Origin of the sequence: Pseudomonas sp. NFACC16-2, from assembly GCF_900119205.1 — a bacterium.
Taxonomy (GTDB): domain Bacteria; phylum Pseudomonadota; class Gammaproteobacteria; order Pseudomonadales; family Pseudomonadaceae; genus Aquipseudomonas; species Aquipseudomonas fluorescens_Q.
The window spans coordinates 1-49199 of sequence record NZ_FPIX01000041.1; the positions used below are offsets into that span (position 1 = coordinate 1).

At 61.4% G+C, this 49199-nt stretch carries 45 protein-coding genes and 2 pseudogenes; 24 read left to right on the forward strand and 23 right to left on the reverse strand.

Translation table 11 applies throughout. The features are described from left to right. The first annotated feature begins 473 nt into the window (after positions 1-473). Positions 474-1727, forward strand: a complete 1254-nt coding sequence (gene glyA, locus BT116_RS24475; RefSeq protein WP_072347783.1) for a serine hydroxymethyltransferase — start codon at positions 474-476, stop codon at positions 1725-1727. A 228-nt stretch (positions 1728-1955) separates the two neighbouring features. Then, on the forward strand, positions 1956-2486 hold the full coding sequence (locus BT116_RS24480; RefSeq protein ID WP_072347785.1) for a hypothetical protein: 531 nt from the start codon (positions 1956-1958) through the stop codon (positions 2484-2486). A gap of 140 nt (positions 2487-2626) precedes the next feature. Here the strand turns inward: BT116_RS24480 and yjiA are convergent, their stop codons facing one another. The 3 genes from yjiA to BT116_RS24495 form a co-directional block, all read right to left on the reverse strand. Next, positions 2627-3595 (reverse strand): GTPase, encoded by a 969-nt coding sequence (gene yjiA, locus BT116_RS24485; RefSeq protein ID WP_072347787.1) that lies wholly within the window; start codon positions 3593-3595, stop codon positions 2627-2629. 487 nt (positions 3596-4082) lie between these two features. Next, entirely contained in the window at positions 4083-4280 is a 198-nt protein-coding gene (locus tag BT116_RS24490; protein ID WP_003201656.1) for a YbdD/YjiX family protein, read from the reverse strand. A gap of 15 nt (positions 4281-4295) precedes the next feature. Then, positions 4296-6356, reverse strand: a complete 2061-nt coding sequence (locus BT116_RS24495) for a carbon starvation CstA family protein (RefSeq protein ID WP_072347789.1) — start codon at positions 6354-6356, stop codon at positions 4296-4298. Positions 6357-6670: 314 nt separating this feature from the next. Here BT116_RS24495 and BT116_RS24500 point away from each other — a divergent pair, with 314 nt between their 5' ends. Both BT116_RS24500 and BT116_RS24505 read left to right on the forward strand, forming a co-directional pair. Further along, positions 6671-8032 carry a cache domain-containing protein gene (locus BT116_RS24500; RefSeq protein ID WP_072347791.1) on the forward strand — a complete coding sequence of 454 codons (1362 nt, stop codon included), beginning with the start codon at positions 6671-6673 and terminating at the stop codon, positions 8030-8032. Positions 8033-8063: 31 nt separating this feature from the next. Further along, positions 8064-8696: a response regulator gene (locus BT116_RS24505; protein WP_024619432.1), complete on the forward strand. Its 633-nt coding sequence runs from the start codon at positions 8064-8066 to the stop codon at positions 8694-8696. 35 nt (positions 8697-8731) lie between these two features. Here the strand turns inward: BT116_RS24505 and BT116_RS24510 are convergent, their stop codons facing one another. Together BT116_RS24510 and BT116_RS24515 are read right to left on the reverse strand one after the other, a co-directional pair. Next, positions 8732-9601, reverse strand: a complete 870-nt coding sequence (locus tag BT116_RS24510) for an SDR family oxidoreductase (protein ID WP_072347793.1) — start codon at positions 9599-9601, stop codon at positions 8732-8734. Between the two features lie 59 nt (positions 9602-9660). Then, a complete protein-coding gene (locus BT116_RS24515; protein WP_072347795.1) occupies positions 9661-10890 on the reverse strand; it encodes an arabinose transporter in 1230 nt (409 codons plus the stop codon). A 141-nt stretch (positions 10891-11031) separates the two neighbouring features. Between BT116_RS24515 and BT116_RS24520 the strand changes: the two genes are divergently transcribed. Further along, positions 11032-11682: a TetR/AcrR family transcriptional regulator gene (locus BT116_RS24520; protein WP_072347797.1), complete on the forward strand. Its 651-nt coding sequence runs from the start codon at positions 11032-11034 to the stop codon at positions 11680-11682. A 92-nt stretch (positions 11683-11774) separates the two neighbouring features. Next, entirely contained in the window at positions 11775-12566 is a 792-nt protein-coding gene (locus BT116_RS24525; protein WP_072347799.1) for a transporter substrate-binding domain-containing protein, read from the forward strand. Between the two features lie 154 nt (positions 12567-12720). On the opposite strand, the gene BT116_RS24530 is transcribed toward BT116_RS24525, so the two are convergent. Genes BT116_RS24530 through BT116_RS24540 form a run of 3 tightly spaced genes read right to left on the reverse strand, consistent with a single transcriptional unit; the run spans position 12721 to position 15628 of the window. After that, positions 12721-13740, reverse strand: a complete 1020-nt coding sequence (locus tag BT116_RS24530) for a TRAP transporter substrate-binding protein (protein ID WP_072347801.1) — start codon at positions 13738-13740, stop codon at positions 12721-12723. A gap of 50 nt (positions 13741-13790) precedes the next feature. Then, positions 13791-15071 carry a TRAP transporter large permease subunit gene (locus BT116_RS24535; RefSeq protein ID WP_072347803.1) on the reverse strand — a complete coding sequence of 427 codons (1281 nt, stop codon included), beginning with the start codon at positions 15069-15071 and terminating at the stop codon, positions 13791-13793. Then, on the reverse strand, positions 15068-15628 hold the full coding sequence (locus BT116_RS24540) for a TRAP transporter small permease (RefSeq protein ID WP_072347805.1): 561 nt from the start codon (positions 15626-15628) through the stop codon (positions 15068-15070). The genes BT116_RS24535 and BT116_RS24540 overlap by 4 nt, the downstream gene beginning before the upstream one ends. Positions 15629-15783: 155 nt before the next feature. Between BT116_RS24540 and BT116_RS31530 the strand changes: the two genes are divergently transcribed. Then, positions 15784-16368, forward strand: a complete 585-nt coding sequence (locus tag BT116_RS31530; RefSeq protein ID WP_256572607.1) for a hypothetical protein — start codon at positions 15784-15786, stop codon at positions 16366-16368. Between the two features lie 74 nt (positions 16369-16442). Here BT116_RS31530 and hpaR (BT116_RS24550) read toward each other — a convergent pair whose 3' ends face one another. Together hpaR (BT116_RS24550) and hpaA are read right to left on the reverse strand one after the other, a co-directional pair. Continuing rightward, the gene (hpaR, locus tag BT116_RS24550; RefSeq protein WP_072347809.1) at positions 16443-16865 is read right to left on the reverse strand and encodes a homoprotocatechuate degradation operon regulator HpaR; all 423 of its coding nucleotides are present in this window, start codon (positions 16863-16865) and stop codon (positions 16443-16445) included. A 62-nt stretch (positions 16866-16927) separates the two neighbouring features. Next, positions 16928-17833, reverse strand: a complete 906-nt coding sequence (hpaA, locus tag BT116_RS24555; RefSeq protein ID WP_072347811.1) for a 4-hydroxyphenylacetate catabolism regulatory protein HpaA — start codon at positions 17831-17833, stop codon at positions 16928-16930. A gap of 186 nt (positions 17834-18019) precedes the next feature. Here hpaA and BT116_RS24560 point away from each other — a divergent pair, with 186 nt between their 5' ends. The 8 genes from BT116_RS24560 to hpaI all read left to right on the forward strand — a co-directional run bounded on the left by BT116_RS24560 (position 18020) and on the right by hpaI (position 25474). Continuing rightward, positions 18020-18697, forward strand: coding sequence for a fumarylacetoacetate hydrolase family protein (locus BT116_RS24560; RefSeq protein ID WP_072347813.1), 678 nt, complete (start codon positions 18020-18022; stop codon positions 18695-18697). Then, positions 18694-19464 (forward strand): fumarylacetoacetate hydrolase family protein, encoded by a 771-nt coding sequence (locus BT116_RS24565; protein ID WP_072347814.1) that lies wholly within the window; start codon positions 18694-18696, stop codon positions 19462-19464. The genes BT116_RS24560 and BT116_RS24565 overlap by 4 nt, the downstream gene beginning before the upstream one ends. Positions 19465-19469: 5 nt before the next feature. After that, positions 19470-20930 (forward strand): 5-carboxymethyl-2-hydroxymuconate semialdehyde dehydrogenase, encoded by a 1461-nt coding sequence (gene hpaE, locus BT116_RS24570; protein ID WP_072347816.1) that lies wholly within the window; start codon positions 19470-19472, stop codon positions 20928-20930. Positions 20931-21149: 219 nt separating this feature from the next. Next, a complete protein-coding gene (gene hpaD, locus BT116_RS24575) occupies positions 21150-22007 on the forward strand; it encodes a 3,4-dihydroxyphenylacetate 2,3-dioxygenase (RefSeq protein ID WP_072347818.1) in 858 nt (285 codons plus the stop codon). Positions 22008-22097: 90 nt separating this feature from the next. Next, complete coding sequence (locus tag BT116_RS24580) at positions 22098-22490, forward strand: tautomerase family protein (protein ID WP_072347820.1); 393 nt, start codon at positions 22098-22100, stop codon at positions 22488-22490. Positions 22491-22542: 52 nt separating this feature from the next. Next, a complete protein-coding gene (locus tag BT116_RS24585; RefSeq protein ID WP_072347822.1) occupies positions 22543-23847 on the forward strand; it encodes an MFS transporter in 1305 nt (434 codons plus the stop codon). A gap of 12 nt (positions 23848-23859) precedes the next feature. Then, positions 23860-24663, forward strand: a complete 804-nt coding sequence (hpaH, locus tag BT116_RS24590; protein ID WP_072347824.1) for a 2-oxo-hept-4-ene-1,7-dioate hydratase — start codon at positions 23860-23862, stop codon at positions 24661-24663. Between the two features lie 13 nt (positions 24664-24676). Continuing rightward, positions 24677-25474, forward strand: coding sequence for a 4-hydroxy-2-oxoheptanedioate aldolase (gene hpaI, locus BT116_RS24595; RefSeq protein ID WP_063321382.1), 798 nt, complete (start codon positions 24677-24679; stop codon positions 25472-25474). A gap of 145 nt (positions 25475-25619) precedes the next feature. On the opposite strand, the gene hpaR (BT116_RS24600) is transcribed toward hpaI, so the two are convergent. From hpaR (BT116_RS24600) to BT116_RS24610, 3 genes are all read right to left on the reverse strand, one after another. Beyond that, complete coding sequence (hpaR, locus tag BT116_RS24600) at positions 25620-26042, reverse strand: homoprotocatechuate degradation operon regulator HpaR (protein WP_072347826.1); 423 nt, start codon at positions 26040-26042, stop codon at positions 25620-25622. A 235-nt stretch (positions 26043-26277) separates the two neighbouring features. Next, positions 26278-27219 (reverse strand): p-hydroxyphenylacetate 3-hydroxylase reductase component, encoded by a 942-nt coding sequence (locus BT116_RS24605; protein ID WP_072347828.1) that lies wholly within the window; start codon positions 27217-27219, stop codon positions 26278-26280. 66 nt (positions 27220-27285) lie between these two features. After that, a complete protein-coding gene (locus BT116_RS24610; protein ID WP_072347830.1) occupies positions 27286-28455 on the reverse strand; it encodes a p-hydroxyphenylacetate 3-hydroxylase oxygenase component in 1170 nt (389 codons plus the stop codon). Positions 28456-28768: 313 nt separating this feature from the next. On the opposite strand from BT116_RS24610, the gene BT116_RS24615 reads away from it, so the two are divergent. The 6 genes from BT116_RS24615 to BT116_RS24640 all read left to right on the forward strand — a co-directional run bounded on the left by BT116_RS24615 (position 28769) and on the right by BT116_RS24640 (position 33781). After that, positions 28769-30067 carry an NAD(P)/FAD-dependent oxidoreductase gene (locus tag BT116_RS24615; RefSeq protein ID WP_072347833.1) on the forward strand — a complete coding sequence of 433 codons (1299 nt, stop codon included), beginning with the start codon at positions 28769-28771 and terminating at the stop codon, positions 30065-30067. A gap of 184 nt (positions 30068-30251) precedes the next feature. Next, positions 30252-30617, forward strand: a complete 366-nt coding sequence (locus tag BT116_RS24620; RefSeq protein ID WP_072347835.1) for a cupin domain-containing protein — start codon at positions 30252-30254, stop codon at positions 30615-30617. A 51-nt stretch (positions 30618-30668) separates the two neighbouring features. After that, on the forward strand, positions 30669-31328 hold the full coding sequence (locus BT116_RS24625; RefSeq protein WP_072347837.1) for a helix-turn-helix transcriptional regulator: 660 nt from the start codon (positions 30669-30671) through the stop codon (positions 31326-31328). Positions 31329-31406: 78 nt separating this feature from the next. Beyond that, entirely contained in the window at positions 31407-32228 is an 822-nt protein-coding gene (locus BT116_RS24630; protein WP_072347839.1) for a molybdenum cofactor biosynthesis F family protein, read from the forward strand. Continuing rightward, positions 32221-33021: an SDR family NAD(P)-dependent oxidoreductase gene (locus BT116_RS24635; RefSeq protein ID WP_072347841.1), complete on the forward strand. Its 801-nt coding sequence runs from the start codon at positions 32221-32223 to the stop codon at positions 33019-33021. The genes BT116_RS24630 and BT116_RS24635 overlap by 8 nt, the downstream gene beginning before the upstream one ends. After that, complete coding sequence (locus tag BT116_RS24640) at positions 33014-33781, forward strand: SDR family oxidoreductase (protein WP_072347843.1); 768 nt, start codon at positions 33014-33016, stop codon at positions 33779-33781. Before BT116_RS24635 ends, BT116_RS24640 begins: the two co-directional genes overlap by 8 nt. 169 nt (positions 33782-33950) lie before the next feature. Here the strand turns inward: BT116_RS24640 and feaR are convergent, their stop codons facing one another. From feaR to BT116_RS24655, 3 genes are all read right to left on the reverse strand, one after another. Beyond that, positions 33951-34913, reverse strand: a complete 963-nt coding sequence (feaR, locus tag BT116_RS24645; RefSeq protein ID WP_072347845.1) for a transcriptional regulator FeaR — start codon at positions 34911-34913, stop codon at positions 33951-33953. Positions 34914-35036: 123 nt separating this feature from the next. Further along, positions 35037-35657, reverse strand: a complete 621-nt coding sequence (locus BT116_RS24650) for a DUF3156 family protein (RefSeq protein ID WP_072347847.1) — start codon at positions 35655-35657, stop codon at positions 35037-35039. Further along, a complete protein-coding gene (locus tag BT116_RS24655; protein ID WP_072347849.1) occupies positions 35602-37101 on the reverse strand; it encodes an APC family permease in 1500 nt (499 codons plus the stop codon). Before BT116_RS24655 ends, BT116_RS24650 begins: the two co-directional genes overlap by 56 nt. Before the next feature lie 293 nt (positions 37102-37394). On the opposite strand from BT116_RS24655, the pseudogene BT116_RS24660 reads away from it, so the two are divergent. Then, positions 37395-37728 (forward strand): annotated as a pseudogene (locus BT116_RS24660) (hypothetical protein); the annotation flags it as partial. Between the two features lie 8 nt (positions 37729-37736). Here the strand turns inward: BT116_RS24660 and BT116_RS31595 are convergent. Continuing rightward, positions 37737-38696 (reverse strand): annotated as a pseudogene (locus BT116_RS31595) (PAS domain-containing methyl-accepting chemotaxis protein); the annotation flags it as partial. A 208-nt stretch (positions 38697-38904) separates the two neighbouring features. On the opposite strand from BT116_RS31595, the gene BT116_RS24670 reads away from it, so the two are divergent. Beyond that, complete coding sequence (locus BT116_RS24670; RefSeq protein ID WP_072347853.1) at positions 38905-40392, forward strand: aldehyde dehydrogenase family protein; 1488 nt, start codon at positions 38905-38907, stop codon at positions 40390-40392. 134 nt (positions 40393-40526) lie between these two features. On the opposite strand, the gene BT116_RS24675 is transcribed toward BT116_RS24670, so the two are convergent. From BT116_RS24675 to BT116_RS24695, 5 genes are all read right to left on the reverse strand, one after another. After that, entirely contained in the window at positions 40527-41984 is a 1458-nt protein-coding gene (locus BT116_RS24675) for an amidase (RefSeq protein WP_072347855.1), read from the reverse strand. Between the two features lie 17 nt (positions 41985-42001). Next, entirely contained in the window at positions 42002-43258 is a 1257-nt protein-coding gene (locus tag BT116_RS24680; protein WP_072347858.1) for an MFS transporter, read from the reverse strand. 12 nt (positions 43259-43270) lie between these two features. Continuing rightward, entirely contained in the window at positions 43271-44203 is a 933-nt protein-coding gene (locus BT116_RS24685; RefSeq protein ID WP_072347860.1) for a SphA family protein, read from the reverse strand. Between the two features lie 69 nt (positions 44204-44272). Then, positions 44273-45265: a helix-turn-helix domain-containing protein gene (locus BT116_RS24690; RefSeq protein WP_072347862.1), complete on the reverse strand. Its 993-nt coding sequence runs from the start codon at positions 45263-45265 to the stop codon at positions 44273-44275. A 111-nt stretch (positions 45266-45376) separates the two neighbouring features. Continuing rightward, positions 45377-46384, reverse strand: coding sequence for an ABC transporter substrate-binding protein (locus BT116_RS24695; RefSeq protein ID WP_072347864.1), 1008 nt, complete (start codon positions 46382-46384; stop codon positions 45377-45379). A 199-nt stretch (positions 46385-46583) separates the two neighbouring features. On the opposite strand from BT116_RS24695, the gene BT116_RS24700 reads away from it, so the two are divergent. After that, positions 46584-47594: a GlxA family transcriptional regulator gene (locus tag BT116_RS24700; protein WP_092156475.1), complete on the forward strand. Its 1011-nt coding sequence runs from the start codon at positions 46584-46586 to the stop codon at positions 47592-47594. A 26-nt stretch (positions 47595-47620) separates the two neighbouring features. Here the strand turns inward: BT116_RS24700 and BT116_RS24705 are convergent, their stop codons facing one another. Continuing rightward, positions 47621-48562 carry a LysR family transcriptional regulator gene (locus BT116_RS24705; RefSeq protein ID WP_072347868.1) on the reverse strand — a complete coding sequence of 314 codons (942 nt, stop codon included), beginning with the start codon at positions 48560-48562 and terminating at the stop codon, positions 47621-47623. Between the last annotated feature and the right edge of the window lie 637 nt (positions 48563-49199).

Sequence of the window (49199 nt, forward strand, 5' to 3'; positions counted from 1 at the left end):
CGCTTGAGGGCTGCTCGATCATTCTTGACGGTATCAATGGTTTGCAGGTCAGAGCGATAAACAACTATTTCGGCCTTGGCGACATCAATGCCAACAACCGTTGGCGAGGTAAGGATTGTCATGACGAATCCTCGGAGCTAGGGTTTAGGTGCTTGTCGGGGTCTACCTTTGCGCTGGCTTGCCTCTATCGTCGGTCTTACCGATGAATTCCTTATTGGCGCTTTGGGTAGAAAGGGCGGGACGAGAAGTCTCCCACGGTCCGTACTGGCTAGAGTCGGAATCGAGCTTTTAGTCCCGCCCACCCCTTCAAGTCTAAACATACAAGCGAGCTTGCTCGCGATGGGGCCCGCCAAGGCGACGCAAAATGACGCGTGAATCCCATTCGTCCGCGACATGACGCCCTTTCATATGCCTTCCAAAACCGGTTGAGGTAGAATGCCCCCCTTTTCTGCCCCCGATCCTTGAGGACCGCCATGTTCAGCCGTGATTTGACTATTGCCAAGTACGACGCCGATCTCTTTGCCGCCATGGAGCAAGAAGCTCAGCGCCAGGAAGAGCACATTGAGCTGATCGCTTCGGAAAACTACACCAGCCCCGCGGTGATGGAAGCTCAAGGCTCGGTACTGACCAACAAGTACGCCGAAGGCTACCCAGGCAAGCGTTACTACGGTGGTTGCGAGTACGTCGACGTGGTCGAGCAACTGGCCATCGACCGCGCCAAGCAACTGTTCGGCGCCGATTACGCCAACGTCCAGCCGCACGCAGGCTCCCAAGCCAACTCCGCCGTGTACTTGGCGCTGCTGTCGGCTGGTGACACCATCCTGGGCATGAGCCTGGCCCACGGCGGTCACCTGACCCACGGTGCCAGCGTTTCCTCCTCCGGCAAGCTGTACAACGCCGTCCAGTACGGCATCGACGGCAACGGCCTGATCGACTACGACGAAGTCGAGCGCTTGGCCCTCGAGCACAAGCCGAAAATGATCGTGGCCGGTTTCTCCGCCTACTCCCAGGTCCTCGACTTCCCGCGTTTCCGCGAGATTGCCGACAAGGTCGGTGCCTACCTGTTCGTCGACATGGCCCACGTTGCCGGTCTGGTCGCCGCTGGCGTCTACCCGAACCCGGTGCCATTCGCCGACGTGGTCACCACCACCACCCACAAGACCCTGCGCGGTCCACGTGGCGGCCTGATCCTGGCGCGCGCCAATGCCGACATCGAGAAGAAGCTGAACTCCGCCGTCTTCCCGGGCGCCCAGGGTGGCCCGCTGGAGCACGTGATCGCAGCCAAGGCGATCTGTTTCAAGGAAGCCCTGCAACCTGAGTTCAAGGCTTACCAGCAACAAGTGGTGAAGAATGCCAAGGCCATGGCCGGCGTGTTCATCGAGCGCGGCTTCGACGTGGTGTCCGGCGGTACTGAAAACCACCTGTTCCTGCTCTCGCTGATCAAGCAAGAAATTTCCGGCAAAGACGCCGACGCGGCGCTGGGCAAGGCGTTCATCACCGTCAACAAGAACTCGGTGCCAAACGACCCACGCTCTCCGTTCGTCACCTCGGGTCTGCGTTTCGGCACCCCGGCCGTGACCACTCGCGGTTTCAAGGAAGCCGAGTGCAAGGAACTGGCTGGCTGGATCTGCGACATCCTGGCGGACCTGAACAACGAAGCGGTCATCGACGCCGTGCGTGAGAAGGTCAAGGCTATTTGCAAGAAGCTGCCGGTGTACGGCGCTTAATCAGCCCGTCAGACCGTAGCCAAAAGGCCCGCCTCTTCGAGGCGGGCCTTTTTTATGGGCTGTTAAAAAGTTAACGCCAACTTACCCATTCATCCTTACACCATTCACTGGTTGTTATCGCACTTAATTTTCTGCAATACAGATAATACCACCCACCCCCAACAAACGAATAAGATCCCACTCGCTCCATCTCATACTTACTAACTCAATACAGGATTCAATTATCACATGGACAGTGAAAAATCTTTTCATGCAACACTTCGCATGTTTGATGCCCACGTCAATCTACTTGAAACGCTGCATGGTAAACCTGCGATGGCGACCGTCAGTTCATTCAGCGGCGGGTTCTTTACCGGCAAACCGCAAACCCATGATCACTCGCATTTACTCGGCATGCGCGCCGAAGCCCAGGGCACAGCCTCTACCCAATTGATGCTGCATTTCCGACCTACGCCCAATGGCTACATCCTGACCCTGAAAAACCCCGGGGAATACTACAACACGCTGATTAGCAAGAGTTGGCTTGAAGTACTTGGTGCAGTACATCCAGATACTGTCAACCCGACGCGTTTCATCCTGATTGACCAACAACACAACATCATTACTCGGAAAAACATCAACACCCAGCACACCCCCCTCTCACTCATGACCGCAACCCATAAATATGTCGGCGGATTAAGAGTGCGTGGTTCGCCGTACCTCTATCTGGCCGAGACCGAAGAAAAATCAAAGATAACTTTTATCTTGAGCCTGCACTAAGGCATGTAAATCTCGTAAAAGACAAATAACCAGACAGCTCTTGTGGCGCAGGATATTCCCTCGCCACAAGGCTCTACGGTGGGCAGTTTCTCCTTTAACAACTCACCTTGGGCAAGTTGAAAGCCACAGGCAGCGGAACATCAAAGCAGGATGGCATCGAAGCCTGCACGGATTTTCTCTTCGGGCAGTTCGTCGGCGATGAATACGATCACGCTTTCCCGGGGCTCATCCGGAGCCCATTCGGTGTCCCAATCGAAACCGTACAGTTTCAGTACGCCCTGGAATACCAGTCGACGGGGTTCGCCGACGATGTTCAGCACCCCTTTGTAGCGCAGCAATTGCTTGCCGTGCTCTTCCAGCAACTGGTTCATGAACTCGCTGAGCTTTTCGATATCCAGTGGTTTGTCAGTGCGCAGCACGAGGCTGCTGATCCGATCGCCCGTGGTGGCCTTGCCGACCGGCCGCAAGCTGAACCCTGCGCCCAGGTCCGCATTGAGATTGAAGCCACGGATATCGAGCAGTTCGGCCAGGTCGATCTTGCCATGTTCCACCACCCTGATAGGCGCTCGCCGATTGATGCGCGTCAAGCGCTCACCCAGGGCTTGGACCAGGGCTGCGTCCACCAGATCGGTTTTGCTCAAGAGCAGGCGGTCGGCAAATCCAACCTGGGCCTGGGCGATGGCCTGGGTCAGGTGGACATCGGCATGAGCAGCATCCACCAGGGTCAGGATCCCATCGAGGATGTAACGCTCGCGCAGGTCCTCATCGATGAAAAACGTCTGGGCCACCGGCGCTGGGTCGGCCAGGCCGGTGCACTCGATGACCAGGCGATCGAAGGCAATCTCGCCGCTGTCCAGCCGCTCGAGCAACAGATACAGGGCCTTGGTCAGGTCGGTGTGGATGGTGCAGCACACGCAACCGTTGGCCAGGGTCATGACTTGCACCGGCTCGTCGCCCAGCAGTTGGGTGTCGATACCGGCATCGCTGAATTCGTTCTCGATCACGGCGATTTTCAGGCCGTGCTCGGCCTTGAGCAGATGGCGCAACAGCGTGGTCTTGCCGGCGCCGAGGAAGCCGCTGAGGATGGTGACCGGGATGGGAGAGGACAAACTGAATCTCCTTGATGCCTGAAAGGGAAGCGGTTTTGTGGAAGCGAGCCTGCACACGAAGGCGTCGGGTCAGTTGACATCGATGCTACTGACCCACCGCCATCGCGAGCAAGCCCGCTCCCACATGGGTTTGAGGCTACCTCAACTCAACAGCACTTGGGCCCAGCCTTGCCACCGTAACCAACAGCGCAATCAAGCCAGACAACCACCCTGTGGCGAGGGAGCTTGCTCCCGCTCGGCTGCGCAGCAGTCGCAAACCGGCTGATACGGTCGGCCTGAAGGACCGCTGGGGCCTGCTTCGCACGCCAGCGGGAGCAAGCTCCCTCGCCACAAGGGATTTGTGGCGTATGCAAATCTTGAGAACACCAAAAACAACTGTGGGAGCGGGCTTGCTCGCGATGGCGGTGTGTCAGTCAACATGATCGTAACTGACCCACCGCCATCGCGGGCAAGCCCACTCCCACATGGGGTTTGAGGCGGCCTCAACTCAACAGCACTTGGGCCCACCCTTGCCACCGTAACGGGCCTCCTGGCGTTCGCGGAAGAACGCCTCGTAGTCCATCAACGGTTTGTCCGGGTGCTTGGTTTGCATGTGCTCGACGTAGTTGTCGTAGTCAGGCATGCCGACCATCAGGCGCGCGGCCTGACCGAGGTATTTACCGAGGCGACTCAAGTCATTGAACATCGTTGCAATCCCCTATCAAGCGTCCGGCACGGCCTGGAATGGCGCTTCTTTATCCGTGCGTTCCTTAGTGCCCCAGGCGGCGATGCCGACCTTGAGCGCGTAGAACAGGATGCTGAAGACCACGAACAGGAACAACACCGTCAGCGTGGCGTTGGTGTAAGCGTTGAACACCACGTGCTGCATCTGCTCGATGCTCTTGGCCGGGGCCAGGATCTGGCCGGCGGCCAGGGCATCGTTGTATTTGCGCGCCAGGGCCAGGAAGCCGATCGCCGGGTTGGCGTCGAACAGCTTGATCAGGCCCGCGGTGGTGGTGCAGATCAGCAGCCAGGCCGCCGGCAGCAGCGTGACCCAGACGTAGCGCTGGCGCTTCATCTTGATCAGTACCACGGTGGCGAGCATCAGGGCAATACCGGCCAGCATCTGGTTGGAGATGCCGAACAGCGGCCACAAGGTATTGATGCCGCCCAGCGGATCGATCACGCCCTGGTACAGCAGGTAGCCCCACAGCGCCACGCAACCGGCAGTGGCAATCAGGTTGGCCGGCCAGGATTCGGTGCGCTTGAGCGACGGCACGAACGAGCCGAGCAAGTCCTGCAGCATGAACCGCCCGGCACGGGTGCCGGCGTCCACGGCGGTGAGGATGAACAGCGCTTCGAACAGGATCGCGAAGTGGTACCAGAACGCCATGGTGTTCTCACCCGGCAGCACCGAGTGCAGGATCTGCGCGATACCGACCGCCAGGGTCGGCGCACCGCCGGCGCGGGCCAGCACGGTGGTCTCGCCGATGTCCTTGGCCACCGCTTGCAGGGCCTCGGGGGTGATTGCAAAACCCCAGCTACTGACGGTTTGCGCCACGGCCACCACATCACCGCCGACGATCGCCGCCGGGCTATTCATGGCGAAGTACACGCCCGGCTCGATCACCGACGCCGCGACCATGGCCATGATCGCCACGAAGGACTCCATCAGCATGCCGCCGTAACCGATGTAGCGGGCGTTGGTTTCGTTATCCAGCAGCTTGGGCGTGGTGCCCGAGGAGATCAGCGCATGGAACCCCGAGACCGCGCCGCAGGCGATGGTGATGAACAGGAACGGGAACAGCCCGCCCTTCCACACCGGTCCCGTGCCGTCGGTGAACTGGGTCAGCGCCGGCATTTTCAGCTCGGGCATGGTGACCAGGATGCCGATCGCCAGGGCGACGATGGTGCCGATCTTGAGAAAGGTCGACAGGTAGTCCCGCGGCGCCAGGATCAGCCACACCGGCAGCACCGCCGCGACAAAACCGTAGCCGATCAGCATCCAGGTGATCTGGATGCCGGTGAAGGTAAAGGCCTTGGCCCAGACCGGATCGGCCGCGATCTGCCCGCCCAGCCAGATCGAGCCCAGCAGCAACAGCACGCCAATCACCGAGATTTCACCGATGCGGCCCGGGCGGATGTAGCGCATGTACAGGCCCATGAACATCGCGATCGGGATGGTCGCCATCACCGTGAAAATGCCCCACGGGCTCTCGGCCAGGGCCTTGACCACGATCAGCGCCAACACCGCGAGGATGATGATCATGATCAGGAAGCAGCCAAACAGCGCAATGGTGCCAGGGATACGGCCCATTTCTTCACGGACCATGTCGCCCAGGGAGCGCCCGTTGCGGCGGGTGGACAGGAACAGGACCATGAAGTCCTGCACCGCACCGGCCAGCACCACGCCGGCGATCAGCCACAGCGTGCCGGGCAGGTAGCCCATCTGCGCCGCCAGCACCGGCCCGACCAGCGGCCCCGCGCCGGCAATGGCCGCGAAGTGGTGGCCGAAGAGAATGTGTTTGTTGGTCGGGACGTAGTCCAGGCCATCGTTGTTGAGCACGGCAGGGGTGGCCCGGCGCGCATCGAGTTGCATCACGTTGTTGGCGATGAAGAGGCTGTAGTAGCGGTAGGCGACCAAGTAGATGGCCACGGCTGCGACGACGATCCAGAGGGCGTTGATGGGTTCGCCGCGGCGCAAGGCCACGACACTCAACGCACAGGCCCCCAGAACGGCGACGGCAAACCAGGCGAGGTGTTTAACCAGACGGGTTGTCATTGCGTGTCTCCTGCCGATATCCAGTGGATTGCGGCGATTGTTTTTATAGTGTGCCCCGGCTATTCGGAGCCGGCCCAATATCCCTGCAACCGGTCAATAAATAAATCCGTAGAACTACGTAGATCCCCAATTCCCCCTGTGGGAGCAAGGCTTGCCCGCGATAGAGTCAATACGGTCTTTCATACACCGCGACGCCAGCGTCGCGAACAAGCTTTGCTCCCACATGTCTTGCGCCACAGGTTTTATGCCTCATCCATGGGTTTGGCATATGATGCCGCCATTCGCCTCCCCGCCGAGTCCGGACAGGAGTACAGATGCTGCTCAAACACAAAATCGTCGCCCTCGGGATTTTGCCGCTGGTCCTGGCCATCGCGGTCATCTGTGCCCTGGTGATCTCGCTCAATCGCCAGTTGGGCGATCAACAGGCGCAACTGATCGAAGACAGCATCCTGGCGAGCAAGCGCGCTGAGCTGAAGAATTATGTCGAGATGGCGCAGAGCCTGATCGCCCCGCTGTATGACAACGGACGGGGAGACGAACGCGCGCAACAGCAGGTCCTGGAAGAACTGCGCAAGCTTAGCTTCGGCATAAACGGTTATTTTTTCGTGTATGACCGCCAGGGCCGCAGCCTCATGCATGCCCGCCAGTCGGAACTGGTGGGGCAATACCTCTGGGACATGAAGGACCCCCACGGCCTGCCGGTCATCCAGGCATTGCTCAAGAGTGCCGAATCAGGCGAAGGGTTCCAGCGCTACGCCTGGAACAAGCCCTCCTCCGGCCAGGTGACCGACAAGCTGGCCTATGTCGTGATGCTCGATCAATGGGGCTGGATGCTCGGCACCGGGATTTACCTGGAGGATGTCGAACGCGCCACCCAGCAAGCCCGCGACGAAGTCGCCCATGGCATCCACAGCACCATGCAAGCCATCGCCGCGATCGCCTTGGTGGCGGTCCTGCTGGTATTTGCCGGCGGCATGACCCTCAACGTCAGCGAACATCGCCTGGCCGATAAAAAGCTGCAGCGACTGAACCAGCGTATCGTCAGCTTGCAGGAAGAAGAACGCTCGCGGGTCTCGCGCGAGCTGCACGACGGCATCAGCCAACTGCTGGTGTCGATAAAATTCCAGTTCGAACTGGCCAGCCATGTGTTGGAAAACGGCCAGGAAAACGGCCTGGGCATCCTCAAGAATGCAACCGACCGGCTGGGCGAAGCCATCGGCGAGATCCGTAGCATCTCCCACGACTTGCGCTCGTCCCTGCTCGACACCCTGGGCCTGCCCGCCGCCATCGGCCAGCTCGCGACCGAGTTCCAGCAGCGCAGCGGACTTGAGGTGTCCTACCGAAGCAACGAATTCGATTGCCGCCTGGAAAATGGCGCCCCTGTCTCGCTGTTCCGCATTGCCCAGGAAGCCCTGACCAATATCGAGCGCCATGCCGGGGCGAAAAGCGTCGGCATTACCCTGTTCGGCTCCAGCCAGTCCTTGCGGCTGACAGTGGTCGACGACGGGATGGGGTTCAACGTCCCGCAAGTGGAACGCGGCCATGCCGGCATCGGCCTGCGTAATATCCGCGAGCGGGTCGAGCATTTCGGCGGACGCCTGGAAGTGACGTCCGTGCCGGGCCGCAGCGAACTGGACATCCTGCTTCCCATGAACCTCTCGGTCACTGAAAACTGATGTTCGCCCACTCCAACAAGAGCACTCGTCGATGAACCTGCCTCCCGTGATTCGCGTCGCCCTGGTCGATGACCATTCCCTGGTCCGCGACGGCATCAGGGCTCTGCTGTCGGTGATGCCGCAACTGGATGTGGTGGGCGAAGCCGAGAACGGTGCGCAAGCGATCGAAATGGTCGGTCGCTGCCAACCGGACCTGCTGCTGATGGACATCGGCCTCAAGGATAAGAACGGACTCGAACTGACCCGGCTGCTGGGCAAGCAATACCCCAGCCTCAAGATCCTGATCCTCAGCATGTACGACAATTATGAGTACGTGAGCGAGTCCGTGCGTTCCGGCGCCAGCGGCTACGTGCTCAAGAACGCGCCATCGCGGGAAATCATCGCGGCCATCGAAGCCATCATCAGCGGCGGCACCTTCTACAGTGCCGAGATCGCCCAGCGGCTCGCCACCGACCCGCACACCGACAATGAGCTGACGCCGCGGGAAAGCCAGGTGCTGTACAAAATGGTCCAGGGCCTGAACAACAAGGAAATGGCCCGTGAACTGGACATCAGCGTACGCACCGTCGAAACCCATCGCCTGAGCATCCGCCGCAAGCTGAACATCGACAAGCCCGCGGCCCTGGTGAAATACGCGATCGACCACGGGATCATTTCCCGCTAGGCCCCACACCGCTCCCTCGCCACAGGTCATTCATTTCAATCGGCGTGGTAATAACCCGGCAACGCAAGATCATCCAACAAACCTGGGCCGCTTGGCGTCCAGCCCAGCAAGGCACGGGTGTACGCGCTGGACACTGCCATGTTCGCGCCCGCCATGTGGGCGAACCAGCCGAAATGCTCACGCTCGCGGGATTCCACCGGCAACCCCAGGCCACGACCGATCGCCTGGGCAATGTCCTTGAACGGCACGGCCTCGTCGGCGACGGCGTGGTAGACGGATTGCGTCACGCCCTGCTCCAGCGCCAGCCGATAGACCCGTGCGGCGTCCAGTCGATGCACGCCCGACCAACAATGGACGCCGTCCCCGAGATAGGCCGAAACGCCTGTCTCCCGGGCCAGGCGAATCAGGATCGGCACGAACCCATGGTCGCCGAGGCCATGGACCGAGGGCGCCAGTCGCACCGTCGCCACACGCACCCCACGCTCGGCCAAGTCCCGGGCGGCGGCTTCGGACTTGCGGGGCGAGGCCGGGCTCACCACTTCCAGTTCACTCGCGCCCCGCGTCAATCCAAACAGCCCAGACGTCACCAGCAACGGCCGGTCAGAGCCTTGCAACGCATCGCCCAACGTTTCGATGGCGCGGCGGTCCTGTTGGGCATTTTCGGCAAATCGCGAGAAGTCATGATTGAACGCCGTGTGAATCACCGCGTCCGCCGTCGAGGCGACGCTGTGCAAGATCTCGAGATCATCCAAAGTGCCTGAAATCACCTTCGCGCCTGTCGCAGCCAGTGTCGCGCCTTTTTCTTCGCATCGGGCCAGGCCCGTGACCCGATGCCCGGCGGCGATCAGATCCTGTACCACGGACGCCCCAACCCAGCCCGTGGCACCGGTAACGAATACGTGCATATGCAACGCTCCTGTACTAAAAAACCGAGACCGAAAATCTTCTATAACCCATCGAAGACTCAGAATTTGTATTGAACGTGTGCTTGCCGTCCTCTCAGCAACATCAGGGCCACCCCGAAAGACAGCCCAACGGCAATGGCGCCGCCCAGGTAAACCGCACCCATGCCCCAGCCACTCGCCAACAAACCGGCCAGCGGACTGGTGATGCCCAGGGAAATATCAAGAAACGCGACGTAGGCCCCCATGGCGAGACCGCGTGCCTGCGGTGGCGCACGCCGTACCGCTTCCACGCCGAAGCCGGGAAACGCCAGGGAATAACCGAAACCAGTGAAAGCCGCCCCCAAATAAGCCATGGTCGCGGTGTCGGCGCTCCAGATCAGCAGCAGCCCAACGGTTTCGATCAATACGCAGACCAGCGCGACGCGAGCGCCGCCAATCTTGTCCGGAAGGTGCCCGAAAAGCAGGCGAGCAGCGATGAAAGCCACACCGAACGCAGTGAACGCCAAGGAAGCGTTGCCCCAATCCCTGGCCGCGAACAACAGGGCAATGAACGCCGTGACGACACCAAAGCCGACGCTGCAAAACGCCAATCCCATGCCGGGAACCCATACAGCACCGAGCATCGTGTAGAACGGTGTACGCCGGGTCGCCGTAGGGGCGACAGCGCGCACGCCCGCGACAATCGCCAAGGCCAACAGAGGAATGAACATCGAGGCCATGGCAATGCCCGTGAATCCCCAGCCGCCATTCAACGCCACGCCAAGCGGAGCGCCCAGGGCATAGGCGCCGTACATGGCGATGCCATTCCAGGCCATGACCTTGCCGGCATGCTGCGCGCCCACCAGGCCGATGCCCCACCCCAGCGCACCGGTGACAATGAGGCTTTCGCCAATTGCCAGCAGCACCCGACCGCCCGACAAGAGCCAGACCGACGTGACTGGCGCAGCAACGAACGCCAGGGAAAGCAGATAGACCAGTCCTGAAACCACGGCTGTCACCAGCCCGGTCATGACCGCGCGTTTCCCACCGCACATGTCGGCAAAGTTGCCGGCCCAGGCCCGTGACAACAGCGCAGCGGCGAACTGCGCCCCGACCACCAGGCCAATCACCAGCGTGCCCATGCCCAGCGCATCGTGCAGATGAAGGGGCAAGACAGGCAACTGCATACCGATCGTGAGGAAGCCGATGAATACGGTCAGAGTGAGCGGCGACAGCTTGAGGACCGGATTGGTCTCGACGGCTGCCTTAGGCGCCGAAGTAACGCCGAGATGAATATTGTCTTGTGTCATAACCCTACCCACGGAAAGGATGCGATATGACGTTGAACGCTGCCGGTGACGCCGACTAAAATGCGATCAATTCGTCGCATTCAAGATACGAACAATCCGTCGCCTTTCCTATTCGCATTCCCTGCCGAGGTTCATGCCCACATGTCCGAACGCTCAAGCCCGCAGATTTCCTCGCGTAAACAGCCGCAACAGGCACGCTCCACCGAGCTCGTCGCCGCGGTTCTGCAAGCGGCTGTTCAGGTTCTGGCGACCCAGGGCGCGGCACGCTTCACGGTGGCCAGGGTTGCCGAGCGAGCTGGCGTGAGCGTTGGCTCGGTGTACCAGTACTTCCCGAACAAAGCGGCGATCCTGTTCCGCCTGCAAAGTGATGAATGGCGACAAACCAGCGACATGCTGCGCGAGATTCTTGAAGACAACCTCAAGCCGCCCTTCGAGCGCCTGCGTACCCTGGTGCAGGCGTTCATCCAGTCCGAATGTGACGAAGCCCAGATACGCGTTGCCCTCAACGACGCCGCCCCGCTCTACCGCGACGCTCCCGAGCACCAGGCCGCGCGGATGTCGGTGCAGCAGTCGGTGGATGCTTTCATGCTGCAAGCATTGCCAGACGCCCCGGCACAAACCCGCACCCTGGCAGGTGACCTGGTCATCAGCACGCTCAGTGCCGTGGGTAAGCGCTTCTCATCAGCGCCCCGCTCTCCTTCGGACATTGCCATCTACAGCGATGCCATGGCCGATATGTTCTGCGCCTACCTGGCAAGCTTGCAGCGCCCCCTTGAGACCGCTACCTGCTGACGGTTCGTCAGCCATGCTCCAGTGACAGCCTGCCAACACTTTTACTACACTCCCCGATCTTGTTTCCCTCCGCTACGAGACGTCCCCTCACGATGAAAACCATAACAAGCTCGATGACGTTCTGTGGCCTGCTGGCGCTCTCTTGCGGCGCCTTGGCCGAACCGACACCTTCGCTACTGGACCAGGTCCTGCAACGCGGCGAACTGAAGGTGTGCACCACCGGCGACTACAAGCCCTATACCTTTAAAACCGAAACCGGCGAATACGAAGGCATCGACATCGACATGGCGCGCTCGCTGGCCGCCAGCCTGGGCGTCAAGGTGCAATGGGTGCAGACCACCTGGAAAACCCTGATGCCGGATATGGTTGCCGGTCAATGCGACATCGGCATGGGTGGGATTTCGGTGACGCTGGAGCGCCAGAAGAAAGCCTATTTCAGTAACACCCTGGACGTGGATGGCAAGATCCCGCTGGTGCGTTGCGAAGACAAGGAGCGCTACCAGACCCTCGAGCAGATGAACCAGCCTTCGGTGCGTCTTGTCGAGCCGGCCGGCGGCACCAACGAAGCCTTCGTCCGGGCGTTCCTGCCCAACGGCCAGTTGAACTTCCACGACAACGTGACCATCTTCCAGCAACTGCTGGACAAGAAGGCCGACGTGATGATTACCGACGCGTCAGAAGCGCTCTACCAGCAAAAACTCAAGCCTGGCCTGTGCGCGGTCAACCCGACCCGCTACCTGCAATATGGCGAGAAGGCCTACCTGCTGCCTCGGGATGACAACACCTGGAAGATGTACGTCGATCAGTGGTTGCACTTGAGCAAGGCCAATGGCAGCTACCAGAAAGTGATTGGGCAGTGGCTGGCCGTTCCCGCCGCCCAATGACCGTTCGCTGAGAAAACAAAAAAAACCTGTGGGAGCGAGCTCGCTCGCGATGGCGTCAGGTCAGCCACATTGATGTCGACTGACACACTGCAATCGCGAGCAAGCTCCCACAGGGGGCCTGTGACGGGGTCTGCCCCGGACAGGCCCATCCGCCTCACTGTGCCGCGCGCACCTTGGCGATTTCCTCATACATCGTCTTCACCAGGTCGCCATCCAAGGATTTGGCGAACTTGTCGACTACCGGTTTGACCCGCTCACGAAAGCGATCTTTCTCCGCCGGGGTGACTTCGTTCACGGTCATGGCACCGGCCAACGTCACCTTGGCCTTGTCCATGCTCGCCGCCGTGACTTCACGCTGGAACTTCTGCGCCTCAGTGGCAGCCGAGCGAATCATCGCCTTCTCATCGTCGTTGAGGCGGTTCCAGGTTTTCTGGCTGATGATCAGCGACTGCGGGTTGAAGATGTGGCCCGTGACGGAGAGATACTTCTGCACCTCGTAGAACTTGTTGCCCTCAATCACGGTGAACGGGTTTTCCTGACCGTCGATGGTGTGCTGCTCAAGGCCCGTGTAGACCTCGGGAAACGCCATCGGCACCGGGTTGGCCCCCAGGGCGGAGAAGGTCTCCAGGTAGATCGGCGACTGGATCACGCGAATCTTCAAGCCCTGCATGTCTTCAAGCTTGGTCACCGGGTGCTTGCTGTTGGTCAGGTTACGAAAACCCAGGTCCCAATAACCCAGCGCGACCAGCCCTTTGCTGTCCAGTTGCGCGGCCAGTTTCTGTCCGACCGGCCCATCGATGACCGCATGGGCTTCCTCGACGTCGTTGAACAGGAACGGGAAATCGAGCATGGCGTAATCCGGTGCCTGGGCGGCCAGGATGCCGGAGTTGAGCACGGTGATGTCCAGCGTGCCGCCCTGCAACGCCGACACCGTTTGTACATCACCGCCCAGCGTACCGCCTGGGAACAGGCGGACCTTGATCTTGCCACCGCTCTTTTCGCTGAGCAGGTCGGCGAACTTCTGCGCGCCCTGGCCTTGCGGATGCTCCTTGACGTTCTGGAAGGCGAATCGCAAGGTGCGTTCGCGGATTTCATCTGCGTGACTGGCCACGCTACCCAGCAGCAGTCCCGTTGCGCACGCCCCGGCCAACAGGGTTTTCATCAGTTGTCCCATGTCACTCTCCGATCATTATTGTTTTAAGGTCGAGCTAGCCAGCACCGGTGTTATCCGGTGAAGAATTTCAACGGTCCCAGGACCAATTGCGGAAACAGGACCAACAAGAACAGCACCACAAACTGCGCAAACATGAACGGCCACACCCCGCGCACGATTTCTTCGAAATCCAGCTTCGCCACCCCGCAGACCACGTTGAGCACCGTGCCCACGGGAGGCGTGATCAGGCCGATGGCTGTGTTGATCAGGAACAGCACGCCGAAGTACACCGGATCGATCCCCGCCTGGATGACCGCCGGCATCAGCACCGGGGTGAGGATGAGGATGGTCGGGGTCATGTCCATCACCGTCCCCACCAGGATGATCAGCGTCATCATCACCAGCAACAGAAGGGTCTGGTTGTCCATGAAGGGCGCCAGCATTTCCGCCAACTGGCCCGGCAGATCGGCGATGGTCACCAGCCACGATGAAACCATGGCCGCCGCCACCAGCAGCATCACCACCGAAGTGGTCTTTGCCGAAGACAGGATCACTTCGTACAACTGGCTGACTTTCATTTCCCGGTAGATCACCAGGGACACGAACAGCGAATAGACCGCCGCGACCACGGCGGCTTCCGTGGGGGTGAAGATGCCGAACTTGAGGCCCAGGATGATGATCAAGGGCAGGCCCATCGCCCAACTGCCGTCGAGCAACGTGCGCAGCACTTCGGCACGGGAACGCTTGGGCGGCGTCTCGACGTTCTCGCTGCGGGAGATGTACCACCAGGCAACGGCCAGCGAAGCCCCCAGCATCAGGCCCGGCACGATACCGGCCAGGAACAGCTTGGAAATCGACACCCCGGACGCCACGCCAAAGACGATGAAACCAATGCTCGGCGGAATGACCGGTGCGATGATGCTACCGGCGGCGATCAGACCGGCCGAGCGCCCTCGGTTGTGCCCGGCCAGCACCATCATCGGCACCAACAAAGCCGCCAGTGCCGCCGCATCGGCCACGGCCGAACCGGAGAGCGACGCCAACAGGCAGGAAGCGATGATCGCCACGTAACCCAGGCCTCCGCGCTTATGCCCCACCAGCGCCATGGCAATATTGACGATGCGTTTGGACAGGCCGCCGACGTTCATGATTTCGCCGGCCAACATGAAGAACGGCACAGCCATCAGCGGGAAGCTGTCCGCGCCATTGAGCAGGTTCTGGGCGATGATCTGCGCGTCGAACAGATCCAGGTAGAACATCAACGCCACACTGACCACCAGCAAGGCAAACGCGATAGGCATGCCCAGTGCCATGCTGCCCATCAGAGACCCGAGGAAAATAACCAACGTCATGGGCGGGTACTCTTTGTAGGGTTATGGGCAATGGGGTCATGGGTGATCGCCTCGGCATCGTTGTCCTTGACCATCACCAACTCGTCATCCCCCAGCTTGCCGAACAGCGCCAGGTAGAGCTCGTAAAGCAGGATCGCTGCGGCACTGGCGCCAAACACCAGGCCGGCACCATAAAACAGCGCCATGGACAATCCTGACGCCGGAGCAACGACATTCAGGTTGATCGCAGCCTGTTGCCAGCTGCCACTGAAAATCAGCCAGCAGATGTACAACATCAAAAGATGACTGATGACCAGGCAGATACGCTTGCCTGCCGGCGGCAAGCGCTTGACCAGGCTGTCCATGCCCAGGTGAGCACGGTCCTTGAGCGCCACCACGGCACCGAGAAAAATCATCCAGACGAAGAACCAGCGCGACAGCTCCTCCGACACACTGATGCCAGAATTGAAGGCATAACGCAGCACCACATTGCCGAACACCAGCAAGATCATCGCGACCATGCACAACACAATCAGTAGCTTGAGCAGCTTGAAATACAGATTCACCACTTTTGTCATCTTGAAGGCCTCAGAGGCTTGTCGAGCGCCCACACACCACTGGCGCGATAAAACCGCAACAGCATGGGGTCGCTATAGGATCGAACCTGGGAGACTGGAAGATGCGCTGCAAAGACGGATCAAGGAGAAAGCTTGCGCTGCTCGGGTAGGCATGGGTGTTCCTCTATATTTTTATTATGGTCTTTGCCTCGTCGGGCGAGACAGCTGTCGCTAAAATGTACCACCCGGTTAGTTTGGTCAATATCCCAAGCTGGCGCACACTGCAAAGCGTGCGATTATCGACCAGACAATTGGCGTTTTTTATTGCATTGAGCTGCCACGCCAACAAGATTTGTATCGGTTTGTATAGGAAACGCGGCCTGATACGAAATGATGGATTTCATCCCCTCCCGGCACACACCGTCGATACATCTGCGCGTTTAACTGTGATCACCGGACAGCAATACATTCGTTACCACCGGCCCACTCAATCAAGCGCAAGGAGAATCACCATGTTCAACTTCTCGAAACTTTCGTCTCTTGCAATCGCCCTGACGCTGGTTGGCGGCGTCGGCCTGTCGAACGCAGCCTCGGCAAAGAGCGCCCCGGCCCAGGCTGCGCATCAACTGGCTGAAGGCGGGTCTGATCGTTTGATCCAGAATCGTGTGGCCGAGGGCGGCTCTGATCGCTTGATCGAGAATCGTTTGGCCGAGGGCGGGGCTGATCGCTTGCAGGAGTTGCGTGAACGCAGCGCGGTGTGAAGCGATTCTGTGGCGAGGGCGCTTGCTCCCTCGCCACAGAAGCGGATGGCGACCCATGGCTTGCGGCTCAAACCTCAGGGCTTGATGTTCTTCAGCTCATTGAGCAACCCGAGCAACTGCTCCATCTTTTGCTCGCCAAACTGCTCTTCGATCCGTCGATAGTTGCCTTCCATGCCCTCGCTCATGGACACGAAGCACTGCTGGCCGCGCTCGGTCAGCCCGACAAAGACTCGCCGCTGATCCTGGCTGGACTTCTGCCGCCGCACCAGACCGTCACGCTCCAGGCGACTGAGTACACCGGTCATGCTCGGCTTGAGGATGCACGCCTGGTGGGCGAGTTGATGGCTTTCCAGCTCCCCTTGCTGATGCAGGATGCGGATCACCCGCCATTGTTGTTCCGTGAGGTCATGCTGGTTCAGCGCCGGTCGAAAAAAAGCCATCGCCGCTTCGCGGGCTTGCAACAGCGTCAGGGTCAATGAGGGTCTGGGGTTAGCCATGTTCGAACTGTGTAGATGGGCGAGTCGGCAGCTTAGTGTCGCTATCACAGCGCTGCAAGCGCTCAGCGCAACCCTGATTGCCGCTGGCGATACTCCCCCGGCGTGAGTTGGGCATAACGCTGGAAAAACCGACTGAAATACGCCGGGTCCTTGAACCCGAGCTGGTAGCAGATTTCATTGGCCGAGCTGCCGGTGAACAGCAACAGGCGCTTGGCCTCCTGCATCAGCCGCTCCATGATCAAGCGCTTGGAAGGCAGGTCGGCGATGCGGCGGCACACGTCATTGAGGCGCGCCTCGGTCACGCCGATGCCTTCGGCGTAGCGCGATAACGGCCAATGCTGCAGGTAGTGGGCCTCGATCAACTCGTTGAAGCGGTGAAAGATCTTCAGGTCTTCATGCCGGGCCGGCCTGGCCTCCAGGGAGTTGGAACATAACCGCAGCAGGCTGATCATGATCAGCCGCGTCAACGCGTCCAGTGTTGCGCTGCGCCCCGGGCGCCCGGCCGTCACCTCCTCGCTCAACTCCTCGAACAGGTACTCCAACCGCCGCACCTCCCCTGCCTGCCCAGGCCCCAATTGCCCCAGCGCTACGCAGGCCGCCGGCATTTGCACGCCCGCAGGCGCCAGGCTCGGGTCGGCGTCGATCAACTGCCACACCAATTGCTGGCGCACCGTCAGCACATGCCCGTCACTGTCGGCCTCGGTCACGAAGGAATGGGGAATGGTCGGTGGCGTGAGGAAGAACATCGGGCCGGATTCGACGTACTGCTGGTCATCGAGATAGACGCGCACGGTGCCGCTCTTGACGTAGTGCACCTGGAAGAACCGGTCGTGACGATGAACCGGCATGTTGCGACCGAAAAAACCCGCCAGGTTGGCGAGTCGGTCGTAATGCACTTCGGCATCGCTATAGCGCTGGTCGTACACCTGACCAATGTTGATGTTGGGGATCGGCTGACGGTCAGTCATCACGCAGTACTCATTTTCTTATTCTGGTCCAGGTACCTACCGCATTCATCCTGCACCGAATCCGGCAAGGCAACCAGTGCCCGCTCATTCTGTCACGCTTGACGATAGTTAACATCTTAATTATAACTGTTAACACATTAACAATAACCGCAGAGCCCTCACCCTCTGCATCGCCAGGAGACAAGCATGAGCCGAGCCCTGCATGACGTCGCGACCGGCACCCTGTTCGGGGTCGCGCTGAACTACCAGGGGCTGCTGAAACAGCGCCTCGCCGAGTTCGAGCAACCGCCCTACCAAAAACCGCCGCTCAAGCCCGTGCTGTTCATCAAGACCCCCAACACCCGCAACTGGCACGGTGCCGAGGTGGTTCACCCCGGTCGCAGAGAAACACTGCAACCAGGGCCGGCGCTTGGCGTGGTCATGGGCAAGTCAGCCAGTCGCGTCAGTGCCGCCGAAGCCCTGGACTACGTGGCCGGCTACACCATCATCAATGAATTCAGCCTCCCGGAAGACAGCTATTACCGCCCCGCCGTCAAGGCCAAGTGCCGGGACGGCTTCTGCGCCATGGGCCCGGAACTGGTGCCCACCACTCAGGTGTCCGACCCTCACAGCCTGGCGATCACGCTGTACGTCAACGGCGAGGTTCGCCAGCAGAACAGCACGGCCAACTTCGTTCGCAACATTCCCCAACTGATCGCCGAGATCAGCGAGTTCATGACCTTGCATGCTGGCGACGTGCTGATCACCGGCACGCCTGAAGGCCGGGTCGACGTACTGCCCGGTGACCGTGTCGAAGTGGAGATCAGCGGCCTGGGCCGTCTGGTCAATATCATCGTGGCCGAGGAAACAGGAGCAGGTTCATGAAACACGCGCGCATTCGTTTTGAAGGCCAGGATCAAGCCGTCACCGTTGAAGCTCACAACGCAATACGCCTGGCGGACGGTCGCCTGCTGGCCGAGGACCAGGTCCAGTGGCTGCCACCGGCCACCGGCAGCATGTTCGCCTTGGGCCTGAACTATGCCGATCACGCCGCCGAACTGGCGTTCAAGCCACCGACCGAGCCCCTGGCGTTCATCAAGTCGCCCGGCACCTACACCGGCCATAACCAAGTGACCTGGCGTCCCGATAACGTCGCCTACATGCATTACGAGTGCGAGCTGGTGGCGGTCATCGGCAAAGCCGCGCGCAACGTCAAGCGCGAGGATGCGTTGGAATACCTGGCCGGCTACACCGTGTGCAACGACTACGCGATCCGCGATTACCTGGAAAACTACTACCGCCCCAACCTACGGGTGAAGAACCGTGATGCCACCACCCCCATCGGCCCATGGATCGTCGATGTGGCCGATGTACCGGACCCGGGCAACCTGACGCTGCGCACCTGGATCAATGGCGAACTGCGCCAGGAAGGCAGCACCAAGGACATGATTTTCGATATCCCGTACCTGATCGAATACCTGTCCAGCTTCATGACCTTGCAGCCCGGCGACATGATCGCCACCGGCACGCCGGAAGGCCTGGCCGACGTGGTGCCCGGTGATGAAGTGGTGGTGGAAGTGGAAGGCGTCGGTCGCCTGGTCAATCGAATTGTCAGCGAAGCCGAGTTCTTCGCATCCCGTAAAGAGGCTTGAGCAGCATGATCAAACACTGGATCGACGGCCGTGAGGTCGAAAGCAAAGACGTCTTCGTCAACTACAACCCCGCCACCGGCGAGGCCATCGGCGAAGTCGCCAGCGGCGGCGCCGAGGAAGTCGCCCAAGCGGTCGCGGCAGCCAAGCAAGCGTTTCCGAAATGGGCCAATACCCCGGCCAAGGAACGTGCCCGGCTGATGCGCAAGCTCGGTGAGTTGATCGAGCAGAACGTACCGAAACTGGCCGAACTGGAAACCCTCGACACCGGCTTGCCGATCCACCAGACCAAGAACGTGCTGATCCCGCGGGCCTCCCACAACTTCGATTTCTTTGCTGAAGTCTGCACGCGAATGGACGGCCATACCTACCCGGTCGACGACCAGATGCTCAACTACACCCTGTACCAACCGGTGGGTGTCTGCGCGCTGGTATCGCCCTGGAACGTACCGTTCATGACCGCGACCTGGAAAACGGCGCCGTGCCTGGCCCTGGGCAACACGGCCGTGCTGAAGATGTCCGAGCTGTCGCCGCTGACCGCCAACGAGTTGGGGCGCCTGGCCGTCGAGGCCGGCATTCCCAATGGCGTATTGAACGTGATCCAAGGCTACGGCGCCACCGCCGGCGACGCGCTGGTGCGCCACCCGGATGTACGGGCGATCTCCTTCACCGGCGGCACCGCCACCGGCAAGAAAATCATGCAGACCGCCGGGTTGAAAAAGTACTCGATGGAACTGGGCGGCAAGTCGCCGGTACTGATTTTCGAAGACGCTGACCTGGAACGCGCCCTCGACGCCGCGCTGTTCACGATTTTTTCCCTCAATGGCGAACGCTGCACCGCCGGCAGTCGGATCTTCATCCAGGAAAGCGTCTACCCGCAGTTCGTGGCCGAGTTCGCGGCCCGCGCCAAGCGCCTGATCGTCGGTGATCCGCAGGACCCGAAGACCCAGGTCGGTTCGATGATCACCCAGGCCCATTACGACAAGGTCACCGGCTACATCAAGATCGGCCTAGAAGAAGGCGCCACGCTCCTGGCCGGAGGCCTGGAGCGTCCGGCCAATTTGCCTGCCCACCTGAGCCGCGGCCAGTTCATCCAGCCGACGGTGTTCGCCGACGTCAACAACAAAATGCGCATCGCCCAGGAAGAAATCTTCGGCCCGGTGGTGTGCCTGATCCCGTTCAAGGATGAAGCAGAGGCCCTGCAACTGGCCAACGACACCGAATATGGCCTGGCTTCGTACATCTGGACCCAGGACATTGGCAAGGCCCATCGCCTGGCCCATGGCATCGAGGCCGGCATGGTGTTCATCAACAGCCAGAACGTGCGCGACCTGCGCCAGCCTTTCGGCGGCGTGAAGGGTTCCGGAACCGGCCGCGAAGGCGGACAGTACAGCTTTGAAGTGTTTGCCGAGATCAAGAACGTTTGCATCTCCATGGGCAGTCATCACATACCGCGATGGGGTGTTTAACCCAAGGTAAGTGATGAACCCTGTGGCGAGGGGATTTATCCCCGCTGGGGCGCGAAGCGGCCCCCTCGGTAGACCTGGCACACCGACTTCTCAAATATTGGGGCTGCTACGCAGCCCAGCGGGGATAAATCCCCTCGCCACAAAAGCTCCAACACAAGCAAGACCCGATTCACCGATTATCCAAGATCCAACAAGAACAATCTTTTCAGGAGAATCATCATGGGCGAAGTCGTCCTGGCTGCGAAAATCTGCCACGTTCCCTCGATGTACCTGTCGGAGCTGCCCGGCAAGCACCACGGTTGCCGCGCCGCCGCGATTGCCGGCCACAAGGAAATCGGCCGTCGCGCCCGTGAGCTGGGGGCCGACACCGCCGTGGTGTTCGACGTGCACTGGCTGGTCAACAGCGCCTATCACATCAACAGCGGCGCGCACTTCAAGGGCATCTACACCAGCAACGAGCTGCCTCACTTCATCAAGAACATGGAGTACGAATACTCAGGCGCCCCGGAACTGGGCGAACTGATCGCCGCCGAGGCCAATGCCGCCGATGTGCGCACCCTGGCCCACAACATCCCAAGTCTTGAACTGGAATACGGCACGCTGGTGCCGATGCGCTACATGCACATGGACGTCCCGCAGGACCAGAAATTCGACGTCGTTTCGATTGCTGCCTGGTGCGCCTGGCACCGCCTGCAAGATAGCTTCACCTTCGGCGCCGCCGTGCGCCGGGCCATCGAAAAAAGCGACCGCAAGGTCCTGGTGCTCGCGTCCGGCTCGCTGTCGCACCGTTTCTCCGACGATCGCAACGCTGAAGCCAACATCCACAACTGGACGCGGGAGTTCGACAAACAGGTCGACCTGCACGTCGTCGAGATGTGGCGCCAGGGCCGCTGGAAAGAGTTCTGCGCCATGCTCCCGGACTACGCCGAACACTGCTTCGGCGAAGGCAAGATGCATGACACGGCGATGCTGCTGGGGTTGCTCGGCGGGCCGGACTACGACAAGCCTGCCGAAATCATCACCGAGCCTTTCGGCAGCTCCGGCACCGGACAGATCAACGCCATTTTTCCAGTCTGAACAGCAGCTGCAAGCGGCAAGCTACAAGCTGATCGCTTGCAACTTGCCGCTTGTAGCTCACCACTCGAAGCTGCCGACGCAGGAGGCCTCATGCCACATTTCATCGCCGAATACACCGACAACATCGAACAACAAGCCGACCTGCCCGGCCTGTTTGAAAAGGTCCATACCTTGCTGGGCGACAGCGGCGTGTTCCCCCTGGGCGGCATCCGCAGCCGGGGCGTGCGCCTGGACACCTGGCGCATGGCCGACGGCAAGCACGACTACGCCTTCGTACACATGACCTTGAAAGTCGGTCACGGCCGCGACCTGGCCACGCGCCAGAAAGTCGCGGAAAAACTCTTCGAGGTGATCACCGCGCACTTTGCCGAGCTCCAGGCCCAGCGCCTGCTGGCCCTGTCGTTCGAGATGATCGAGCTGCACGAACAGCTCAATTTCAAGGCCAACAACGTCCACGCCTTCCTCAAGGGCCAGGCCACCTGAATCCGTCTGCCTCGCGTTCCCCATCGGCCTCTCTGACAAAAAGTACAAGATCATGAGCACAGCCCATACCGCCAACACCGCCGGCACCGTCGCGCACGACCGCACCCATGCCACCATCACCTGGCGGCTGATGCCGCTGCTACTGGTCTGTTACCTCTTTGCCCACCTGGATCGCATCAACATCGGCTTCGCCAAGATGCAGATGAGCGCCGACCTGCAGTTCAGCGACACGGTCTACGGCTTCGGCGCGGGGCTGTTCTTCATCGCCTATGCGCTGTTTGGGGTACCTAGCAACATGGCCCTGGACCGGGTCGGTCCGCGGCGCTGGATCGCCACGCTGATGGTGGTCTGGGGCGCCTTGTCCACTGGCATGTTCCTTATCGACAGCGCCGCCGGTTTCTACGTGTTGCGCTTTCTGCTGGGCGTGGCCGAGGCCGGTTTCTTTCCTGGCATCCTGGTCTTTCTAAACCGTTGGTATCCGGCCCGGCGCCGGGCCCAGGTGACCGCGCTGTTCGCCATCGCCGTGCCGATGGCCGGGGTGATTGGCGGGCCTTTGTCCGGCGGCATTCTCGAGCACTTCCATGATGTTGGCGGTTTGCGTGGCTGGCAGTGGATGTTCGTCATCGAAGGGCTGCCGGTGATCCTGCTCGGCCTTGTCGTGCTCAAGTGCCTGCCGGACGATTTTGAGACGGTCAAGTGGCTCACACCGCACGCCAAGCAGCAGCTGCGCGAACAACTGAGCCTTGAAGAACAGCGCAAATCCATCACCTCGTTTTCGGCGATTCTCAACAATCCGCAGGTCTGGTTGTTGGTGGCGGTGTACTTTGCCGTGATGCTGGCGGTGAACACCCTGGCCTTCTGGATGCCCACCCTGATCCATGGCGCCGGCATCGGCAGCGACGGCAAGGTCGGGCTGCTCAGCGCGGTGCCCTACCTGGCCGGCTGTTTCTTCATGATCGGCTGCGGGCGCTCCTCCGACCGCCATCGCGAACGTCGCTGGCACCTGTGCGCACCGCTGTTGATGGCCGCGCTGGGCATTGCGGTCACCGGGCTCTCACCCGGCAATCCAATCCTGGTGCTCAGCGGCCTGATTGTCGCCGGCATGGGCGCCAGTGCGGCGTTACCGATGTTCTGGCAGCTGCCGCCAGCCTTCCTGTCCAACGGCACCCAGGCCGCCGGTATCGCGCTGATCAGCTCCTTCGGCAGCATCGCCTCATTCTTCGCGCCCTACCTGATCGGCTGGATGCGCGACACCACCCAGAGCGCCAGCCTCGCCTTGTATGTGCTGGCCCTGCTCATCGCCCTTGGTGGCTTGCTGGTGCTGCGCACCCAGGCCGCCATCGTCAACCCTCAATAAGAGACCCTTGCCATGCTTGACCAGAACCTCATCCAACAAGCCGCCACCCGCCTCGACCATGCCGAACGCTCCCGCGAGCAGGTGCGGCAGTTTTCCCTCGATCACCCGGACATCACGATCGAGGATGCCTACGCCATTCAGCGCGCCTGGGTCGCGCAGAAAATCAAGGACGGTCGCAAGCTGGTCGGCCACAAGATCGGCCTGACCTCCCGGGCCATGCAGGTGTCGTCGAACATCACCGAGCCGGACTACGGCGCGCTGCTGGACGACATGTTCTTTGACGAAGGTACCGACATCCCATTCGAGCGTTTCATCGTGCCGCGGGTGGAAGTGGAGCTGGCGTTCATCCTCGGCAAGCCATTGAAAGGCCCGAACGTGACGGTGTTCGACGTGCTCGACGCCACCGAATGGGTGATCCCGGCGCTGGAAATCATCGATGCGCGCATCCAGCAGATCGACCCGCAGACCAAGGCGACCCGCAAGGTGTTCGACACCATTTCCGACAACGCCGCCAATGCCGGCGTGGTCATGGGCGGTCGCGCCGTGCGCCCGACCGAGATCGACCTGCGCAAGGTGCCGGCGGTGCTCTACCGCAACGGTGTGATCGAAGAGTCCGGCGTCTCGGCGGCGGTGCTCAATCACCCGGCCAAAGGTGTGGCCTGGCTGGCGAACAAGCTGGCGGCCTATGACGTCACCCTGCAACCGGGACAGATCATCCTCGGTGGTTCCTTCACCCGCCCCGTGGCAGCCAACCCCGGCGATACCTTCCATGTCGACTACGACATGCTCGGTTCCATCGCCTGCCGTTTCGTCTGATCGGAGACCGTTCATGGACATGCCCATCAATACCTTCAAGCAACGCCTGCGCAGCGGCGAGGCGCAGATCGGCCTGTGGCTGGGGTTGGCCGATGCCTACTGTGCGGAACTGGCGGCCAACGCCGGCTTCGACTGGCTGCTGATCGACGGTGAACACGCGCCCAACGACTTGCGCACCTTGCTCGGCCAGCTCCAGGCCGTGGCCCCCTACCCCAGCCAGCCGGTGATACGCCCGGTGATCGGTGACACGGCGCTGATCAAGCAAGTGCTCGATATTGGCGTGCAGACCCTGCTGGTGCCAATGGTGGAAAGCGCCGACCAGGCGCGCGAACTGGTGCGCGCCATCCACTACCCGCCCCATGGCGTACGCGGTGTCGGCAGCGCACTGGCCCGGGCGTCACGCTGGAACAGCATCCCCGGTTACCTCGACAAAGCCGACGAACAGATGTGTTTGCTGGTGCAGATCGAAAGCCGCGAGGGCCTGGCCAACCTGGACGCCATTGCTGCGGTGGACGGTGTCGATGGGGTCTTTATCGGCCCGGCGGACCTGAGCGCCTCCATGGGTTTTCGCGGCAACCCCGGCCACCCGCAGGTACAAGCGGCCATCGAAGACGCCATCGCCCGCATCCGTCAGGCCGGCAAGGCAGCCGGGATTCTCAGTGCCGATGAAAAACTGGCCCGGCGCTATATCGAACTCGGCGCGGCGTTTGTCGCGGTGGGCGTGGATACGACGGTGTTGATGCGGGGCTTGCAGACATTGGCGGCGACGTTCAAGGACACACCAAAGCCTGCGGCTGGCGGTGTGTACTGACAGCACCACAAACCCCGTGGCGAGGGAGCTTGCTCCCGCTGGGTCGCGAAGCGGCCCCCTTGAATCCGACAGTGAATTCAAGACTTTTGGGCCTGCTGCGCAGTCCAGCGGGAGCAAGCTCCCTCACCACAAAAGCAGACCAGCCTCAGCGCCTGATCGCCTTCAGGTCATTGAGCAACCCCAGCAGCGTCTGCAATTTTTCCTCCCCTAACTTGTCCTGCAGACGCTGATAGTTCGCTTCCATGCTCTGGCTCATCGAATCGAAGCTCGCCAGCCCTTGCGGCGCCAGGCGCACCAGCACTCGTCGCTGATCCTGTTCAGCCTTGCGCCGCACCACCATGCCTGCCGCCTCCATGCGCACCAGCACGCCGGTCATGCTGGGCTTGAGGATACAGGCCAATTCGGCCAGGCGATTGATCTCCAGCTCATCGTGCTGGCTAAGAATGCGGATGACTCGCCATTGCTGCTCGGTCAAGCCATGTTGATTGAGGGAAGGCCGGAAAAAGCCCATGGCCGCTTCACGGGCCTGGAGCAGGGTCAGGGTCAAGGATTGGCGCGGCTTGGGCATGAGAATGTTCGCGAGAAAGATTTAGTTAATGAGTTAACTAAATCTTAACAGCTTCGGCGCCGAGTTACCTGTGGCGAGGGGATTTATCCCCGCTGGGCTGCAAAGCAGCCCCGATATCGGCCATCGCAGTGTGTCAGTCGATTCGCTGTTGTAGCTTTAGGGCCGCTTCGCGGCCCAGCGGGGATAAATCCCCTCGCCACGGGGGTTAGTGCCAAGCCTTAATACATGTTTCAGCTCAAGCGCCCTTGATCACACCCTTGAGCACTGCTTTGAAATGCTCCACCTGGGCCTCGCCGAACTGGCCGAACACCTTGTCCTGCTGTTCCTTGGCGATGGCCCAGAGCCCTTCGGTCTCATCCATGCCCTTGGCGGTCAGGCGTACCCGCTCGCCTTCATCGGTCACCAGGCCCTTGCGCTTGAGGTTGGCCACGGCTTCTTCGATCTCGCGCACCGGCATCGCCACCTCCCGCTGCAAGTCGCACAGGTTCAGCCCGGCATCGTTCTCGAGCACCATCAGCATTCGCGCCTCACTGGTGCGCAAGCCGGTGGACAACTGACGCGGCTGGTAGCTGGCCTGGTAAGCCCGCAGCGCCTGAGTCATCAGGTAATACAGATTGTGGCTCAAGCGCCCCTGGAAGTGACTGCTGGGGGACTGGCCCTCTTCCCGTCTGGTCATGCGAGTGTGAGGCAGCACCATCGAGTAGGCGCCCTGGTGATAGAGCAGTGGAGAGCGTCCGAAATCATCAAACGCCACGACCTTACCGATCATGATCCAGTGATCGCCTCCATCGACCTGCTGGAATTTTTCACAGTGAAAACGCGCGGAGCAATCGACAAACACCGGGGCACCGCCTTCGCCGGTTTCGAATTCGATTTCAGCGAAGCGGTCCTCCTTGGGTCGTGCGAAGTTGTTCGACAGGTCGATCTGGTCGGCAGCCAGCACGTTCACCGCAAAGTGACTGGCGGCTTCGAACACACCATGGCTGCTCGAACGCTTGTCGATGCTCCACAGGATCAATGGAGGGTCCAGGGACACCGAGTTGAAACTGTTGGCTGTCACACCGACCTTGCGGCCATCTTCAGTGGCAGCGGTGACCACGGTCACGCCGGTGGCGAAGTTACCCAGGGCCCGGCGGAATGCGCGGGTATCGAAAGCGGTATCACAAAGACTGGACATGCAAGACTCCCGGCCGCCTCGAGCGACGGCCTCGATTATTGTTCTAGGGGTACAACGAACAGGCGGTCAAACCATGGACGGATCAGGCTCAAGGCCCATCAACTCACGACCGAGAATCTGCGCACAAACGTCGTAGTCGGTATAGGCATGGGCGCCGGTCAGGTGGGCATCGCGGAACAGCCGTTGCAACTCGTTGCTTTCGAACCAGGCGCCGCCGCCAGCCGCCTCCATCAAGCGGTCGACGGCCTGGATGCACATTTTGGTGGCGTAACCCTGGTTGGTCCGCCAGAACGCCAGGGTTTCCCGGCTGGGGTATTCGTGGCGCTCGCCATGTTCGGCGTGCTCCTGCCAGGTTTTCTCAAGGAAGGCACGGGCCGCGGCCACCTGATGAGTCGACTCGGCCAGGCGCATCAACGCCGGGGTAGCGGCACCGACTGCCGCACCGGTGTAGGCCCGCACGCGGTTGCGGGTCTTCTCGCGAAAGACCTCCAACATGCGTTCGGCGACACCCAGGCTGACCGTGGAAAAACCACTGGCGAAGTAAGGGCGGTATGGCGAGTAGAAAATCTTGCTATCGGGGTACAGGCCAAATCCGCCGGACTTGCCCTCCATCATGTCCTTGGCTTTCTGGATCCGGTGTTCCGGCACGAACGCGTTGTCGATGATCAACGTCTTGCTGCCACTGCCGCGCATGCCCACCGCGAACCAGTCATCGCGAATCTCATAGTCGCTGCGCGGCAGCACCGCAAAGCAATAGTCCTGGGCGCCTTCGGCGTTTTTACGGCGAAACCCCACGATCGCCCATTCGGCATGATCGCAGCCGCTGCTCCAGCCCATTTCACCGCTGAACGTCACGCCGCCCTCGACTTCCTCGGTGCGGCCAAACGGCGCGATACTGCTGCTGGCAGTGGCATCGGGATCATCGCCCCAGATTTCCTGCTGGGCCCTGGCCGGGAACATTGCCAACTGATGGCTGTGGGTGCACAACAGGCTCATGGCCCAGGCCGTGCTGGCACAGGCACCGGCCAGCAGCGCGATGCAGTCGGCGAACTGCGGCAGGGAAATCTCCAGGCCACCGTAGGGTTTCGGCTGGAAGGCCCGGTGCATGCCGATGCTTTTGAGCAAGGCTATATTTTCAGCAGGGACGCTACGGTCTTTCTCCGCCTGGAAGGCATTGGCGGCAATGACCGGCAGGATGGGCTTGAGGTCTTCGAGCAGCGGGTTTGGCTTTTTCATGGACAGGCTCTTTTATTATTGGCATCTGCCAATCCCGTCTCTGCCCGGCAACCTGAGGTTGCACAAACAGCGGGATCAGTGATTAAGGCCGGTCCAGTATGGGCAATCACAGGCGGGTGAAAAATGCACCTTCCAGATCCAAGATTGTACTTTTCATGGGGCAGCTTTCGGCGCCATGGCGCGCTCGGTCAAATACCCCGGCACGGATGATCAAGACAGGCGCCCCCATCCGGGCTCTTAATAGGGCCATCCCCTGCAATGCCTTGCGAAGGCGTTGCAACGGAGTTTCCTTTTCACTTTGTCAGGTTGCGTCATGATCAATATCGAAACGCCCACCTATTACACGGCTACCAAGAAATACAACCTCAGCTTCCCCACGTTGGAACAGGACGTGGACGCCGATGTTGTGGTCATTGGCGGCGGTTTCTCAGGGATCAATACCGCGCTGGAGCTCGCCGAAAAAGGCATCACCAACATCGTGGTGCTGGAGGCGCGTTACCTGGGGTTCGGCGGCACTGGGCGCAATGGCGGGCAGATTATGGCCGGCATCGGTCATGACCTGGAAAAGATCAAGAAAGACGTGGGTGAAGACGGCCTGCGCCAGATTTTCGAAATCAGCGACCTGGGCGCCGACATCATCAAGGACCGTATCGCCAAGTACGCCATCGATGCCGACTTCTGCCACGGCTACGGCTACATGGGCTTCAACGCGCGCCAGGAGAAAACCCTGCGGGCCTGGGAAAAAGACTTCAAGTCAGTCAACAGCAAACACGAGATCCGCTTTCTCGGCGGCTCCGAGGTGCAGCAGATCATCGGTTCCAAGGCCTATGGCAGTGCCTTGCTGCACATGGGTGGCGGGCATGTGCACTCACTGAACCTGTTATTGGGTGAGGCCAAGGCCCTGGCCAGCCACGGCGTACGGATTTTCGAGAACAGCCCGGCGCTGGAAGTCAGCTATGGCGAACGCATCACCGTGCGCACCGGACGCGGCTCGGTCAGGGCCAGCAAGCTGCTGTGGGCCTGCGACAGTTTCCTCAACAAGCTGGAACCGGAGCTGCATCGCTCGACCATCAACACCTACGCCTTCCAGATGATGACCGAGCCACTGTCGGACGAACTGATCCAGCGCATCAGCCCGATTCGCGGTGCCTACAGTGACATTCGCCCGGTGATCGACTACTACCGCGTCACCAACGAAAACCGCCTGCTGTTCGGTGCCGCCACGCCGTTGGTGGAGCACATCCCCCAGGATCTCAAGGCCTGGAACCGGCGCCTGATGCTGAAGATCTTCCCGTACCTCAAGGACGTGAAGATCGACCTGGCCTGGGGTGGCCCGATGGCGTGCAGCCCGAACCTGTTCCCGCAGATCGGCACCCTGCCCGGGCGCAGCAACGCGTTTTTCGTCCAGGGTTACTCAGGCTTTGGCGTCACGCCGAGCCACATCATCTGCAAGGTGCTGGCCGAAGGCATGAGCGAAGGCTCGGCGCGCTACGACCTGGTCAGCTCGATCCATCGCCCGACCATCATCGGCAAAGACGCCATTCGTCCATTGCTGCTGACCGCCGGCAAGTCCTGGCACCAACTGTCGGGCTACTGGAACGGCCGTCGCTGAGATGAGTGGCTGAACATACACCCTGTGGCGAGGGGATTTATCCCCGCTGGCTGCGAAGCAGCCCCATAAGCAGCGCAGATGCAGGTTTTTTTCAGGGGTCGCTGCGCGCCCAGCGGGGATAAATCCCCTCGCCACAAGAAACCCTTCCAACTTCGCTATTTTTTAATCATCAGGAGTCACTGCCATGCCCCTTATCACCGTCAAAAAAGACATCCAGCTGTCCGACCTGGACGCCTGGGGCACCGTCGCCGATATCGGTTCGCAGATTCTCGAAGGCGAAGTCAAAGCCTTCGGCAAGATGACCTTCGGCGCACCAACCGACCCCGTCAGCAGCGCCTACTTCGGTACCACCCAAGGCAAGTTCCGGATGGTCTATCCCTTCGCCGAACACGCCACCGTGGTCACCGGTGAAGTGGTGCTCACCGACGAGGCCACCGGCCAGAGCACCCGCTACAAGGCCGGCGACAGCTGGTTCGTGACCAAGGGCACACCGGTGCTGTGGGAAGTTGTCAGCGAGAGTTTCGTCAAGCACTACTTCGCGGTAGCCTGATCGGACTTGGCTGCCGGCCCGACCGGCAGCCCTCTCGGCGAAGGTGCGACCATGAACCTCATCCCCACCCAGGACATCGCCAGCCAGTGCCTGCACGCATTTACCCAGCTCGTTCCCGTCAGCCGGGCGGCGTTCTACTGCGTTGATCGGCAACTGCAGGTCCACGACTTCAGTCTGCACAGGATGAGCGGCGAGATGCACCGCGACTATCTGGACAACTATCGCCAATTTGATCCGCTGCACCCGCGCCACTGCGTCTCCAGCGAGTTGGCCGTGGTGCCGTTGAGCCTGGCGATGACCCGCCAACCGCTGCGTGACAACCGTCGTTATCGGGACTTCCTGCAGCGCTACGGCGTGGTCGACGTGGTGGAAGTCTTCGCCCATCGCGATGGTCAGCCTCAAGCCGCGATTTCGTTGTTGCGCACCGCCGAGCAAGGTGTCTTCACCAGCCAGCAGTTGAGCCAACTCAGCGCGTTGCAGGCCTTGCTGCAACTGGCCGCGGCCCATTTGCCCAGCCATGAGGACCCACTGGGCGACTTGACGCCCAAGGAGCGCCAGATTGCCTGGCTGCTGCGCCAAGGCGTTAGCAACAAGCAATTGGCCCGGGAGCTGGAGGTGGGCTTGCCGACCATCAAGACTCACCTGATCCACCTGTTTCGCAAGGTTGGCGTGAGCAGCCGTACCGAGTTGGTCAGCGCACTGTTCCTCTGATCAACCATTTGGTTGATAGGCCGCCGTTACCCCGCACCGCATGATCCGAGTGGCTAATTCAACCACCGGAGCCTTGTAATGAGCACATCTTCAGATTGGATCACCGTCGGCGCCCTGGCCGATGGCTTTGCCCCCGAAGCCTTCATCCTGCCAAACCTGGCCGAGCTGGACGGCAAGACCTTCACCCTGCATTTCGCCAATGGCTGGCAGATCGAGCATCGCTTCGAGCAGGACACCCTGACCTGGAACGCCGTCGATGGGCACTCCAACGGCAGCGCGACCTACCGGGCCACATCCGTACGCCCGGGCCTGTACCTGGTGGACTTCATCAAGCGCGAAGGCGAGCTGACGCTGTCGGTAAGCCTGGTGCTCGATACCGCCAGCGCCGCCTTCACCGCCGTGATCGGCCGCATGCCGAGCCAGCCGGAAACCGGCGAAGGCCTCTACAGCCGGGCGCTGGCCGGCAAGCCCCTGACCTCGGTTCAAGCGCAGTTCCTGCACGGCAGCCTCGATCGTCCCTGGCAGCCTGGCCTGTGCCCGCACACACCGACTACCGAATTGGTGGGGCTGCGCAACCTGTATCGCTACAGCCCGAGCGAGGTCTACGAACACATTTACCTCAACGACCAGTTCTACTCCTGGCAGTGCCTCAAGGGCGTTGAACAAGGCCTGTGTGACACCGATCGCTGCGACACCTACAAGATCGCCGATCAGTTGTACCTGTTCGTGTGGCGGGAAAAAATCATCCCGACCCTGGGCCTGGTGCTGATTGACCTGCAACAGCACCGCAGCGACGGCAAGATCTTCGGCTACGCCGGTGCGTCGTTCGATGAGTTCTCCAATTTCCCGGTCAGTTCCTACTGCCAGGTACTCAATCAGACGGAGTATCCCGATGCCTGAATCACGCACCGTGGTGATCACCGGTGCCGGTACCGGTATCGGTGCGGCCTGCGCCCGCCTGTATGCCGCCGAAGGCGCCAACCTGGTGCTGATCGGTCGACGCCGCGAGCCCCTGGAAACACTCGCCGAGGACATCGGCGGCCTGGTGCTGGTGGGCGATGCGGCCTGTCCGAACACCTGGGACGGCTTCGTCGAGCAGATTCGCACGCGCCATGGCCGACTCGACGTGCTGCTGGCCTGTGCCGGTGGTTTGGGCATGGGCAGCGCCACCGAGACTCATCCATCGGCCTGGGAAGCAGCCCTGCGCAGCAACTTAGACAGCGCCTTCTACAGCGCCCGGGCGTGCCTGCCGTTGCTGAAGGAAAGTGCCGGCAACATTGTGCTGATTGCCTCCATCGCTTCGTTGGCGGCAGGCCCCCATGTGTGCGGCTACACCACCGCCAAGCATGCGCTGTTGGGCCTCAACCGCTCCCTGGCAAGGGATTACGGGCCTCACGGCGTACGGGTCAATGCAATCTGTCCAGGTTGGGTCCGCACCCCCATGGCCGATGAAGAAATGCAGGCACTGATGCAGTTCCATGGCGAAACGTTGCAACAGGCCTATGACCGGGTCTGCGCCGACGTGCCGTTGCGCAGGCCGGCCAGTGCGGAGGAAATCGCCAACGTCTGCCGCTTCCTGGCCTCCCCTGATGCGTCGATCATCACCGGGGCGACGCTGGTGGCCGATGGCGGCTCCAGCATTGTCGATGTACCGACACTGGCCTTCAGCCGGATGGAGGCCAGCGATGCCTGAGGATCTGGATTTCAACGGCCAGACCGTATTGGTCACGGGCGGCGCCCAGGGCATTGGCCGGGCCATCGTTGAAGCGTTTGCCCTGCGTGGGGCTCGCGTGGTCATCGCCGACCTTGGCCTGGCGCGCGCCGAAGCGGTGGCCGACGAATTGACCGCCGAGGGCTGTCAGGTACAAGCGGTGGGGGTTGACCTGGCCGACGCAACGGCGGTCTTCGGGATGATGGCCGAGCTGGAGCAGCGCTTGGGAAGGCTCGATATCCTGGTGCACAACGCCGGGTATTTTCCGCTGACACCGTTCGCCGAGATCACCCCGTCGATGCTCGAGCGTACGCTGGCGGTGAACCTGTCGGCGCTGTTCTGGCTGACCCAGGCCGCATTGCCGATGTTCCGACGCCAGGGCCAAGGCTGCGTGCTGGTGACCTCCTCGGTCACCGGCCCGCGGGTGGCGTATCCAGGGCTCAGCCACTACGCGGCCTCCAAGGCCGGGGTCAATGGTTTCATTCGCAACGCCGCGCTGGAACTGGCGGCCGAGAATGTCCGCGTTAATGGGGTCGAGCCAGGCATGATCGCGACACCGGCCATGGCCAACCTGGGCGACGATGAAGTCAACCAGGACATTGCCCGCCGAGTGCCGCTGGGTCGATTGGGCCAACCGAGTGACATCGCCGGCGCCATGCTGTACCTGGCGTCGAGCCTGGCCAGTTATGTGACCGGGCAGACTTTGGTGGTCGATGGGGGTTCGACGTTGCCGGAGGTTTGAGCCTGAGTGGGGGGAGTCAGCTTGCGGTGAGGGTGGATGGACCACCGTCATCGCGAGCAAGCTCGCTCCCACACTTTCCAGTGTCACCCACAAAAATCATGTTCATCATAAATCCCTTTGTGTGGGAGCTTGCTCGCGATAGCAATCATCCAGTCAACAACGACCTCATTCAAGCCATCCCTTGCCCCTCCTGCAAACGGCTGGAACGAAACTCCTTGGGCGACAGCTCGAACTGCTTCTTGAACGAACGGCTGAAATGCGCCGAATCGGTAAAGCCCCATTTGTAGGCAATCGAGGTAATGGACTCGTCCCGCAGGAACGGATTGGTCAGGTCATCAGCACTGCGCTTGAGCCGGGCCCGCTGGATATAGCGGCAAACGCTGTCATCCTGCTCTTCGAACAATCGATACAGATGCCGTACCGAAATATTCAGTCGATTGGCCAGGCCCACCGGGCTGAGGCCGGGCTGGGTCAGTGACTCGTCGATGACCTTCTGCACATAGCTGCGCAGATGGCTGCCCTGCAACGCAACCCCCTCATCACGGGCATCGCTACGGTGCTCCAAGGCCGAGCCCAACAGCGAAACGAAGGCACTCTGCAACGCTTCACCCTCGCCCGCGGCGCCCTCGCCGTCGGGTGTGTCCCTGCACAGCTGGTCTATCAAGACATGCAGCATCCGCCCACATGCCTTGCTGGACGAAACCTTACCGAAAGTCTTGGTTTCCCCACCCAGTTGCCTCGACACGTCCTGGCGAGACAAGGACAGCACCGCGTGCTCGATCAGGCCGAACGGGCTGATCTCAAGCGCCCCCACGGAATCCATCAGCAGCAGTTCACCGGGGGCCAACTGAATGCTCAAGCCGTTCTGGGTAATGCGGCAGTAGCCGCTGCGCTGGCTGACCAGGAAGCAATCCTGGTCATCGTCGTGATCCGCGTTGGGTAGGTGACGCTTGATGCTACCGGCGTTGGTGCGCAGGTTCGCGAGGGCAAGGCCACCCCGATGGAAATTCGACACTTCACCAATAAACAGCGAACGATTGAAGGCCAGCTCGGTATCGAAGTGGCCGCAAGTCGCCCGCAGATCCCGGTTCCAGATGTCCAGACCGTCCTGCCCAACCTGTTGCATGCTCATGGCATTCTCCGCAGTGGCTTATTGTTTTTGTGCGGCAATAGTTAACATGTTATCTATATGCACGCAACAAGTACCTGATCGCCAGAGCAGTAGCAGGAATGATGCCAGGGCAGCACAACAGAATCAGAGCGTTGCCAGTACCCGCTGCAGGCCGCTCAAGGTTGCCAGCAAGATGCCGCGCTGCTCGCGGCTCAACGGGATATACCGACGAAAGGCCGGCATGCGATTGACCACTTCGCTACCGCCCATGTGCTCCAGGCGCACGCACCACTGGCGCCCCTGCAAATCGATGCGCAACCGTTTGAAATCCAGCGGCATGAGGGCCTGATACAACGCAGGATCCTGCTCCACCGCCGCCTGCAACCGGGCCGCCAGGTCACTGCGCCCGTCCCGCTGCCGGCAACGAATACCACTGCGCCGAACAGCCCCGCTGTGGTGCAGTTCCATGCGCGCCGTGCCCTCTCGGGAGGCAGGCACGCGCAGGACAAACTCGGTCATTACCAGGTGCATCAACAACTGCGACTCGGTGCGTTCGACGATCTCCAACTGCAAGCTGCCATCGTCGGTGGCTGCCGTCGCCGTAGTCGGGCCCGCCACCTCGAATCGCGCCAGCGCCAGGTTGCGCCGCAGGTGTTCCAGGGTCACCCCGGGCCGATAACCAGCCGGGGTGCGCTGGGCGCGGAACAACTCAGACAGTTTTTGCAGCAGGGTCGACAAACTCGCCCGCAAGTTGCCCTGGCTCATGGGAGAACTCCTTGGCCAACACGTCTTCTACCGACGCTGGCTTGAATGGATTGACCTTCTGTACCACCAGGGTCCAGAACAAGGCGTACGCTGCCGTGCCACCGAGCATCACCGCGAAGGGCACGTAGATGTCTGCCGGGTTCATGCCGGGCGGCGTGATGAACCACATGCCCAGCATAATGCCGACACTGGACAGGATCTGTGGCAACGGGAACCACGGCGAGCGATAGGCCCGCGGCAGATCGGGACGACGAATCCGCAGGCTGACCACCGACACGGTCACCAGCAGGTAGGCAAAACTCCAGGCGCACACCGCGGCCAGCACCAGGTGCATGATGTTGTCGGTATTGCCGCCCAGCCACCACGCGTGCAGGCACGGAATCAGCATCGCCACCAGGATGCACAGCAACGGCGTCTTGAAGCGTGGGTGCAGATAGGTGAAGACCTTCGGCAACGCACCGTCCACCGCCATGCCGTAGAGAATCCGCGGTACGCCGGCCATCAGGGTGTTGATGGTCGCCGCACCGGCAAACAGAAAGCCAATGCCCAGCCACATCGGGCCAATATCGCCCATGACCTGTTCGGCGAAGCGTGGAATCGCCATGGGCGTGTCCAGCAGATGCACGCCGCTGGTGGCATCGAGCAGCACGTTTTCCACTTGGCGCTTCATCGCCGCACCGTAGATGAACATGCAGGTGGCGACGCTGAACAAGCCCAGCATCATGGCCCGGGGCATGGTCCGGGCGGACTGGCGCAGGTCCGGTGCCAGCGGCGTGACGAATTCGCAGCCGACAAACATGAACATGGCCATGCCCACCAGCGACAGCACCGTGACCATATCGGTGCCCACCACGGACGCGCCAAACCAGCCCTCCAGCTCCACTGCCGGAGCGGCGATCAGGCCCAGCACGCCGAACACCATCAGGGTGGTCCACATGCCGAACGTCAGGATGATTTCGGCCCGGCCAAAGGCGCTGACGCCGAACGCGTTGAGCACGCCAAAGACCACCACGAACCCCACGCCCAGCAACCAGGAGCCGCCTGCCGATTCAGCCAGGGTGTTGAGGTGTTCGAAGTTCACCAGGGCCATGACACCGGCCAGGATAGTCTCGGCGGTGCCGGCGAACACATGGACAATCAGATAGGCCGACAAGGTGCCCGTAATCGCGAAGAAACGTCCCATGCCACAGTTGATATAGTCATAGACCGAGCCGGTGGTCGGGAGAATCGACGCCGCCTCGGCAAACGTCGTCGCCTGGGCCAGCATCATTACCACGGCGATCAGCATCGCCACGGCAAAGGCGCTGCCGCCAATGCCAAAGCCCATGGTCGCGGTGAGAATCACGGGACTTGCCATGATCAGGCCAATGGTGCTGGCCAACGCGGTGGGAAAGCCCACCGAACCCCGGTTCAAGTGCTCGGTGAGCCTGTCATTGATCGACATGGTGCAAGGTCCTCGAAAGCGGATTTTTAGTATGGATGCCACAGCCGTCCAGGAACCGGCGATCATGCCTTCCCCAACCAGTCCCTGATCGAAACGGCGTTGCGTGCAGCCTTACTCTGCGCCGCGTCGCCCCGGGCGTCTTGCCCATGTCTGCCGCCGGTTTTGTTGCTGCCTGCCAACACCGCCGCGCTGGCGGCCTGGATCAACTCCATGGCAGGCAGGTGAAAGACTTCCCTGGGTACCTCTCCCCTTAATGCGCGCTCTACTGTCCAATCGCACTGGGGAATTCCACCATGGGGCACACACGCCGTACACCTCTGCTGCGCAATGCCCATCGGCTTGGGCATCGCCCTGCTGGTCGCCGATTCACCGGCCCAGGCTTATGAGCTTTATTCCGACGAAGACACCACCGTCATCGGCAACTTCCTGGCGGTCTACGGGCTGTTCAACAGCCGCAAGAACTACGACGGCTCCACCGGTGGTTCAAGCTGGCGCGAAGGCTTCATCAAGTATGGCCTGAGTATCGACCAGACGCTCGGCGGCCTGGGCAGCGTCTAGGGGACGGCCAACCTGGTCAGCTCCGGCACTTGGGGCGATGGCGATGCAGCCGGCTTGAGCGACGGCTCCTACTTGTGCTGATGCAACATGGTCTGGATCTGATGGGTCGCCTGCCGGGTGCTCTGCGCCAGCTTGCGCACCTCATCGGCCACGACTGAGAAACCGCGCCCGACATCTCCGGCCCTGGCGGCCTCAATCGCGGCGTTCAAGGCGAGCAGATTGGTCTGGTCGGCAATGCCCTTGATCACCCCCACCACCGTGGCAATCTGGGCGTAGGTCACCTGGTTCTGTTCGAGCATGCGCTGATGGGTGGACTGGGCCGAGCGCTCATCGCTGATATCACGCACCGCACCAATGACTCGCACCAGTTGCCCATGCGAGTCGCGTACCGCCCGACCGCGTTCACGACACCAGATGTAATCCCGGGTCTTGTGGCGCATCCGGTATTCGAAGACGTATTCACCGCTGCCCTGGGAGCCAAGGATTTCCCGGTCGAAAATGGCCATGATCTTGGGCAAGTCGTCCGGGTGGGTGATGCCGACCTGGGCATCCCAGCCATCGGGCAAGTCATCCGGCCCATACCCCAGCAGCGAACGGAACTGACTGGAAAAGCGCATGCCACTGGCCGGATGCTGGAGGTCACCGTTGACGACCGTGATATCCCAGCAGCCTTCAGTCAGGGTCGATTGCAGCAACTCCCAGATCTGCGCATCCTGGCGTTGTTGCTGTAGCTGCTGGCTGTGTTCGCCCAGCCGAACTTCAAGCGCCTGCTCGCGCTCAAGGGCTTGCTCCAACTGCTGGCGAACCTTGTGCATCTCACGCTCGCAGTGCTGCCATTGCAGGGTTTGCGCCTGTAGTTGTGCTTCGACCTGATGCAGATGTGCAGTCGCGCTCGCCACCTGCCGTGCATGCTGCTCAAGGACGGTGCGCAGTTGCGGATACGCGTCGAGCTGTGGCGTGTCCTCCGTTTCACCGGTCAGCACGCGTTGCACCTGTGCAGTCAACGCCAGTTTCTGTTTGTTGGTCTGGAGAAACATCGCCCGCCCCTATGCCATCAAGTCGAAACCCGGATCTGATCGCAAACCGGCCAGGCTGGCTTGTCCCTGCCTGCACGAGGCCTTGCTCCTGGCTGCCAACCACCCAGGCTGGCAGCCACAGACATAAGGCGCGGCAGGCACAGTCAAGCTGGATGGCCCTGCCGGGATTACCCTCGGGGCTTTCCCTATTCGTGATCAGGAAACCCTCATGAGCGATATTGCCCTGCTGCCTCAGGTCGAAGCCTTCCTCGGCAGACATCACGCCCTGTTCATCGACGGTGGCTACGTAGAAAGCCAGAGCAGCCAGACACTTGACGTCGTCAATCCTGCCAACGGCCAAGTCATCGCCCAGGTCAGCGACGCCACTTCCGGCGACATTGATGTGGCGGTGGAGTCGTCCCGCCGCGGCTTCAAGCAGTGGTCGCAAACGGCACCCGCGGTCCGCGGCCATGTGCTGCTCAAATTGGCGGACCTGCTGGAACGCAACCGCGAAGAGCTGGCGCAGATCGAGACCTGCCAGTCGGGGAAGATCATCCACATCTCCCGGGCCTTCGAAGTCGACCAGGCCGCTCATTTCCTGCGTTACTACGCTGGCTGGGCGACCAAGATCAACGGCGAGACGATCACCCCATCACTGCCCTCCTTCGCTGGCGAACGCTATACCGCATTCACCTTGCGCGAACCGGTCGGAGTAGTGGTCGGTATCGTACCGTGGAATTTTTCCACCATGATCGCCATTTGGAAATTGGCCTCAGCCCTGGTGACTGGTTGCAGCATCATCATCAAGCCCAGCGAGTTCACCCCGCTGACCATCCTGCGCATCGCTGAACTGGCCATCGAGGCCGGCCTTCCGGCCGGTGCCCTGAATGTGTTGACCGGCGGCGGCCAAGTGGGCAAAGGGCTGATCGAACACCCGGGCACCAACAAGGTCTCATTCACCGGTTCCGTGCCCACCGGCCTGGCGGTGGGCCAAGCGGCCATGGGCGCCGGGTTGACCCGTGCAACCTTGGAACTGGGCGGGAAGAATGCGGCGGGGTTCCTGCGTGATATCGATCCCGAGGTGGCGGTCAACGGCATCATCGAGGCAGGCTTTCTGCATTCGGGACAGATCTGCGCCGCAGCGGAACGGTTCTTTGTCCATCGCTCGCAGATCGAGTCGATCATGGACAAACTGGCCCAGCGCCTGAGCAAACTCACCATCGGCTCGCCCCTGGACGAACGCACCGAATTCGGCCCGGTAACCAACCGCCAGCACCAGCACAAACTCGCGGAATTCTTCGCCAAGGCCCGCGCACAGAACAACACCATCGTCCACGGCGGCAAGCTGATCGATGGACCCGGTTGCTATGTGGAGCCAACCATCATCCTCGCCAATCGCCGCGACGACAGCCTGCTCAACGAAGAAACCTTCGGCCCGATCGCCACGTTCTTCCCTTACGACAGTGAAGAGGAACTGCTGGAGCTGATGAACGACACCCCCTACGGCCTGAGCGCCAGTCTCTGGACCAACGACCTGGGCAAGGCCCTGCGCATGGTTCCCGCCATCGAAGCAGGCACGGTCTGGGTGAACATGCACACCCTGCTCGACCCGGCGGTGCCTTTTGGCGGCAGTAAATCTTCAGGGATGGGCCGTGAATTCGGCAGTGCATTCATTGATGATTACACCGAACTGAAGTCGGTGATGATCCGCTACTGACCTTCAAGGGCTCTGTAACAACCCCAGAGCCCTACCCGCAAAAATCCCGTTTATGCGAGCTTGCTCGCGATAGCGGACTATCAGTCAACCATGATGCCGACTGACCCAACGCCATCGCGAGCAAGCTCACAGTTTCACCGCCGGCAGGCGTTGACCGGTGGAACTCGGCTACGCCAGGGCTGGGCGCGCTCCAGTTGGGCGGCCAGGGCCAGCAAGGTGTTTTCCTCGCCAAAGCGCCCAGCAAAATGCGCCCCCATCGGCAACCCATTGGCACTCCAGGACAACGGCACTGACATCGCCGGCTGGCCGCTGGCATTGAACAGCGCGGTGAACGGCGAATAGCTGTGGTAACGCTCGATCAGTTGGTCCAGGCTCATGCACACATCCTGCAGGTCCAGCTCGCCAATCAGCACCGGCTCGCGAGTCAGGACCGGGGTCAGGATCACGTCGTAATCCTGCATGAACACCGCCAACTGCCGGCCGAGGGCGTGAATCCATTCCACTGCCGCGGCATATTGGGCGCCGCTGACGTTGCCCTTGTCCCGCAAGATGATCCGGGTGCGCACCTCCAACTCTTCGGCCTGCACGGCAAACCCACGCATCTGGCCCAGCAGGTCGACATAGTGACGAGAGCTGGCGCCAATGATGGTGAACACGTGGTCGAGAAACTCCAGTAACCCCACTGGCAGGTTCACCGGTTCGACACGGTGCCCCAGGGCCTCGCACAACCGCGCGGCCTCGCCCACCGCCTGAAGGCTCTGGGGTGAGGTAGGCCAAGGCTCGAGGTGCTCGACCAGGGCAATGCGCAACGGATTGGGATCAGCCTGCACCGCCATCACATACGGCAACGCCTGGATCGGCGCGGCGTACGGCGCGCCCAGGTCCATCCCGGCGGTGGCATCCAGCAGCGCCGCACTGTCGCGCACCGACAAAGTGATCGCATGGGGCGTGCCCATCCCGGCCCAGCCCTCGCCCACTATCGGCCCCGACGGCAGCAAGCCACGGCTGGGCTTGAACCCGAACACGCCACAGCAAGACGCCGGCACGCGCAATGAACCGCCACCGTCGTTACCGTGGGCGAACGGCACCACGCGGGCCGCCACCAGTGCCGCCGCGCCGCCACTGGAGCCACCGGCGCTGTGCTCGCTGCTCCAGGGGTTGCGGGTGGCGCCGAAGCGCGCGGACTCGGTGGAGTACGAGGTGCCGAACTCTGGAGAAGTACTGGTGCCCATCACCTGGCACCCGGCACGGCGCAACCGCGTCACGACTTCCGATTCAAAATCCGCACGACAGTCGCCCAGCGCGCGTGAGCCGTTAGTCATCGCCGCGCCGTGGACCGGCGAAAACAGGTCTTTGATCAAGGTCGGCACACCGGCCAGCAGGCCTTGGCCAGCCTGTGGCGTGCGCGCTGCTTGCCGGGCCGAATCGTACAAGCGCTCGGCCACCGCATTGAGCTGCGGCTCGACCCGCTCCAGGCGCTCGATGGCGGTTTCCAGCAGTTCGCCGGGCTGAATCTCGCCACGCCTGACCCACTCGGCCAGCGCCGTGGCGTCTTCACTGTCCATCAGATGGTGGATGTCTTGCATACCCATGTTTCAGATTCCTTATGTCACGACGATTGATGTGATCCGACGGTGCTCGCCTGCCCCTGGCCCCGTGCGCGCAGGCCGGCGATGACCCAGAGCAGTGCCAAGGCAAAACTGGCCAGGGCCAGCCACTGGATGGCGTGACGCTGGTCACCAGCGAAGACAACCACCCACGCCACCACCAGCGGACTGACGAATTGGCCGATGTACAGGCAGGAGGTAAACCCGCCCAAACCCCGGCCGCGGGTGCTGGCGGTCAAGGCATTCATCACCGGCGCCATCACGTTGGGCACCAGCAGGCCGGCCCCCAGGCCCTGGATGAACACCGCCACCAGCACAGCGTTGTAGCTTTGTCCGCGCATCAGCAGCCACAGCCCCAGACCCATCAGGCCGAGCAACAGCGCGTTGCAACCAGCGATGCCGAAGCGACGGCGCAGCAACGGCCACATCAGCGAACCGCCCAAGGTCGCCAACAGGCTCAGTCCCGCCGCCAGGCCGATCAGCGTGCTGGAGGTGATGCCCAAGCTGACCAACAGCGTCGGCGCCTGGATCGGCATGATGAACGTCAGGACCATGCCGCCCAGGATCATCAGGTAGCCGCCCAGCAGTGGCAGCACGGCGACCTTGGCCGGAGCCGACTCATCGACACGCTGCTCGAGCATCTGCCGCTTCGTCACCGGCGGTTCCCAGAGCACTTTCAGCATGGCCGGCACCAGCAGCAGTGGCAGCAGATACAACAGGAATGGCGCACGCCACGAGTGCTCGCCGAGCACCCCGCCCACCACGAAAAACAGCGCCCCCACCAGGCCAATGGTCACCACCTGCCGATTGACGTAGCGCAATCGCTCCTCGCCCTGCCAATAGTCAGCGATCAAGGTTGCGCAGCAGGTCATCACCGCCGCCTCCGTGCAACCGAACAACAGCCGCACACCGACAATCGAAGGCAGGCTATCGAGCAAGGCCGGTAATGCACCGAGCAAGGCGTAGAGCACCGTGGCAATCACCAGCAAAGCCTTGCGTCCAACCCGGTCGGCCAACCAGCCAGCCAACGGCGCGCACACGGCAATCGCCAGGGCAGGACCGGTGATCGCCAACGGCACCAACAGATCGGCGCGCGGTTCCAAGGGACCGAATTCGGCACCCAACCGGGGCAGGATCGGCGTGACCATCACCGCGCCCATGATCGTCAGGCTGCTGCCCAGCATCAGTACTGCGCCTTCGCGCCAACTGGCCTGGCGCGACGGGGTGGCCGCCGTTGAAGCGGAACTTGATTGGTTCATGACGAGCCCCTTCTAGAAACTGTGGGAAATACGCAGCGCCGCGGTATAGCCCTCGGCGCGGTTGCGCGCATCGAGCTCCTTGTAGACATGCAGCCACACCGGTGGAATGCCGGGCTTGAAGTAGCTCACCGCCGGCCCGACCGCCAACACCCGGGCGCGATTGCCCGCCTCCAGGCCCGGCGCATCGTCATCGGTGAATTGCCGGTAGTAATAGCCGCCCACACCCACCGTCCAAGGGCCAACGTGTTGACCCACGGCGAACTCGTGGCGGTACTCGACGCCGTTCTTGTAGTCGGTGGCGTGGTTGCGGGTGTTGATGTCGGCTTCAAAGCTCGAAGACACCTCGAAGCCGCTGTCGGAGATGTACGTGGCGTTGAGGATCGGCGAAAAGGTCCAGTGGTTGAGGCCCGGCGAGATCAAGCGATCCTTGTCGTAGTCGCCCGTGGGGGCCTGGATCTGGAACTGGGCATTGACGAACAGGTTCGGCGACAGGGTCCACTGCAGGATCACCGGCAACACCTGCATGTCGGCCATGCGAAACGGATCGGCTTCCAGGTCCAGCGGGCCGACAGGGGTCTGCACCTGTAGCGAAGCGTCCATCTGGAAGAACGGCACGACGGCGCCGAAGCCATACTTGGCGCCCAGCACGGTGTAATCGGTCATGCGCATGTAGGCGAGGCCGATGGACAAGACATCCAGGGAGAAATTGTTGTCCACGGACTTGCCGTGGCGATCTTTCTGCACGTTGGCCGAATAGAACGCGGTACGCAGGCCGACAGTGCCGAAGGGCGTGGCCGGCGGCATCATGCCCGCGCCGAAATCATAGACCCCGACCGCCGTGGTCGGCGCGCCGTTTTCGGTGCCATGGGCAGCGGTGCAGGCACCGATCAGCCCCAGGGTCAACCACGTACAGTGCCAGGTGTTTGTTTTTTTGTTTTGGTACATCGAATGCCCCTCCGGCCATGTGGTGTCGGGGTCATCCTAGGGAGCCGGCCGGTCAGCCGTTATCCGTTTTCAGCACAGATGCGTGCGACGCAAGGTGTGTGACGGGGTTTCGCCAAACAGGGTCCGGTAATCACTGGAAAACCGGCTCAAATGCCAGAACCCCCAGCGTGCCGCCACCTCCTGCACCCCCAGCACCTGATCGCCATTGCGCAGCTCACGGCGCACCGCATTGAGGCGCAACGCCCGCAGATAAGCCACCGGATTGATGCCCAGGGTCTCCTGGAAGCAATACTGCAGTTTGCGTCGGCTGGCACCGATGTGATTGCACAGGTCGAGGATCGACAGCGGCTCATCGACATGGGCCAGGGCGTACTCCCGGGCGCGGTCGACCATGCGCTTGCGCGCCGTGGGACTGAGCGGCGGTGCTTCGTCCGGCGCAACCAGTTCCAATATGTGCAACATCACCGTGTCCCGCAGGCCCCGGCGAATCGACTCGTACCCCAGCAACGAATCACGCCCCCGCTCGCCCCCTTCAAGCTCATCGAACAACGCCGCAAGCTCGGCGGGCAGCGTCGAATTGCCAAGACGGTAACACTTGGGAAGATCGGTAATTCGAAAACGACTGCCTTGGCGCTCCAGCACATGCTTCAACGCCTGCTCGTCGATGGCGACACCGAGCAGATCCAGGTGCTGGGGTGTGCGCAGCTCGGGCAGGTTTTGGCCGCAGGCGACCAACAGGCTGGGTTCGACAATCGGGTGCCCGGAGCAAAAGACCGGTCCATCGGCACTCAGCGGCACGCTGAAGGTGATGGCGCCCTCCCAGGCCATGCCTTGCTTGGTCATGGCCTGATTAGAGCGGTCGCGCACCAGTTGCATCCAGTCCGAGCGGAACTCGATCAACTCACCGTCGAAACGCCCGGGGGTCAACTGGTCATAGCAGACCTGCCACCCCCCCATGTTGCGGGCGTGCTCATCGATGTCAGCGGTGCGGAACCGATTGATCGGCAGCGTCGGCAACAGGTCCCACGAGACCGCTGGCTGCGCCATGTTGGAGTTGTTCATTGACCCGACCTTTGATGATTCCAGGGCTTACGGGTCAAAGCTCAGGCAAGTTCCATTCCGCCCCGTGGGCCGGTCGGGCAATTGTGCCGAAAACGGATAATCGGCCCGGATTCAGCTGCCGGCGTCGGCATGGGCCTCTTCGAAGAAATAGTCCTTCCAGCTGTCGGCCTTGTTTTTCAACACGCCCAGCTCATGCAGTTTTTCGGCATAGATGTAGGTGCGTTGCGGAACGACGGTGAAGTCGATTTCGGGGTCGGTGACGATTTTTTCCACCAGCGCCAGCGGCAACTTGGACTGTTCAACGCGGATGTAGGTCTGGGCAGCGGCCGGCCTGTCGGCCTTGATGATGCCTTGCGCCTCCACCAGGGCATCGTAGAACGCCTTGTAGGTCTTGGGGTTTTCGTCGTGGAATTTTTCCGTGGTGTAGAGCACGTTGAACGTCGCCGGCCCGCCCAGCACATCATAGGAACTGAGCACCTTGTGCACATTGGGGCTTTGCAGTGCCTGGTACTGGAACGGTGGGCTGGAGAAGTGCGAATTGATCTCCGACTGGCCGGCGATCAGCGCCGCCGTCGCATCCGGGTGCGGAAGGCTGACCGAGATGTCGTCGAATTTCTTGAAGTGATCGTTGCCGAACACCTTGGCGGTTTCGATCTGCAACGTGCGCGACTGGAAGCCGACCCCTGCGGCCGGGACAGCGATCCGGTCCTTGTCGGTGAAGTCCTTGAGGCTCTTCACGTTCGGGTTGTTGGTCAGCAGGTAGTTGGGCATCGACCCCAGCGAGGCGATGGCCTTGACGTTCTGCTTGCCGCGGGTCCGATCCCAGATCGTCAGCATCGGCGGAACGCCCGCCGACACCACATCCAGGGCGCCGGTCAGCAAGGCCTCGTTCATCGCCGTCGCGCCGGAAATGCTGTTCCAGTCCACTTTGATATCCAGGCCCTGGGCCTTGCCATGCTTCTCGATGAGCTGCTGGTCGCGCACCACATCCAGGATCAGGTAGCCGATACCGAATTGCTGGGCGATGCTGATCTTGCCCTCGGCGTGGGCCAAGGGATTGAGCAGCGCAGTGGCCGCCAGGGAAACCAACAAGGTGAGCGCAGAACGCTTGAAAGCCATGGTCTGGTGAACCTCACAGTAGGTGAAAAGACTGAAGGCCACGACTTTAGAGCTATAAGAATATTAATTTAAATACCTTAATAGCATATCAATAGCACCTAAATATTCGGTATTCGAGCCCATGAAGCCGCACTCACGGGCACGATCACTTGATAACCTTGCAGACCTCCCCTGACGGCGCGAAGCGAACATGAACGAGATGTCCCTGGATATCGGCATCGCCACCGAATCCGTTTCCCAACCGCGCACCCTGGTATTCCTGGCCTACCCGCAGATGGGTTTGCTGGACCTGACCGGGGCCCAGACCGTGTTCTGGGCCGCCACCAAAGCCATGACCGAGCGCGGCCTGCCCGGCTACGCCATGCACACCGCGAGCCTGGCTGGCGGGTTGATGCAAAGCGCCGAAGGCCTGGTCGTTGATACCCGTGCCCTGCATGAGCTCGACGGGACACTCATCGACACGCTGATCGTCCCCGGCGCACCGGACATTCGGCAGGCGATGATCGACTGTGTCGACCTGGTGCACTGGCTGCGCAAGGCCTCGGTCCAGGCAAGGCGCACCGCATCGGTGTGCAGCGGCACCTTTCTTATGGCCCAGGCCGGCTTGCTGGACGGACGCCGGGCCGCCACCCATTGGGCCATGTGCGAGATGCTCAAGAACGATTTCCCGTCGGTTGAGGTGGACCTCGATGCGATCTTCATTCAGCAGGGCAACGTGTGGACCTCGGCCGGTGTCAGTGCCGGCATCGACATGGCATTGGCATTGGTCGAAGCCGACTGTGGTCGCGATGTGGCCTTGCAGGTGGCCCGTGAGCTGGTGGTGTTTCTCAAGCGCCCCGGCGGGCAGGCGCAGTTCAGCCAACTGCTGCAATTGCAGACGCAAGAGAGCGCCGGCTTCGATGAACTGCACGTGTGGATTTCCGAGCACCTGGACGACAACGACCTCACCGTCGAACGGCTGGCCCGCCAGGCCAGGATGAGCCCGCGCAATTTTGCCCGGGTCTACAAACGCCAGACCGGCCGAACCCCGGCCAAAGCCATCGAGATGTTCCGCCTTGAAGCGGCGCGTCGAATGCTCGAAGACTCCCAGCGCAACATCGACCAGATCGCCCGATCCTGCGGTTTCGGTGACGAGGAACGAATGCGCCACACGTTTCAGCGCCATCTCGCGATATCCCCCCGGGAATATCGCAGCCGGTTTTCCCGCTGAATGCGAAAACCTTGCGCAACTGTCCGTCAGGCCACTTGCCTGGAATGCTCCTGCGGGTCGGCTTGCTCGGCCAGGAGCGCGTTGCAACGGGCACGCAACCAACGCTCCCCCGGATCATTGTGCGAAGCGCCGCGCCAGACCATGGAAAGCTCGTGCTGGGGCAAGCAGATCGGGGCCGCTTGCGCCCGCATGCCGGTCACCATGGCCATCGCCTGGGCAACGTAATCCGGCACGATGGCAATCATGTCGCTCTGGGCCAACAGCACGGGCAAGGCGCTGAACTGCGGCACAGTCAATACCACCCGGCGCTGTCGACCCATCAGGCATAACGCGCGGTCCGAATCATCGATGACATTGCCCATGGACGATACGATGGCATGGGGCCGACGGCAGAATTCGTCCAGGGTCAGCTCGCCGGGCTGCGAGTCGGCGCGCAGCAGCATCGGTCGCATCGGCCGCAGCGTCTTGCGCCGGGCATTGGCCGGCAGCTCCAGTGTCGGGCTGATGCCCAGGGAAATCTCGCCACTGGCCAACAGCTGGGAGACCTGCCACTGATCGGTCCGACGCACCACCAAGGTGGTGCCCGGTGCCTCGACCCGCAGGCGTCGCAACAGCTCCGGCAGCAGGGCGTACTCGACGTCATCGCAAAGGCCGATATGGAAGGTCGCCTCGCTGGTGGCCGGCTCGAACGCCTGGCAGCGGCTCAAGGCGGCGGCAATGCCGTCCAGGGCCGGTGACAGATTAGAGAAGATTTCCCGCGCCCGGGAGGTCGGTTCCATCAACCGCCCCGAACGGATGAACAAGGGATCATCGAACATCAACCGCAAGCGCGCCAGGGCACTGCTGATCGTTGGCTGGCCGAGAAACAGCTTTTCGCTGACGCGGGTCACGTTTCGCTCGTGCATCATGGTTTCGAAGACCACCAGCAGATTGATGTCAGCACGACGCAGGTCATTTCTGTTCATCATAGTCGTCGCCCCAGGCGCCAGGCCATTGAGTCGGAAGTGGACAAGATCATCGCCTGCGCCCTCCATCAAGGCCTAAGGCGACGAGGTGTTGAAAGCGTAATCCCCGAGGCGTGCCAGGTCTGTTGTACGTGGGGACACTCGACTCACCCTTTGGGCAACGTCATCGATACTTCGGTATATATCCAGGCCCTGTGGCGAGGGGATTTATCCCCGTTGGGCTGCGCAGCAGTCCCCAAGACAGGCAACTCGATGGGCCAATAGGATTGAGTCACTGCTTTAGGGTTGCTGCGCAGCCCAGCGGGGATAAATCCCATAGGCGCTAACCAAACCCCTCGCCCCGTAGCCCGTCTCGCTGGTATCCCCGCGTGTTTCGCGGGGACTCACGTAAAGCATTGCTAAAGTAATCCCATTGCTCAAGGCAATCGAATAGCGACAAACATGGACCGATTGCGCCACAAAGCAGCCAAAGGACAAACGCCATCTCACGCCAGCGAGAGCGCCGCAGATCCACCTGCTCCCGTTCGTTTTTTTGTGAGCTCTTCCTTTGGCTCAGGGGAAAAATGCTCGCCTTCTGCGATCAACCGCTCGATCAGGCAAGCCACCAATAATTTCCCTTGCAGCCAGGCTTTTGCACCTT

Excerpts from the sequence above, each read along its gene's own strand:
- BT116_RS24650 (WP_072347847.1), bottom strand. The coding sequence starts at position 35,657 with ATGAGCCAGGGCAACTTGCGGGCGAGTTTGTCGACCCTGCTGCAAAAA.
- BT116_RS24510 (WP_072347793.1), bottom strand. The coding sequence starts at position 9,601 with ATGCACGTATTCGTTACCGGTGCCACGGGCTGGGTTGGGGCGTCCGTG.
- BT116_RS24700 (WP_092156475.1), top strand. The coding sequence starts at position 46,584 with ATGTCCCTGGATATCGGCATCGCCACCGAATCCGTTTCCCAACCGCGC.
- BT116_RS24490 (WP_003201656.1), bottom strand. The coding sequence starts at position 4,280 with ATGTTCAATGACTTGAGTCGCCTCGGTAAATACCTCGGTCAGGCCGCG.
- BT116_RS24585 (WP_072347822.1), top strand. The coding sequence starts at position 22,543 with ATGAGCACAGCCCATACCGCCAACACCGCCGGCACCGTCGCGCACGAC.
- BT116_RS24480 (WP_072347785.1), top strand. The coding sequence starts at position 1,956 with ATGGACAGTGAAAAATCTTTTCATGCAACACTTCGCATGTTTGATGCC.
- hpaR (WP_072347809.1), bottom strand. The coding sequence starts at position 16,865 with ATGGCTAACCCCAGACCCTCATTGACCCTGACGCTGTTGCAAGCCCGC.
- BT116_RS24695 (WP_072347864.1), bottom strand. The coding sequence starts at position 46,384 with ATGGCTTTCAAGCGTTCTGCGCTCACCTTGTTGGTTTCCCTGGCGGCC.
- hpaE (WP_072347816.1), top strand. The coding sequence starts at position 19,470 with ATGATCAAACACTGGATCGACGGCCGTGAGGTCGAAAGCAAAGACGTC.
- hpaH (WP_072347824.1), top strand. The coding sequence starts at position 23,860 with ATGCTTGACCAGAACCTCATCCAACAAGCCGCCACCCGCCTCGACCAT.
- BT116_RS24630 (WP_072347839.1), top strand. The coding sequence starts at position 31,407 with ATGAGCACATCTTCAGATTGGATCACCGTCGGCGCCCTGGCCGATGGC.
- BT116_RS24540 (WP_072347805.1), bottom strand. The coding sequence starts at position 15,628 with ATGACAAAAGTGGTGAATCTGTATTTCAAGCTGCTCAAGCTACTGATT.
- BT116_RS24560 (WP_072347813.1), top strand. The coding sequence starts at position 18,020 with ATGAGCCGAGCCCTGCATGACGTCGCGACCGGCACCCTGTTCGGGGTC.
- BT116_RS24615 (WP_072347833.1), top strand. The coding sequence starts at position 28,769 with ATGATCAATATCGAAACGCCCACCTATTACACGGCTACCAAGAAATAC.
- hpaD (WP_072347818.1), top strand. The coding sequence starts at position 21,150 with ATGGGCGAAGTCGTCCTGGCTGCGAAAATCTGCCACGTTCCCTCGATG.
- BT116_RS24640 (WP_072347843.1), top strand. The coding sequence starts at position 33,014 with ATGCCTGAGGATCTGGATTTCAACGGCCAGACCGTATTGGTCACGGGC.
- BT116_RS24620 (WP_072347835.1), top strand. The coding sequence starts at position 30,252 with ATGCCCCTTATCACCGTCAAAAAAGACATCCAGCTGTCCGACCTGGAC.
- BT116_RS24605 (WP_072347828.1), bottom strand. The coding sequence starts at position 27,219 with ATGTCCAGTCTTTGTGATACCGCTTTCGATACCCGCGCATTCCGCCGG.
- BT116_RS24635 (WP_072347841.1), top strand. The coding sequence starts at position 32,221 with ATGCCTGAATCACGCACCGTGGTGATCACCGGTGCCGGTACCGGTATC.
- hpaI (WP_063321382.1), top strand. The coding sequence starts at position 24,677 with ATGGACATGCCCATCAATACCTTCAAGCAACGCCTGCGCAGCGGCGAG.
- BT116_RS24565 (WP_072347814.1), top strand. The coding sequence starts at position 18,694 with ATGAAACACGCGCGCATTCGTTTTGAAGGCCAGGATCAAGCCGTCACC.
- hpaR (WP_072347826.1), bottom strand. The coding sequence starts at position 26,042 with ATGCCCAAGCCGCGCCAATCCTTGACCCTGACCCTGCTCCAGGCCCGT.
- BT116_RS24680 (WP_072347858.1), bottom strand. The coding sequence starts at position 43,258 with ATGAACCAATCAAGTTCCGCTTCAACGGCGGCCACCCCGTCGCGCCAG.
- BT116_RS24525 (WP_072347799.1), top strand. The coding sequence starts at position 11,775 with ATGAAAACCATAACAAGCTCGATGACGTTCTGTGGCCTGCTGGCGCTC.
- BT116_RS24495 (WP_072347789.1), bottom strand. The coding sequence starts at position 6,356 with ATGACAACCCGTCTGGTTAAACACCTCGCCTGGTTTGCCGTCGCCGTT.
- BT116_RS24675 (WP_072347855.1), bottom strand. The coding sequence starts at position 41,984 with ATGGGTATGCAAGACATCCACCATCTGATGGACAGTGAAGACGCCACG.
- BT116_RS24520 (WP_072347797.1), top strand. The coding sequence starts at position 11,032 with ATGTCCGAACGCTCAAGCCCGCAGATTTCCTCGCGTAAACAGCCGCAA.
- BT116_RS24610 (WP_072347830.1), bottom strand. The coding sequence starts at position 28,455 with ATGAAAAAGCCAAACCCGCTGCTCGAAGACCTCAAGCCCATCCTGCCG.
- BT116_RS24535 (WP_072347803.1), bottom strand. The coding sequence starts at position 15,071 with ATGACGTTGGTTATTTTCCTCGGGTCTCTGATGGGCAGCATGGCACTG.
- feaR (WP_072347845.1), bottom strand. The coding sequence starts at position 34,913 with ATGAGCATGCAACAGGTTGGGCAGGACGGTCTGGACATCTGGAACCGG.
- BT116_RS24690 (WP_072347862.1), bottom strand. The coding sequence starts at position 45,265 with ATGAACAACTCCAACATGGCGCAGCCAGCGGTCTCGTGGGACCTGTTG.
- BT116_RS24580 (WP_072347820.1), top strand. The coding sequence starts at position 22,098 with ATGCCACATTTCATCGCCGAATACACCGACAACATCGAACAACAAGCC.
- hpaA (WP_072347811.1), bottom strand. The coding sequence starts at position 17,833 with ATGACTGACCGTCAGCCGATCCCCAACATCAACATTGGTCAGGTGTAC.
- BT116_RS24515 (WP_072347795.1), bottom strand. The coding sequence starts at position 10,890 with ATGACACAAGACAATATTCATCTCGGCGTTACTTCGGCGCCTAAGGCA.
- BT116_RS24625 (WP_072347837.1), top strand. The coding sequence starts at position 30,669 with ATGAACCTCATCCCCACCCAGGACATCGCCAGCCAGTGCCTGCACGCA.
- BT116_RS24500 (WP_072347791.1), top strand. The coding sequence starts at position 6,671 with ATGCTGCTCAAACACAAAATCGTCGCCCTCGGGATTTTGCCGCTGGTC.
- glyA (WP_072347783.1), top strand. The coding sequence starts at position 474 with ATGTTCAGCCGTGATTTGACTATTGCCAAGTACGACGCCGATCTCTTT.
- BT116_RS24530 (WP_072347801.1), bottom strand. The coding sequence starts at position 13,740 with ATGGGACAACTGATGAAAACCCTGTTGGCCGGGGCGTGCGCAACGGGA.
- BT116_RS24505 (WP_024619432.1), top strand. The coding sequence starts at position 8,064 with ATGAACCTGCCTCCCGTGATTCGCGTCGCCCTGGTCGATGACCATTCC.
- BT116_RS24685 (WP_072347860.1), bottom strand. The coding sequence starts at position 44,203 with ATGTACCAAAACAAAAAAACAAACACCTGGCACTGTACGTGGTTGACC.
- BT116_RS24705 (WP_072347868.1), bottom strand. The coding sequence starts at position 48,562 with ATGATGAACAGAAATGACCTGCGTCGTGCTGACATCAATCTGCTGGTG.
- BT116_RS24670 (WP_072347853.1), top strand. The coding sequence starts at position 38,905 with ATGAGCGATATTGCCCTGCTGCCTCAGGTCGAAGCCTTCCTCGGCAGA.
- BT116_RS24655 (WP_072347849.1), bottom strand. The coding sequence starts at position 37,101 with ATGTCGATCAATGACAGGCTCACCGAGCACTTGAACCGGGGTTCGGTG.